Origin of the sequence: [Clostridium] ammoniilyticum (assembly GCF_025566905.1) — a bacterium.
Classification (GTDB): Bacteria; Bacillota_I; Bacilli_A; order Erysipelotrichales; family Coprobacillaceae; genus Faecalibacillus; species Faecalibacillus intestinalis.
Genome location: NZ_JAOQJR010000008.1, coordinates 1 through 57005, shown reverse-complemented (window position 1 = coordinate 57005; position 57005 = coordinate 1). Strand labels below are relative to the sequence as shown.

Genomic DNA, 57005 nt, shown 5'->3' with positions numbered 1-57005 from the left:
CTCCTTAATGTCATCAACTGTTTTAAAGAAGTTAAAAGCACTCACTGCTTCGTTTGCTTTTTCATTTCTTACATATTTTTGGTCAACAACAATGATTTTTCTTGTTGTAGATAAACCTGATGATGTTTGGAAAGTAACTGTATATTCTCCTAATTCCTCTTTTAAATCATGTTCAATTTTACTAATAGAAATATAAGAATCATCACTTTCTTTCCATGCTTGAGCATCTGCTCTAGCAATAATATCGTTATCATCTAAAGAAGCTACTTCTTCAATATCTACATAAAAATCATTTGCTGAAATTCTTTCATCACTATATTCACTTTCAACATCATGGTTTTTAATAACGTTCATGTTCACTTTAACGGTCGTTCCTGGAACAGTTTCTACCATTGCTTCATTCCAAACTCCCTTAAATAAAACACTTAAAACTTCTCCTGTGATTTTTCCTTGTTCTAAAGGCACTATATCAATATCTTCTGGCCTTAAAACAACATCAACTTTTTCATTTGGTTTAAAACCAAAATCAACACAATCAAAGATTTGATCATCAAATTTAACTTTATAATCTTCAATCATTACCCCTGAAATAACATTACTTTCACCAATGAAATTTGCAACATATTTATTAACAGGTTCATTGTATATTTCTTGAGGAGTCCCTACTTGTTGAATTTCTCCGCTTTTCATAATAACGATTTTATCAGACATTGTTAACGCTTCTTCTTGATCGTGTGTTACATAAATAAAAGTAATTCCTACTTCTTGTTGAATTCTTTTTAATTCATATTGCATTTCTTTTCTAAGTTTTAAATCTAAAGCACCTAATGGTTCATCTAATAATAAAACTTTTGGTTCATTTACTAAAGCTCTAGCAATGGCAATACGTTGTTGTTGCCCACCTGACAATGTTGTTACATTTTTATTTTCAAAACCTTCTAAACCAATAAGTTTTAACATTCTCATGACTTTTTGATCAATAACATCTTTTGACATCTTTTTTATTTTTAAGCCAAAAGCAATGTTATCGTAAACATTCATATGTGGAAATAATGCATACTTTTGAAAGACTGTATTTAATTCTCTTTTATAGGGTGGTAATTCCTTTATATCTTCATCATCAAAGATAACAACCCCTTCATCTGCTTCTAAAAAGCCACCTAAAATACGAAGTAACGTTGTTTTTCCACAACCACTTGGTCCAAGCAGTGTAACAAATTCATTTTCATAAATATCTAAGTTAATCCCTTTTAAAACAATTGTTCCATCAAATTCTTTAACAATGTTTCTAAATTTAATGAGTACCTTTTCTTCCATCATTTTTCTCCCCTTTTAAAATATTGGTGGTGTTGATACCCAAATCACTTTCGCTAGAGTATCATGTTTATTGACTATGTAATGTGGTAAATTTCCTTTTAAATAAAATGTTTCTCCCTTTTTTACCTCATATTCATCATCACCATTCATTAATGTAATTTTTCCATGAATAACATATCCAAATTCTTCACCATCATGTGGATCAATTTCCATTGAATTCTTTCCTTTTTTAAGTTCAATTAAAATAGGTTCCATTTCATTTTTTTGAGCATTTGGAATAATATAAGAAATTTTATAATCATCTTGTATATTTTCAAAAAAATCATCTTTACTAAAAACAATTTGTTCATCTTCATCTTCTGAAAAAAAATCTTTTAAATTTGTCCCTAATGCTTCTAAAATATTTTCTAATGTGGCAACACTTGGTGACGTTAAGTCCCTTTCTAACTGTGATAAAAAACCCTTTGTCAATTCACTACGATTAGCAAGTTCTTCTAACGTCAATTGATTTGATAAACGTATTCTTTTAATTTTTGCACCAATATCCATAAAACCTCCTGTTTATTTAAAAAAACTTTTTGTTTTATTTATTAAACAAGACTATTATACTAATAATTATGTTAAGTTCAATATCTTTTTAAACAAAAAGTTTAATATTTTAAACACGATACAAAAAAAAGAAATAGCCTAACGCTATTTCTCAAGATTTCTTCTTCTTTTAGAAGATTCAATAAACATTGCTTTCAAAGTATCTGCATCTTCTTCTTTAATAGCTTTTTTCAAAATGTCCAATTGATCTTCAAAACCTTGGATACTTTTCAAAAGATTATTTTTATTAGTAAAGAATAATTCAGTCCATAAATCCTCATTAATATTAGCAATACGTGTTAAATCACGATAAGAATCTCCAATATATTTACCTGTATCATATTTTTGATTATCACTATCAATCAATGAAACAGCAATAACATGTGGCAATTGAGATGTAAATGAAATAATCTCATCATGAGCCTGTGGTGACATGATTTTTACGGAATGAAATCCTAAATTAGAAACAAATTGTTCCATCATAGCAATGGCACTTTTACTATTTTCTTCATGTTGAATTAAAATATAATTAGCGCCTTGAAAAACTTCTTTACTTGCATAAAGATAACCTTTATTTTCTCTTCCTGCCATAGGATGCCCTGAAACAAATTCAACATCTTTATCTTTCAAAAGATCCATTGCTTCATTTAAAAAATGAGTTTTAACACCTACAGCATCCGTAATGATACTTCCCTTTTTAAATTCATGGTTTTTTATATAATCTAAAACTAATGATGGATATAAACAGATAATCGTCATATCCGATTTTTTGATGATTTCTCGACCATCTACAAACCCTTCTTTTATACATCCATCTGCTTTCGCTCTTGCAAGTGTTTCTTCATCTACATCAACACCATAAACTTCGTGTCCTTGACCTTTTAAAGCTTTTACAAAGCTTCCCCCAACAACACCAAGACCAACAACTGTTATAATCATATTTAATCCCTATTTTTATCTATACGCGGACAATATTTTTTTAAACATTCTAAAACATGTTGACTATTTTTTTGATTTGTCTTGTATAGATATTCATTTCCTTTCGCTCTAATTATTAAATGATATTTATTTTTATTTTCTATAATTTGAACTTTTTTGATACTTCTATATAATACTTTCTTCCCATTTATATTTAATTCATCTTTTTCAAAAATCAATACCGATTCATACGTTAAATAAGCAACAAGTGGTACAAGCCATGTCACCATAATTAATGGTGATGTCATTGAAACAACTTGAACAACATGAAGATATATCAATAAACAAGAAGTCATTAAAACAATATATGATAATATATACAAATAAATTTCATATCCTGTATAAATAACTTCTTTTGCTTTAAAAAGCGTTCTTCTTTTTCTAAAAGTAAGGATAATCAATGCATAACTTACAAGTAAGATCATAAAAGTAAACATTCCCATAAAAGCATCACTGTTTCCTAATGATACAATTCCTGTAAATAATGAAACAACCCCTAAAGCAGTTAAACAAACTAATTCAGCCATGATGTAATTGCCATCGAAAGTGCAGAAGATGCACCTAATAGAATAAACATAAATAAGAATCTAGAAATAAATGGAACTACTTTTATTTTTTCTTTATTAATTAAAAATCCTGTAAAAACGATCACTAAACTTGTAATAATTCCATGCCCTAAAACAAACGCGAAAGTTGCATTTAAATATTGCATCATAAATGGAATAATCAATAACGTTACAAGTAAAAAATCAACAAGAAAAACACATACTGTTTTAATATTTAATTGGACCCATTTAAAAGTAAAATTCTTTTTGAAGACATCTTTATTTGTTTCAACAATTTTCTCTTTTTGTGTAAATTCAAAACTTTTCTTTGTTCTTTCTACTTTTCTATCAAATCTTGCCATTTTTATTTTCTCTTTTCTTCTAACATTTTAATTTTAAAATCTAATAAATTTTTAGTAAGATCCACATAATAATTATGTGGGAACTCTAATCTAAATATTTCATCCCATAAGCGTGCTTTTTCTTGCATTGAATAATCTCTAATTTCTTTTACAGACAGTTCTTGATAAACAAATTTTCCATCTTCAAATATAGGAACTTGTAATTCTTCTACTGTATACGTATTAGCTTCAATTGTTTTAAATTTCCAAATATCAGATTGATGATAAATCGTTAAATCTTTTGTACAATCAATTTCTTCATCATAAAAAGCAATTAAATCCGCTATTGCTTTTCCAGTTTCATTTTCAAATAAACGATATACACGTTTATAACCTGGATTGGTAATCTTTTCAGTATTTTCTGAAATTTTAATTTTAGGAATAATTTGTCCATTTTTTTCAATAGCTACTAATTTATAAACTCCTCCAAATACTGGAGATGATTTTGATACAATTAAATTTTCTCCAACTCCAAATGAATCAAGTTGCGCTCCTTGGTTTAATAAAGAGCGAATCAAATATTCATCTAAGGAGTTTGAAGCCGAAATACTTACATATGTAAGACCCGCAACATCAAGCATTGCTCTTGCACGTTTTGATAAATATGAAATATCTCCACTATCCAAACGAATTCCTTTTAATTTTTTACCCATTGGTTCTAAAACTTCTTTGGCTATTTCAATGGCATGAGGTACTCCACTTTTTAAAGTATCATACGTATCAACCAATAAAACACAATCATCTGGATATGTAAGTGCATAAGCTTTAAAAGCTTCATATTCACTATCAAATGATTGCACAAAAGAATGTGCCATTGTTCCTACTACAGGAATATCAAACATCTCACCTGCTGAAACTGTAGCTGTTCCTGCTACCCCTCCAATATAAGCTGCACGAGCTCCATAAGTTGCACTATCATATCCTTGAGCACGTCTTGCTCCAAATTCCATAACGGGTCTTCCTTTGGCTTCTTGAACAACACGATGTGCTTTAGTAGCAATTAAAGATTGATGATTAACTGTTACTAATAACATCGTTTCGATAATTTGTGCTTCGATAAATTTAGCTTTTACAGTAATCAATGGTTCATTAGGAAAGACTGGTGTACCTTCTTTCATTGCATAAATAGAACCTGTAAATTTAAAATCTAATAAATAATCTAAAAAGTCTTCATCAAATTTTTGAAGTGAACGGAGATATTCAATATCTCCTTCACTAAAATGTAAATTCTTTATACATTCAATTAATTGTTGTAATCCTGCAAAAACTGCGAACCCTCCATTATCTGGGTTTTTTCTATAAAACATATCAAAATAAACAAGTTGATCTTTATTTCCTTGTTTAAAATAATTATATGCCATTGTCAACTCATATAAATCCATTACAAGAGTTAGATTTCTTTCACTTCCTGCATGTTTATTCATAAAATTCTCCTTCATTGTTATTTTTACGAATATAATAAGCTTTTTTTTAAGAAAAATCTAGTCCATTAAAAATATAATTCATAAGAATCTCTTGATTGTACCATTGGCATTGGTCCTTGAGGAATAAAAGGAATATATAATTGTTGATCTGGGTAAATCATCATTTGTTGATCAAGTTTATTCATACAAGCGATCCATTCTATTTTAGTATTAAAATTTCTTGCTATCCGATAAACATTATCTCCCGGTCTTACTGTATAGAGATAGATATCACCTACTCTACGGGGATGAATGACTCTTTCATATTCTTCATCAAACATATTTTGCCTCCTTCATTTTAAAATATGTTTTAAAATAAAAAATGTCTAGGCAAAAAAATAGATAGCATTTGCTATCTATCTGGCTAATTTTTTCAACGCATCCTTTGCAGCCTTTTGTTCTGCTCTTTTTTTACTAGAACCTTTTCCAGTTCCTAGGGTCATATCATCCATCATGACTGCCACTTCAAATTCAGGTGCATTCGCTGGACCTGTTGTTGAAAGTAATGAATATGTGACTGTCTTTCTTTGATCCGCTTGAATCAATTCTTGTAATTTTGTTTTAAAATCTGTGATATCATCATAGTTGACATCTTCAACATGTTTATAGATTGTCATATCTAATATTTTTAAAACATATTCGATACCACAATCTTCGCTTATTGCCCCAATAAAGGCTTCAAAAATATCAGCTAAAACACTATTACGATCTCTACCTCCATTATGTTCTTCACCTGCACCTAAGAAAATTTGTGCACCTAATCCTAATTCACGAGAAAAACGAGCAAGTGATTCTTCTCTTACTAGTTTAGAACGTAAAAGTGTCAATTCTCCTTCTGGCTTTTCAGGATATTTTTCATAAATAAACTTTGATACATAATATTGTAAAACTGAATCACCTAAAAATTCTAATCGTTCGTAATTTTTTCCTTTGTTTTCATTTGTATAAGAAGGATGTGTAAAAGCTTCTTTAAATAAATGAATATCTTTATAAGGAATGCCCATTACTTCTAAAAACTTACCTAATTCCACTTTCATCTAGACCTACTTTCATTTTTTCTACTACATTTACTTCAACCATTTCAAAAGCTAAATTCATTGCACTTTCAAAAGCTTTCGCGTCACTTGCACCATGTGCTTTAACAACTGGTTTTACAAATCCCATCATCAAGGCACCACCTACACCTGCAGGATCAAATTTTGTTTTTAATCCTTTTAAAACTGGTTTAGAAATAACTGCCCCTAATTTATTACGTGTTGATGCCATAAAACCATCTTTTAATGCAGACATCATAGATAATGCAACACCTTCAATTGTTTTTAATGTAACATTTCCTGTAAATCCATCCGTTACAATGACATCCACATCACCTCTTAAGATTTCTTTTCCTTCAATGTTTCCAACAAAATCAATTTGTTCAAGTGTACTCAAAGATTGATATGTTTCTTTATGGATCTCATCACCTTTATGTTCTTCACTTCCAATATTTAACAGGGCAACTTTAGGTTTTTGAATATGTCTAACATTTTTAGCATAAACATTTCCCATAATTGCAAACTGAACGAGTTGATCTACTGTATTTTCAGCATTTGCCCCTACATCTAACATGCAAACACCTTTATCATTTAAAGTGGGAATTGTTGCCATTAAACATGATTTTTCAATTCCTTTAATACGTTTTAAAAACAACATTGCACATGCATAATAGGCTCCTGTATTTCCACAAGATAATACAGCATCAACTTCGTTATTTCTTGCTAACATCATAGCTTTTACTAAGCTCGATTCTTTTTTTCTACGAATTGCTAAAATATTTTCTGTCATTTCAAAGATTTCTCTAGCATCTATTAAAGTTACTTGAGGATGATCTTTCAATGCTTCTAATTCTTCAATTTTTCCTACAACATAAAGCTCATCTGTTTTATTTTTATTTAAAAATGATTGGCAGGCTTCTACAACAATAGAGCTACCTAAATCACCACTCATGGCGTCTATCGCTAATTTCATGTTCTCACCTCTTTTAGCATTATAACACATTAATCAATATATTCATTATTCTTTATTAAATTGTTTTTTATTTCTGATAACAATTTTATAATTTTTTCATCATCTTGATGTTGATTCATCGCTTCAAAAGCATCTTTTCTTGTAATTTCTAAAATATGATAATCTTTAAAAATATCTCCTATCATAAAAGTTGGTAAACCACTTTGCTTTTGACCCAACAAATCTCCAGGTCCTCTTATTTTTAAATCATATTCAGAGACTTCAAATCCATCATGATGATTTTCTAAAAATTCTAATCTTTCCTTTTGTTCAGAATGTGTTGCCTCTGATAAAAGATAACAATATCCTTGTTCCTTTGATCTTCCTACTCTTCCTCTCAATTGATGAAGTTGAGATAAACCAAATCTTTCTGCATTATAAATAACCATCATATTTGCATTACTTACATCAACTCCCACTTCGATTACTGTTGTTGAAACAAGAATCTGTATTTTATTTTCTTTAAATGCATTCATGATTTTATTTTTTTCTTCATCACTCATTTGTCCATGAACTAATCCAACTTCGTATTGTCCTTTGAAATATTGTGCCATTGCTTTTGAAATATCACTTGCATTTCTTCCAGTGATTGCTTCACTTTCATTTACAAGAGGACAGACAACATAGCATTGTCCTCCCTTTAAAAGATAATCTTTCAAATCTTTTAATATAGGCTTCATTGATGTTTCTTTAATAAACTTTGTAATAACTTTTTTTCTCCCGTTAGGAAGTGTTTTAATCGTTGAAACATCCATATCTCCATATAAAGAAATAGCAAGTGTTCTAGGAATCGGTGTTGCTGTCATTACTAAAAAGTCAACTTTATTTCCTTTGTCTTTTAACGCTTTTCTTTGTTCAACACCAAAGCGATGCTGTTCATCAGTAATAACCAGACCTAATTGATTATATTGTACTTTTTCTTGAAATAAAGCATGTGTTCCAATAATAATATCAATTTGTCCATTTTCTAATTGCTGATAGATTTCATTTTTTTCTTTTTGTGAAAGATGACCTGTAAGTAATGCGATATTTATTTTATATTTTTTAAACATTTTTTTTAAAGACTGATAATGCTGAAGCGCTAGTATTTCTGTTGGTGCCATCATAGCTCCTTGATAACCTGCTAAATAATTAGCATATAAACTAATTGCTGCAACAACTGTCTTTCCACTACCAACATCACCTTGAACAAAGCGATACATTAATTTTTGACTTGTTAAATCTATTAATATATCATCAACGACTTTTTGTTGGTCATCTGTTAATTGAAAAGGGAGCTTTTCAATAAAGTGAGTCACTTTTTCTTTGTCTATTAATTTTGAGATACCTATATTTTGTGTGCGATTTTGTTTTATATATTGCATTGTCATTTGAAATTTAAAAAATTCTTCATATTTTAAGTATCTAAGTGCACTAATAACATCACTGCGTGTTTGCGGTTGATGTATTTTAAACAAAGCGTTTTCTTTATCTATCAAATGATATTTTTGACATAAATATAAAGGAATAGTATTAGCAATATGTCCTTTATAAAAATTAAGTGCTTTATTGACATAACCCTGAAAACTTTTTTGAGTGAGTCCTTCTTTTAAAGAATATACTGGTGTTATTCCAGAAATTTCTGTTAAGCTCTTTAGTTTTAAGTCACTAGCTGTAATTGCTTTTTTAGAAGCACTGTATTTACCAGTAATAGTAAGCATCATTCCTACTTGCATATTTTTTTTCAAAAAATGACGATTAAATATCGTAATTGTTAATGGCTCTTCATGATAATTAACATGAAAAGTCAATCTTGAAAGTCTTCCTTTATAAAAGATTTTAGGTTCATCAATAAGCTGTGCTTCAATAATGACCTTCGATTCATCATGTAATGGTGTTTCTAACATTTCTTCAAAGCGATAAGGATAATGTTGTACTAAATCTTTTACAGTATAAATAGATAATTCATTTAACTGTTCTATTTTATTTTTATTTATTTTTAAAACTTTTAAATCGTACTCCATACACTCACCTACGCAAACATGATAATTAAAACAACTAAAACGGCAATACTGATAATAATTGAAAGTGAGCTCGAAATAGCTGGTGCATCACGATGATAACCAATATTTTTTGAAAAAACAGCTGAAACAGTTGTAATAGGCGCAGCCATTGCTAAAACAACAATTTTTTTAGCAAGCATTGGAATTGGAACAATAAAATAAACAATACTCATTAAGATAGCACCAAAAAGCACACGAATCAAAAGTGTTTTTAAAACTATTTTCATTTCCGAAGGATTTATTTTAACTTCTAATAAAAGTCCAATCATAAACATCGCTAAAAATCCATTTCCTGCTCCTATAAAAGAAGCCACTGATAAAATTGGTTGAGGTATTGAAATTTTAAAAAGTGCTAAAACAAAAATTAAAAGATATACATCAAATGGAATTGATGAAAATAATTTTTTGATTACTGTTTTAGGAGTCAATTTTTGATTACTGCTTGCTACACTTCCTGCTAATGCATAACTTCCTCCTAAACACATAATTGAATTCCCTACATCAAACATGCATAAATAAGCAACTCCCATGCCTGGGAAAAAGCTTTGTACAAACGGCATAACAAAGTTTCCTATATTATATCCAGAGCAATTGATCATATAATATCCTTTTAAAATGTTTTCCTCTTTTCTTGAAAGTATAAAAGAAATGAAAAGCATGATAATATTTGATGCTAATCCTATTAATAATAAAATAATCATTGATTGATCAATTGTTACGCCACTTGCATTTGTAAGTAAAGCACAAGGTAATGTTACATTCATAATAATTGTTGCAATTGTTAAACCATCTCTTTTTTCTAAAACATGCACTTGTTTTAAAATAAACGCTATTATAATTACAAAAACAAAACCTGCTGCCTTGATCATAATTTCAGCCATTTTGATTCCTCCTGAATTTTATTATAGCAAAAAAAAACATCGCTTAGGATGTTTATTTTTTAATTAAATCTAATGCTTGATTTAAAACAGCATCTCCGTTCATACTTGCAAAATCACCATCATTAATTAAAGCGCATGGAATAACCCCATGAACCATTTCTTCAATTTTAGATAATTCTGAAGCAGATTGTGGCGCTAATAAAACACAATCAGCATCTGCCCATGATAAACCTACAGATTTAGATCCAACTGCCCAACACATTACTTTAATATCTTTTTGTTTAGCAGATTCTTTCACTGCATTTACTAATTTGTTTGTTGTAACCCCTGATACACAACATAATAAAATCTTATACATATTATACTACCTCTCTTTTTAATAATAAATTACTGACATAATTATATTCTTTTTTAATTTTTTTTCTATAAAAATACAAATTTCTTTTTTCAAATTTTGAAAATCTATTTACGTAATACTGCGGTTTTGGGGCGATTTGTTACTAATTTGTTACTAAACAAGTACGTTTTAGTGATAAAATTCATTGAAAAAATAGAAATTCCTATCCTTATTAATATATACATATATACAAAAAAACAACCCTAGCTAAAAAGCTAGGGTATTTAAATGTAAAATATTCAATTGTTTCTTGACGTCGAATGATTTAACTAAAATAATTCAGTTATAATACAAATATTTTACATTTTGATTATACAATAAATTAAACTTTTCTTAAATAGTCTCCACATAACCATCCGCTAGGAGTTCTTGCCCAACCATTTTTCCATTCGTAAACAGTTACACGTGTTCCCTTTTCAAGACATCCATCCTTATCTTTATCATGTTTTTGGCCATCTTTTGTTAATTCATCATGTCTTTTTCTACGATAACCAGTTCCTGGTCCTGTTCTTACTGATAGATCGCTTGCTGTTACTTCATATGTTCCTGTTACTTTTTCATTTGAAGTAGGTTTAGCGGTAGAAGTTTGAGAAGGTGCAGGTGCTGTAGCAACAGTTCCATTTACAATTGCACCAAATGGAAAATTAGTTCCTGGACAATTAGTAGAACATACATCTTTATGTTTTTGAACTTTAGAAATTCCGTATTTATTTTTTAAGTAAGTTACTAATTCTCTACCTGCATTGATTTGAGTTTGTGACATTGTTTCTGTCATGTAGCTTCCTTCAAAGCAAATTCCAATTGAATCACTATTTGAACCTTTAGCATGTGATCCAATAACATTTTCAGGTCTACCACGATAAATAGACCCATCTTTTCTAACAAAGAAATGATAGCCGATACCTGCCCAGCCATTTGCTAAATGCCAGCTATGAATATCATCTGCAGTACATGATTTTGATTCAGCGTGGTGTAAAATAATTCTCTTTGTTGAAGTTCTATTTTTTAAACTACCATTCCAGTTATATGTTTTTTCAATAATATTCATTTTTTATTTCCTCCTTAATTTTCTTCTGCAAAAATCCAATCATTTGATAACATGTCACTTTGACTTGCTAACCATCCTAGCTGTACACCGCTTGTGCCATGGAAAGCAATTGCTTTGTTACCCATATCTACATGATCTACATTAATTACTTCATCATTAGGTGTTTTAAAAGATACATTTGTAGCAAGTTCAATATACTGTTCTTTACCGTTCCATCCCTTGCGCTTTACTTTTAAGCCACGTTTTAGATACTTGATTGCTTCATCAAATCCAAAAGTAGCAAACCCGCCTAATTCAGGACAGTTTTCTTCATTGGCAACCATCCAATCATTACTACAAATATTTAAAGTTGTATATTCAACTCTAACTGTTTCTCTAATATCTAATTCTTTGCCTTCTTTTGTGTGCATGATGATTGTTTCTTTTTCATTGTCATAAAACCAATAGCCACCCCAAGAAGGCAATTTTATTTTCATTCCTTGTTTCATTAATTCTAAAGCTTTTTTAAATTCCATAATTATTCTCCTAATTTAATACATTTATTTTCAAATTTCTTATAAGCATCAAAGTATAATTCTTGCTTATTGCCATTGTAGGTTAATTCATAATACATTCCATCATCTAATGTTGTACCTAATAACGCCTTGTGATTTTGTAATGTTTTAGCATACCAAACAACGTAAACTTCAAAATCAGGTTGTTCCTTACTTTTATCCAAATGATCTTCTGTATATTCTTTTACTTCTTCTTTACATAATTCAATAAATTCTTTTGACCCCATTTTTATAATCTCCTTTGTTCATAATTTCGTTTTTCTACCTTTTTAAAACCGTTTAACAACCATTTTTCGCAATTTTTGGTTGTTATTTAAAATAAAAGAGTAGCCATTTAGACTACTCTATTTCTTTTAGATCTTCTTCATTGTTTAACTGTTCTAACGCAGTTTTGATTTTATTTGGAATTGGAACACCTAGATTAGAAATGTTTTCTAATAGGCTAATTCCTTCATTCGCAATATAGAAATACGCTACAAGCGTTCTAAATACCCAAGTGCCACCATTTCCAAGCATACGATCTAATTCCACTCCTACAATAAGAACGGCTAGAATCATGCATTTTTTAATTAATCCTCTAAAGCCGACCTCACTATTAAGTGTTTTAATTACATAAGCATAAATTACACCTGTCACATAATCTAATACCATGAATGTAATTAAAATCTTTAAAGCTAAATCCCAGCCACCAAATAGATACGTAAAAAAAGTAGCTAAGATAGCTACTGCTGTGTTGAATACTTTTTCCATATTATTCATTTTCCTCACCTTCTACTTAAGAAATACAACACTGTATCCCTTTTCTAAGCCAACAAATGTATCATTAATTGTATTAACAGTTAACATTGTATTTGCTCCAGTATAACTATCATTTTGTTGTTCATCTTTAACAACTACTCTAAATAATATATAATCTCCTGCTTTTAAATTCTTTGTATCAGTAATATAGAATTTATTAACTTGTACATCATTAAATGTTTTTTCACTTACATCTAATGTATATACGTTTGTTTTGTTATCCATATTTTGTCTCCTTTTTTTAAATTGTTTTGATAAATTTGAGAGTTGCGTAATCAATTACTATACATGTTAATCAAAATCATGATAAACGTTTTTTGTATAATACAAAATGGCAGTAACACTATATCCACTCCAGTCCGAACTGTTGTTGATTATTTGAATGCTATTTCCATTTACTCTTGCAAACATATCATAGAATGTGCCCGATGTGACACTAGAATAATAAACAACTGGCAATCTATAAAGACCATCGTCTCCTTGAACAAATACATCATAATCAACAAATTCACTTAAATTAATGATATCATGCTTGATATTTGACGTTTCAGCTTTAGATAGTACCCCTGTTGCTTTTATAACTTTTGTATATATTTTTTTACCATCAATCCAATATTCACCCGTAAACTGTTCTTCAGTAGAATACTTAAAATAAACATCCTTTTTTCTCAAGAACATATTCTTTGGTGGTTTTAGAAATTTCATACACAATCACCACTTGGCCCACTAATTAAATTAGCGCACCTTCTTTCTTCTTTGGAAATGCAATATCTAATAGTAAATATCGCACCCCCGAAGTCTTTTTTGATTTTATACATAATTTTTTTCCTCCTAATCATCATAATTATCAGTTACTCCAAACATATACAACTGTTCTCCATCAGTATTACAAAATCCATACCCTATATTGATGAAACCATCATATTTAGCTACAGTTCCTAAACCTAAAGCGCTTTTGTTTTTGGAAATATTAAAAGGTATTTTAGCAACTGTGATTGTTGCTGTGATACTTGCGCTATTGCCTACAGTATCAGTTATAGTACATATAACATCATATGTTTCGTTTAACGAGTATCCACTAAATACATAATTTCCTTCACTTGAAAAGCTTGTACTTTTAGAAATGTTATTTATTTTAATAGCTTTGCTTGCTATTGAATTGCCAGTTATTGCTGAATACGTAAATACTGGTTTGACACAAATATATGTGCCACCGGATACATCCTTTGTACCACTTGAATTACTTCTGAATGCCTCCATAGAAATAGTTGGATAGGAATACCCAGTAACATTGATTGTTTTTGTTGTAGAAGCTGTAAACCCTCTACTGTCAGTAACTGTGACTGTATATTTTAAGCTTCCACTATCCCTGATATTTGAAGTTTGACACGTATTTTTACTTCCTGCATAGCTAAAGTTATTGCCACTAACCGCATAATTGGTAATTGTTGCTCCATATTTAGCTGTTGCTGAAATAGTAAATTTAATATTGGATCTATTTTGTAAACATAGACTTCCAAAGGGATCAATAATACTTGTTACAACACTATTTATAGTTGGTTCAGCATTTGTCATCTGATATGTTCTATCGTGATAACTTGCCCAGGAACAGTTATTTGAATATAGTCCTATACGAATAGTACATGTTTTTCCTTTACATGCTTCTCTTAACTGTTTTCTTTCATCATTAGTAAGTTCCCATGTAAACGTACCACTCGTACCACTTAATGTCCTTTTAGCATAATGTTCTCCATTAGGATTAGGCTCTAGCCAACATTCCATATTGAAATTACCTGGATTACTGTATTTGAACCAAGGATTATCAGTATCTTTGAAAGTTGTTGGTGAATCGATTATATTGGCTTGTCGAGGAATAGTGGTTAATGTATGTGTATATCCATTTTCACTTGAACTGAATCTATCATGACTGATCCAACCACTTACACCGATTGACTTTGAACCATCACTATTATGTCCTACAGTTACATCCCAAGTTCCTAATCGAATTGCACTGGAAGTAATTTTTTGGCCAGTACCTATTCCAACACTATATACTGTTCCATTTATACGAGCATATACTGTACCATTACCATATGTTGTATATCCTGTATTTGTACGCCATACATCAATCCAAACACGAACAACTGATGTATTAGAATTGATGTCATATGACAATTCTTGCGAATTAACACTGTAATTTATATATTTATTAGTGGTTCCAAATGTTGCCATATATTACCTCCTACAAAATTAACAATCCTAAATCTTCATCATAAATAATTTGAAAAGTACCTAGATTGATTTGTTTCATTACAACTGCTTTAGAAATGTTTAATTGCTGATTTGAAAGATAAGCTATTCTTTTATCATTTTCATAAAAGCCAAGTTCAGTATTAGATAGCCTTACATCAAATGGACTATTACTAGATCCTAATTTTAATACTCCACTTTCAAATTTTGCCCATTGAGAAATTTCTTCTTTAGTAGCAACTCCTGTTAGCTTATCAGTAATAGAATTAATATTATTAGTAACTAACTGAATTGAACTGGCATTTTGAATAATTTGAGAACTAAGACTATTGATAGATGTTGTATTATTAGTAGTTGTTGTTTGCAGTTCTTCTACTAATGATGTTAATGAGTTTTTTAATTGAGTTATCGCTGAATTATATTCAACTGATATTTCTTGTCTCATATTGTTCATATCATCAGCATAATCGTTAACAATCTCCCAAGTACCACTTGAACTGTCATATCTTTTTAAAGTTTGTGTAGTTGTATCAAACCACAACTTTGTATGATCACTGGGTGCAGTTGCACTTCTAATACTTGCATCTTCTCCATCATCAATTCTAATCAAAGTCAGAATTGCACTAGATTTAACTGCCATATATTATCCCTCTAATTGTGCAGTATATGTTGCTTTGTTTGTTACATCCCCTGCACTAACCGTGAATGTTTGACCAGTTCCAACGGCAGTTGTACCAGCATCTTTGTACCATTTAATAGTTCCTAATGCTGTAATAGCAGCGCTAGTTAATTCTGTAGCACCTTTATACACATGAGCCGTTAAAGTTGTGGCGATTGCAGTATTCTTAAATACATTTCCATTAGACGAAGTAATATTCATATAGATTGCATCATCACCTTTAGCACCTGTTTCCCCTTTATCTCCTTTATCACCTTTTGCCCCGTTAGCACCATTTTTAGATACAGTATAGCTAACAGCTGTCTTACTGTCGCTGTAAGTCACTGTTACTCTTGTCCAAATATATTGCCCAGCAGTTGCTGTTGGTGGAGTTGTAGACCATCCACTAGTTGGTGTTGTTGTTCCACTTGTTGATTGAACGTATTCAGTAACTGTTTTAGATACTGTAGGTGATGAACCATTAGCACCTTGTCTAGCGACTGAATAAGATACTGTAGAAGTACCATCACTATAAGTTACTGTTGTTTTTGTCCATAAGTAGTTTCCTGCGCTAACTGATGGAATAGTATCTTGCCATCCACTAGTTGGTGTTGTTGTACCACTTGAAGAACCGACATATTGAATTGATTTAGATGAGATTTTAACACTTGTACCTTGAATTCCTTGATTTCCTTTAAAAGCAATAGAATAAGAAAATACTTTGTTAATAGTTACTTCATTTACCGTTCCCTCATTAACAGTTACTGGTATAGTGAAACTACCTGTTTTTGTTAATGCACTGGTTGCAGTAATTGTGATAGTAGGCATTGGAGTCTTTCCATCACTAACAGCACTAATACCTGTTGGGCATGTAATTGTACCTATTTTAGCGGGGACTGTTTCAGAACCTTGCAAAGCCATTACTTGTGTGCTTGTTGTTTGAGTTCCATTAACAGCAGTAGTAGTTCCTAAAAATGTATAGTTATCATTTGTTAATATGACGGTATATCCATCCGTCATATCTAATAAATCTACTTGATTACTAGCTTTAATTGCCATTTCTATTCCTCCAAATTTAACTCACAGTTGAAAACTGCTTTTTTATTAATATTTTGCGGACTTATAGTAAAAATAAATCCTTTGTCATTTAATCTTGAATCATCAAGCTCTATAGGTGAAAATTCCTTTTCTCCTAGTTTTTTTACGCTCCATTGTAAATAAGCGCTTTTACCAAATCTTTTTTCTAATTGTTCAGCCGATTCAATTCTTTCGGCTCCAATATAAATATGAACAGTCAATATAGTTGCAATATCACTGTTTTTAAATGTATTTCCATTTGATGATTCAATATATAGAGTTATTGCATCATCACCATAGCTTCCCATAATAAGTGGTTCGCTTGTTTTTGATGAACCGTCAGTATAATTTGTTACCGAATAAGTCCATAGATATTTATTGTTTGAGCTTATAGCTTGAATTGAAGTAGTCCAACCTTCACTATCCACTCTTACATCTTTGCTTTTATTCGTTGCTAAATAATAGGTTGTGATATTTCTAATTCCTACACCTTGTTCAGCCAACGAAAAAGCTACATACATTCTAATTGAGGTACTTCTATATGATACGTCACATATATAAGTCACATTAGGTGTTTTGTTGGTCATGATATTTTTATTAACTGATAAAATACCATCTTTTACGATCTCATAACTACTGTCTATGTCGACTTCCTTACTATTGATTATTTTTTTATAACCAATCGTACAATTACTTAATTCTATAATTACATTACCGTCCATAATACAAGGTGTAATGATTGTTGGTGTAATGGTCCAATCAGGAATGTAAGTTCCATTATCATTTAATTTTTGAGTTAATGTAGTATTAGTAACGTCTAGAAAACTATTTCCTAAATGAACTGCATCACTTTCATCAACTATTGTTGTGTATCCTGTATCAAATTGAATATTGTCCAATGTAAATACGCACTTAACATTAACTGACATATTAATATCATCAGGAGTTAATGTGATAAATTTACCTGTTTTGTATTTTTTATCATTTAAATACCATTGAAAACTTAGATCATTATAATTTTCAGTAACATCTTCATTAGAATTCATAACATGACATGCAATTTTAATACTTTGATTATAACTATTAAGTATAGTTGCACTAGGTACAAGATTAACAGTAATCAATGAAACATCCAAATCATCTATTTTGGATTCTATTTCATTAATCTTTGTTTTGATTTCTTCATTTGATAATGATAATTCACCCATTTTAGTATTTAGATCTTCCTGCTCTTTAGCAACGATATCTAATTTTAATTTTTCTTGGTCTTGAGTTATCTGTAATTTTCTAATTCTTGTTGAATTGGTAATTTTTTTAATAACACGTTCTTCGTTTTTTGTTGGAGTATTTCCATCAACTTCACTTATAGAAAATTCTCCACCTTTATATGTGATAGACAAATCAGTAACCATAAAATTGAATTCATCATTATAATTTACTAAACATCCTGGTAACAAGTTATCTATTGAAATCATTGATATGCTTTTTGTTGAATAAAATGTTAATCCATTTAATTGATCATATAGTTTATCAATCAAATTTTGTTCATCTGTTAAGTATAAATTGTTAGAATCTAGAAATATGGTATTACCCGTTGTATCTCCTTTTTCTAATGGATTTAACCCATTTTCATAATAAATTCTAGACACGCAGTACAATTCATTTTTTTCATAGTTTGTTAACGTATCAGTTTTAGCAAACGCATCCTTAGTCACTTGAACAAATTCAAATGAGCCTTTACCGCTTGCAAATACATTTGCTCCAAAAAGCTCAGCAATCCATCCTAAGTAGTTTCTAATAACAATGGTGTTATCGTACCAGGAAACTTCTTTTTCTAAGATATACGCAGGAATATTGGTTCTTACAATAGAAAGACCAGTCAGCGTTTCTATTTCATCTAACTGGTCTTTAATCGTTACTGGATAAGATAATTGAGTTGTATATGGAACATCCAATTCATAATTGTTATCATATAATTTTAAGCTTAATGACTTTGTATATTTTTCGGGTTGGTCGTAAACCTTAAAATATCTTACTTCACAATTTTCATTTTCTTGTACTTCCCAATATTTGGTTATATCCAAATCATCAAGAATACCATCATAGTTATCAAATTTAAGGTTTAATTGCATAGTAGGTACATTCCCAATGATATAGCCATTAGCAAAAACAACTGATGATTTATACTCTATAAGTCTATGTGTTACATCTAAATCTCCATATTTTATAAGCATTTTCTACACCTCAATCAAAGCAAAAGAAAAAGACTGAACTTTTAATCCCGTCTTTGTTCTTATATAATTATATTTTTTATTTCCGGCATACATCTTCTTCGTGCCCCTAATTCCATGATCAGGAATATACAACTCAACATTGAATTCAGTAGGAGTAACAGCATTTAAAATACTCACGACATCAACAAATGTCTTTAAATTCCATGTCAATGTTACTTTTAACATATTGGATCTAATTCTATTTCTTCTTAAAACACCTGTAGCAATAGGTCTTACACTATCTCCATCCAAATCCTGTATTTCAACACTGATATCAGAAGGTGTAGGTAATAATACACCATTTGCTTTTATTTTAGCTTCATCAGCCATTTTCCTACACCTCCTTAATAATCAAATACTGGCTTACCAGTTTGTGCTTCATATTCTTTGATATTATCAATCACCATTCTAGTTAAAACTTTACCATTTTCTAAAACTAAATTGATAACATACGTTCCTCCATTACCATTATCAACTTGTGGCAATCTTTCAAAAATCTTTTGAGCAATTAAGTCTAAACCTCTAGTATTTCTTTGTAGAGGGATAACTGCTTCAGTTCCTGCTTCCCCAAAGATTGCAGGAGTTGCTTTTGAAACAACTGCACCTTCAGCCAATTTTGGAATTTTTGAAATATTAAATCCTTTTCCACCGATACCTGGAACCCAATTAGGAATTTTAATTTTATTTAATCCACCGATAAAACTGTTGATTCCACTAATGATTGCATTAATAGGCGCTTTAAATATTCCAGCAAAACCACTAACTATATTGCTAAAGATATTCTTAACACCATTCCATGCTCTTGCCCAGTTTCCAGTAAAAACTCCACCAACAAAGTCAATGATACCACTTAACACACCTTTTATTGTGTTCCAGATAGCTGTTACTGTAGAGCAAAATGCATTAAGAGGTACACCTAATAAGCCGAATGCTTTTGTCCAATCATTCGTAAAACCTACTTTTAAGAAATTAGCAAATCCTTCAAAGATTTTTCTAATGCCTTCCCAACAACGTTTTTCGTCACCAGTGAACACACCAACAAAGAAATCAGTTAAGCCTTGGAACATTTCAATAACATTAGGAATTAATTCATTGATTAAATCTCCCCATGATTTGAATGTATCACTGAACGATCCAACGATAAAATCAACTAATGGTGATAACACATTATCCCATACCCAATTAATAGCATCACCTATAGCTTGGATACCTGGTTTCCATGTATTCCATACTTCTAATATTCCTGATAATGCAATTGATAATACGCTTACTAGGAAGTTTGCTAATGGAGCTAGTACATTTTTCCAAAGTGATAAGGCAATCGTAAATACTGCTTCTACTGCTTTGACAAATGTTTTAGCAAGGAATGTTGCTATCGGTACAATAATTGTATTGAATAGATCTAATAGAAAATTAAAAATTGGCACTAAAATACTTTTATAAAAATTATCTAATATACCTGTTAATTCACTAATAGAATCATTTACTAATTGTCTAAAACTATCACTTGTTTGATATAAATACACAAGAGATGCAGTAACAGAGGCTATTAGAGCAACAACTACTAACATCGTCGCGCTCATACCAGTAAATGCTAAAGAAACAAGGTTTGGATAATTGTATAAAGCAATAAATGTCTCTAATAATTCTTTTAGTGCTAATTTGATTGTGCTGATTGCAAGTGTAATGTTTTCCCAATTTTTTATTGTTTCAAAAGCTAAAAAGCCTGCAACAATACCTGCAATTAATGAAAGAATGATTGGTTTATTTTGTTTAAGCCAATCTTTAATTGAATTCAATTTCTTGAGTACTTTATCTACTGCTTTATCAACACCACTTGTATCGGGTTCTCCAAAAGCGTTATCCCAATCAATAGAGCCAATATCATAGCCTCCGCCACCAGCTCCACCAGCTCCGCTTCCACCTGAACCACCTGAGCCTGATGAATCACTTGCGCTGATTGTGTTGATTTCATCAAAGGATGCTAAAGAACCTAAGGCCTTTGCCGTTTTCTTGGCTTGACCCTCAGTACCTTTCAATGACTTATTTAAACCACCAGTTGAAGCTGTAGCTTTTTTAGCTGAATCACCTGCAGCAGTAAATCCAGCACTTGCTTGTTTAGCTCCACTCTTTTTACCAAATAATTTACCAAAAACTCCTGCGATTACATTTGCTAATGTAATGAGCTTTCCAATAATCATATTGATCACTTGAATTACTGGAGTTAAAGCTGCAATTAATCCGTTACCAATAATTCCTAGTAATTGTTTAAATTGTTCTTATAAAATACGGACTTGATTGGCCCATGTTCCACTTGTTTTAGCAAAGTCCCCTTGAGCCATTGATAATTGATTCAATACAAAATTGTATCTCAAAGTAGTTAATTCAGCTTGTGACATATCGCTTACATTCTTACTGATTCCTTGGCTTAAAGCATATGATTGTAAGTTTGTTTGTGTCATGACAATACCTAAATCTTTTAATGTTTCAGTTTCACCAGTAAATACTGACTTTAATTTTATATCAGCTAATTCTTGAGAAATGTTATAAAAGGAAGCAACATCACCTGATAGACCAGCTAATGTTATTGCCATATCATTTGCTTTTTCTTGACCTAATCCCATACCTGAAGCCATGGCCATATAAGTTGATGCTGTCTTTTTAGCTGAGAGTTCACTCATACCAAACTGTTGAATTGAATTTTTAGCAAATCGCTCGGCTTTCCATGCCATATCGCCAAAGGCTGTATCAACTACGTTTTGTACTTCTGTAATATTTGAAGCAACCTCTATAGCTTCTTTCCCTAATTTGTATAAGCCAAATCCTGCAGCTACTTTAGCAACCATGGATTTAATACCACTTACGGCTCTACTAATTCTTCCAGTAGAACTTTCAATACTACTTGCTGATGTTTTAGCTTCATTTGTTGCATTTTTCAATGCGCTACTGAACTTACTTGTTTCAGCTGAGATGATAACTTTTAATTCTTCTAATGTCTTTTTAATCATCTCCTTTAAATTTCTTATTGTAACTGTTAGCAAACCTTAATCTTCTTGCTTTAAAGCTTTCAAATTCATCTTGTTCTTTTTGGATATAGTATTCTTTCTTTTCATCTTCAAATAAATCAGGATAGTAATCCCATATTTGTTTGATGTCACTTTCACTTGCTTTTTCTTCACTGAATATAATACTAATTCCTCTTAATAACTGATCAGCAAGATTGTGATTATGGATTGCTATTTGCTTTTGTTTCATTCTTTCTTTTCTTCGGTAGGATTCAATATAATCTCCTATTTCTAGTACCGAAGACTCCCAAAATAAAAATGAACTAATATCACAATCTAAAGCAATTGGATAAAGTTCATTTATTAAATCGGTTAAAAATTCATATTCTACATTAGCTCCTTCGCTTCCACTAGTTTCTTGTCCATCGTTTCCGCTTGAGCTCGTGAGAAAAAACCACTTACTTGATAAATTGGTAAAAATACATCTGTCATGAATGACATTTGTGTTCCACCTTCCTCACAGTATTTATCAAACATTGTAATTACATCATCTTCTTTGATGCCGTGTTGAAACTTTTTCAATGCACCATGAGTAATAAGTAACATTACTTTTAATGGTGGCAATGCACCTTCTTCAGCATTAGAAACAACTGTTAAAAGATTAACTCTTAATTTTGATTCTAAATTAACAATTTCAGAAGTACTTAATTTTAATTTGTATTCTTTTCCATCTACTTTCCAAATAGCATAAGGCTTTCTTTTAGGGGTTTCTTCAACTGTAACTTCAACTTCTTCTAATTCACCACTTAATGCTCCCATTTAATTTCTCCTTTCTATGCAATTTCAGGATCTGTAATTTCAAATGCTGATGACAATGCAATATTTAAATCAAATTCAATAACTCCATTAACTCCACCACCAGTACGTTTAACTGAAACTTGACCTGTGAACTCAGTAGTTGTTCCATCTTTTAATGTTTCTTTAAAAGATAGATTTTCTCCTGATGCTTCATATGCTCTTAATACACGATAAGGGCTGTCTTTTGCTGTGTTATCATATTTGAATTTATAAGTAATATCCCCTGGATCTCCAATACCCATTTCATACATTTTTTGAGTATCATCTAAATCTGTATTTTCAACTTTTTCAGGATCTACACCGATTTCAGGAATTTCTTTTAATCCTTTTAATTTTGTATAAGTAGTTACTGTTTTGCTTTTAAATTCTAATTTAGCACCATTCGCTAACATACATTTTCCTCCTTGACTTTTTAACTTGTATGATAAATAAACTGTTTATCACAGTCTATAATTGCTTCATATCTCATTTGTTTATGTTTTAAACCGCTAGGATCAGGAACATCCGAACATGACGTTCTTAAAAAACCTAAACCTGCCATTACTTCATCTACATCACACGCAGTTTGTGATGTGCTTTTATTATCCCAAATATCAATTCTATATCGAATGAACGAGGATTGTTCTTTATCATCAGTAAAGTCAGCTACTTTATTTTCTTCCTCGACATACTGAACCGCAGGCAAGTCGGCCCAGTTTTGAGGATAAGCATCACTTACATTCTTATTTTTTTGAGAAAGTCCTTTATAAACAATGTCTTTAACATTAATCATTTATTACATATCTCCTTTAGCTTTTTTCTAAATAATCTTTCAGTATTTTTTGCTATTGCTTGTTCTTGATCATGAAGTGCAGGATACATAAAAGGTCTAGCCATTTGTCCTCTTGTACCATAACCAATGACATCTCCGTTTTTATAGATGATTTTAAAACCATATCCTTCAGCTTTATCAACTGGCATTGCATCTGCAGGTATCATCCAACCTGTTTGCTTATATTTAGGACTTACTTTAGGTGATATTCCTTGATGATTAGCTTCTCCATTAGGGCCAGTACCAAATTCATAATAAGGTGCATACTTTGAATTAGTGTATACAGTAGAAGAAACCATATCTTCTTTTACTTCGTTTTTAACTCTAACTGAACGAGCTAAAGCACCCGTATCACTTGAAATCAAAAGCTTTGCTTGACTTTGGACAATTCCCCCTGCTTGTTTAACTGCTCTCATAGTTACTTCTTGTCCTGCACCTGAATCTAGTTCAGATAATTTTTTTATGAGGTTATTAAAATCTTTATTTGTCATATTTTCTCAATTCCTATAGCTTTAAAACGCTTAAATTTTTGGATGCTGACAACTTTATAAGCAACTCCCTCATAATTTATCATATCGTGTTCTTTAATCTCTAGAGAGCCATAATAATGCATATTCAACATATCATTTACACGCATTCCATAAAGTTCAACTTGCAGTTTAGAACTGACTGGCCATATCAAAGCTTTATCTTCATATGATTCATCACTATAGCTTTCCACGATATTGCCTTCATCATCTTTTGAAGGATTATATTTATTCAGTTGAAACGTCTTGAGACTTCTTTTTTTCATCTTGTAATCTCCTTGCATAAGGTGATAAGCGATAATTGGTAATACCTGATAAAATAGCATCTTCAGTTAAATAAGATTCACTTTCTCCACCCTCATTATAAGAAGCTAATCCTTCATTACCTTGTTTGTTATAACGGGCAATAGCAAGTTTTAATACAAATGGATATAGATCATCTATCAACTCACTTCTATTAGTTTTAGATAAAACTGTGCGCTTTGAATTTAATATAAAAGAAGAAACCAATGTATCATCAGTTTCTCCTGTTAAATTCTTAAATTCTTCTAAAAGATTATCCATTTTGCTTAATAACAGCAATCAATTCTTCTTTTGTAAGTGAGTCAATATTTTCAATTCCTAATTCTTCAGCATATGCCTTTAATTCATCTAATTTCATTTTGGAAACAGGTTTATTAGGTTTTATGCTTTCATCAATGCCTTCTAATTGTTTGATTTGCTTATTTAAATCATCCAAAGAATCGCTAACGATATAATTCAATGGATCACTTCGACAAATTTTTATAACATCTTTATTTAAACACTCTGTAGAAACAGTTGTTTTAATATTGTAAATATAAGCCATTTACTGCACCTCCTATTCAGTTGCTGGATTTGCTGTTAAAACCGCAATACATTTTGATTGGAAAACTTTAGCACCATATACATGTAATCCTTTTACAGCATCACTAAATCTTTTTTCAGGTCTATATGCTTCAGTTGATAAAATTTGTTCAGCATAAGAACCAGCTTCATCTGTTCCACCAATAATTTTGTATTTTGTTTTAGCTGTGTTTGGAACATTGTTAGAAACATAAACAGTAAAACCTGCAGCTTTACCAACTTCCCCACCTTCTAAAATTGCCTTATTATAATCAGTTCCATTTCCTACAAAACGTTCATCTTTTAATAATAAGCCATGATACCAAGCTGGAACAACTACCCAACGTCCTACTGTAGGTACATTTGCTTCAGTTAATTTAACTCCTAAATCAACAAGAAAATCATAAGCAGTATCTTTTGTTGGCACTTTTGGAGTTGTATCACTACCAATAGTATTATCAGCATGAACGTTGATAGCTAATAAGTTAGCTGCAAAAGCATCAACGACATCATTCATACCATAAGCTGCTCTTTCCATTGCTTTATCCATTAATTTGGGATTTGTTTGAGCATTATCAACATCTTCAACAGCAAAATTGAAATATTTAGCTTGATCAATCTTTAATTCTTGTTGTTCTCCAGATAAATCTTCAGGAGCTTCAATATCTTCACCTTTTGTATAATCTTTAATTGTTACGTTACCAATTTGGTTTACTTTGACAGTATCACCAAAGTTCTTAATTTCCCCTTCATAATCTCTATTTAATAAGTTTAAATATACATGTCTTTTATCTAAATGTCTTAAAAGACGTGCACTCCAAATTGTTGGAATAAAATTTGCTACCGACATATTTTAAATATCCTCCTATTTTTGATTTGACATAATTTTTTGAACTTCATCCCAGTTTTCATTGATCTCTTTAGCTGACATATTTTTAATTGATTCTAAAGAGATTGTTGTATTTCCTGGAACTTTCTTCATTGGAGCATTGCCTTTGATTTTTTCTTCAACTGCTTTTTCTACTGCAGTTTGAAATGCTTTCTCTACAATTTCAATGCTCTTTTTACAAGATTCAGCATCAGTTAAATTAAGAATTTCAGCTAGTTCAGTTGGAATTCCTTTATCAGCTAATTGAACTTTAACTTGAGCAGTCAATTCTCTACGAGTAATTGCAGCTTCTCTATCATCTAATTCTTTAATTCTTTTTTCTTCCTGATACTTTTTCTTTTCTTTTTCGCTCATTGTTTCTAATTTTTGAGCTTCAGTTTTTTCATCTTCTAAATGCTTTTCCCAAGCTTTACGTTCTTTAGCAATTCTTCCTTGAACGATTTTATCTAATTCTTCTTGGGTAAAAGTTTTTGTTTCTTGGCCACCTTCTCCACTATCTTGATTATCTTGGCCAGTTCCTTGATCACCATCATTTCCTGAACCATCTCCAGAATTATCATCAGCAAATAATTGAATATCTAAAGGAAACATAAATTTCTTTTTCATAAATACCTCCAGTTAAAGTCCGTAAGACTATCCCATCTTTTAATGTCGTAAGTTTTTGGACAATAAAAAAAGACAATTTCAAACTGTCTATTTATTAGGTTTATTTTCTTTTATTTCTTCTACAACTTTCGCATCCAACAACTCTTTTATGCGATTAGCATCATTGACTTCAAATACATCACCAGCATACCTAACGACACCTGTATTTTTATCAATCATATTGCGAATAACTTTAAGTTTTGCCATATTTCTTCTTGTTCCTTTCTAATGAGTTGGTTTTAGATTTTGGTGGTGGTACATAACAGTCGTATTTTTCATATCTAACATGGCCACAAATCATACACATATATTGAATTTTCTTAACCAAACAACTTCTCTTTTTATCAAAGTATTGTTCAGTACGATACTCAAATTCTTGGTGGTGATGTGGTCTTAATCCTTCAGCCATAAAATGCCTCCTTTCTTTAAATTTGGGTAAAAGAAAAACCGACTATTTGTCGGCTTCATCTCTAAATGCATCTTCATAATTTAATTTTCCTGAATTTAAAACGAAATCCCTATCTCGCTTCATTTCCTCTAATTCTTCCTGAGTTTCGACATGCTCACCAACAATAATTTGGTCAACATTCTCATATGTTTGATAAAACATGTAATTTACACCATCATTTAGCGTTGGGTACAATTCAGCTTCAATAGTTGCTAATGCCAAAGAAACTTGTAATGCAAACAAAGGGTCACCATCAAAAGAAGGACCTAAATCATTTAAATGGAACATACCAACTGATTGATCATTGCTATTAAGATACGTCAATTTCAAATCATGTTTAAGACTAGCATATTCATTTGACATTTTTATCACCCTTTTCTTTCTTAATGATTTTGTTTTTCATGTTATTTAACGATTCTTTTGTATAATTTCTATATACCCAAGAGTTATTATCTTTTCCTGATACAATGCTTATATTAATATTTGCATCTATAACTTCTTGTTTTCCTATAAGTTCATTATACACTGAATTACAACTAAAACACATATCTTTTTGAGATAGAATATAGATTTCTTGTTCTTTTAATTCACCTTTCAATACCTGATCATAAATATATTCAAAAAACTTGTATTCCGTATCATACTCTCTTGTATAATCATTTTCATGACCTTTATACGGAACAAGCTTAGTATGCGGATGTAATCTTTTAATTACTGGTGATGTTATTAATTTACTTTTATCACCTTTATAATTATTGAAAACATCATCATTTGTACTTGATATTCTACTAGATGCAATAAAAAAATCATCTCCAATTTTCATTGATGCAACATTTCCTTTGCTAGCTCTCGTTGTCATGTATTTATCTTTTGCAACGAATGCCTCTTTATCAAGCTCTAAAATAGTTTTGGCATCAACAGTCCCATAATCGACTTTGTAACGATTAACCGTTCTATAATTATATTTTAGATCATTCCATTGTTCTACATTTTTGTATTTCAAATCTTGAAATTTAGATAGTGATGAAAGCATATTTTCTTTACCTAAAACATCCAAATATTTTTTATACTGTTTTCTATCATTCGATAAATTCTTTGTTTTCTTGATGAAAGTATCAACAGTATCTACACCATGTGTTTCTTGTTGCCTTTTTAACCACTGATCATAGTTCTCTTTAACGTCAACAACTTCATCTCTACCAGTAATAAGATTACGTTGTCTTTTCTTCATGGCATCAGTAACACCCTCAATATATGGAATCATATGAGAACGGCAATTAGGATGAAGTGGTGGAACATTAACACCAACTTGTGCTTTTGATGTTTCAACAATGCTTCTATCATGTTGCTGACAAACTTTTGATGTTCTACTGTCATGTACTGCAATAAACATTTGTTTGTCGATACCAGCATCCTTAAAAGCTTGTTGATCAGCAAATGCTGACATTGCAGCACTTTCGGTTTGAACTAATCGCCTTGCTTGATAAGCACCAACAGCAAACTTATTCATGATAGTATCAGCCATTTCCTTTTCGGTTTTATTTGTTAATACACCTAGCATCATTTCATCTTTCAATGAATCAGCTAATGTGCTTGTATTGTTCCAAATTCTATCAGAATAGTTTTTACCGCTCCACTTAGACTTTAGTGTCTTATCAATCAAACTTGCATCTAATTTATCAAATTGGTAGGCAACATTCATACCTTGTTGAAGATTATAAATATCTTTGTAATAAGCATTAAAAGCACTGTTGATATAACAATCAGTGCTCTTGTCTTTTTCGATATCATAGACTTCTTTCATCAGATTATCTAACTGACTTTGCATATTTTCAAGTCGTTTTATTCTATATTGATAAGCTGGAGCATCAAGTCTTTTTAATAATTCCTCTCTTTGCTGATTAGAGACGTTATTTTTCAACAACCTTTTTAATTCATTATAATCATGATCATTTACCATTGTTGAAAGTAATCTTTTTGCTTCTACTTCTGATAATCCATAATCTTTTTTGTATTTTTCAAATATTCCTTCTATTTGTTTTTGAGTATAAACACATGCTTTGTTGTAAATGCTAGAAATATATTCACTGGTTACTTGAGCATCATCTAATATTTCAGTAAGCTTTTCTTCTTGTCGCTTCTTCCAATATTCTTCATTTTTCATATCAACTCAACCATTTAATTAGCTTTGCTAGGATTTTGTTTAGAATCTTTACTATTGGAAGCATCATCTTTTGTTTCATCATTGTTTTCCCCATCTTGATTGAATGGTGTATCATTTTGAGATTTAAACATTTCTTGTTGAAGTTTAATGTTTTCTTCATTCTCTTGCTTTACTTTTTCAATTTCACTAGTTGCATCTTCAACAAAAGGAAGTTGTTCAATCAATGTTTCAGTTGAAACTTTACCACTTAAATCAGCTATCATTTGAGCAAGTTCATTTAAATTTTTAGGAAGCTTACGAGTAAATGTAATTTTTACATTGTTAGGATTAATAGCAATGGCTTTAAGATTCAAGTAATTACAAAATAGTTCAATTCTTTTTTTTAAACCTTTCTTGTAATACTTTTCCTTTTCTCCTGTAATCATTTGTAAGCCAAGCAATTTATATTCCATGGCCACTCCTGAACTGTTACCAACAAAATTTTCATCAGTAAGATTAGGAACATGAGAAAATGTATAGATATCTTCTTTGATTGCTTTTCTTAATACTTCCATACCGTTTTCATCAAAAGTTCTAGAAATATATTCAGCTCTCGCATCTGCAGGAAGCTCCAACAATCCATTTTCTTTTAAAATCTTCATAACTTCGCTTACTTCTTCGGAATCATCACCCATCAATGATCCATAAATAACAAGTAACGCTTCAACGAATTGCTCTTTATCATTGACACGGTCACTCATTAACTTGTTATAAGCATCAATCAATGATATTTGTTGTTCAAAATCACCAATGCATAATTTATTATTACGATATTCTATAATTGGAACATTTCCAAAATAATGAGGTACTGGTTCATTGACCATTTGATGTTTTTGTCCACTGCATTCAAGGATCATTGTGTTGACATAATTTTTAGTACAAACAGTAGCACGATAACAATACTTACTTGTTATTGCATCTTTATAACGATAGTAGTAAACACCAAACAAAAGATTTTGCTCAATCGTATCATCATATACAAGAAATGTGTGGTCAGCTTCTATATTTCTTAAGGCAATTTCAGTAGTATCTTGTTTGATGTAAACATACTCATAAGCAACACCACAAACACTCATATCATGAGCATTATCACTATCAACATCATCAACATCTGCTCTATCAAAAGCTTCCGTTAATTTATCTATGTTTTCTTGTCCTTCATCATCAAAAGTCGCATATGAAATAGGACTGTTCATGAAATAACCTGTTGCCGTATCGCTGATATCTTTAGCATGATTACACACAATACGGTTGTTTGCTGATGTCTTTAGTTTTTTTCTTCTATGTCTTATATCATGATTTCCTTCATAATATCTTTGATTCTTTTTTATTCTTCCAACCAATGTACGGTGTTTAGTAATCAGCTGTTCTATTTGAATCATATTCAACTGAGTTTCATCATAAGTTGTACTATCTATTGTGAACATGTACATACGGGTACCTCCTAATTTTCATATCTAGCACGGTTCTTGCCTGCTCTAGCTTTACTTTGGATAATGTCGGCTTCACAACCATATCGTGCAGCATCAATTGTATGGTTATTTTTATCAGGAAACTCACCTTTAAGATTTCCTTCTTTATCTTTTTCAATTTCATAATCATTAAACTCCCTTGAAGCATTTGGACAACGAATTGGATCTATAATAATTTGTTCTAAATCCTGTAACCATTTAATCCCATTTTCTACACTGTCCGGTCCTTTCTTTGCTCCAGTTACTTTTAATCCTAGTAACTTAAATTCATTGATAGTACGAGGCTCCGCGCTATCACATGTTACTAATTTATTTAATGGATTTAACCTCTTGATTTTCTTAACCGCTTTAGCATTAGAAAGACGAGTACCATATACTTCTCCAAAAATAAAAAGACGTCTTCGCGTCTTGTCATAATGCATTTTTAAATAAGCTAATGGATCTCCTGCATATCCAAAGTCCAAACCATTTTTCAATCTATCAAAGGTTTGTATTTCTTCATTTGTTATTTCTCTAATCAAAAGATTAGTAAATACTTCTCCACCTGTACCAGTAACTTCACCCAAGTAATCGTGATTATACTTTTCAGGATTAATTTTTTTCATGTGCTCAGCTTCAATTAGAAACTGTTCTCCAAGCCATTCTTTTGGAGCTTGAAGATAAGTTGTGTGTGAAACTAATGTATCAGGACGTTTGATAAGAACTTGTTTATTACACCAATTTCTTTGACTTTCAGGCGGGTTGAATGAATAAAATACACAATATTCAGGACCACCACGCAAAAGAGATTGATTAATGTTTGTTATCTTATCGTAACTTTCAAATTCATCACATTCTTCATACCACACATACTTGATATATCCTACAAACACTTTTGTTGATTTTAATTTTTTTGGATTATCGGCACCTTTAAAAATAATAACCTGTCCAGTAGGCTTGTACGTCATTTGAAGTTTAGAATCAGGAATATCCCAATCATCTTCGGCTTTCAACATGTAAATGGCCCACTTGATTTGCTCATAAACTGAACCTCTCAATGTATCTTTTACACGTCTAATCACAACAGCATTACTCATTAATCCCTTTTGTGCATCTCTCATGATGCCTAAAGGAATTTCAGTACCAATGCATGAAGATTTAAGAGAACCTCGGCCACCTTTTAACCAGTAATGCGTATAATCATTGTTTTTAATATGTTTATGTACATCATAGAATGCAGGACCAATAATAGACTTTAAACTAACTTTCATCTATATCATCTACAATTACTGTTTGACCGTTTGAAGTAATATCAATATTGTCCTTAAACATACCAAAACGCTTACCAAGTAATTCAGCAGCTTTTAACCGTTCCTTTTCATCAGGCGGTTTAGCAATGACTTCTTGATAACCATCACCAGCTAGAGCAAGAACATTTGCTTCGCTTTTGCCTCTCATGACAGATGTAAGATATTCCATGACTTCTTGAATATTTGCAGTATTTTCATTATGGATTTCTTCCAGTCGCTTGTTGATGTATTCAGCAATATCTTTTTGTTTAAGAAGTTTGTTTGCCCGAACACCAGCAACATTATCATTCTTAATCGTTTTATATACTGTTCTATAGGCACGTGTGCCATTTAGATCAATCAGATATTCATCACAAAAAAGTTTTTGTTTTTCAGTCATAACGACACACCTCCTTTGTAAACTGTTGGTTGCAGGACTAGGATTCAAACCTAGAATACAAGCTTAAGAGGCTTGCGTGATATCTTTTCACTATCCTGCCTTGTTTTAGGTAAAAGAAAAAGCAACCGAAGTTGCTCTCTTATCTATATTTTTTTTGCTTTTATCTGTACATCAAAATTAATTATATCTAATACATCACAATTCTTATATACTGACTCATATGTTATTTCATCTAGGTTAGTATTCGGCTTTTCTACAAATATTTCTGCCACGTAGTCCCCAGTATTTGGAAAATAAAAATTATCAAAAGTATACGTATGTCTATGTTTATAGGAAAGAAAATTTTCCGCTGTTTCTTTTTCCTCAGGAGAAACTGTAAATTTCCCTAAATATGCAACATTAAAATCCTTGACCTTATTTTCTCTCAAAAAGCCATAGATATTTACATTATTTACAGGCCATTTTCCTTCTGCAAGATCAGCGTAAACATTTACCACTGTAAAGAGTGTAAAGCTTGCAGATAAATCATCATCTACATATATTATATCATCTATAGTCATTTGCCCACTTTGATTATCAAAATCATTACATATAAACGTGCTAGCAGATATTTTATTTTTAAATTTTGTCATCTCTATTAACCTCGTTTCTTTCTAGATTTATATCAGATTTTTCAAAACTATTTCCTACTATGGATGTTGTGGAATCTTTTGAATTTTGTTTTTGATTTTTAACAAAATCTTGTGTTTCTTTAAATGATCTATCTATCTTATTCATAATATCTTCTTTTAATTCGTTAATCATTCGAACTGTTTCATTCTGAGTTTTTATACTTTGATCCAAATTGTAAAAGCTCAAAAACATAGAAATAATACCAATCACTGTAGCAACCAATCCCAGAACAATTCCTACCCATGAATTCATTATGCTAATCGTTATTTTTTTATCAAATATAATTCCTGCAATAAACAATGAAATAACGCCTGAAGCAATGACATACATAGAAAACGGCCACCAAAAACATTTCATTTCTTCTACTTCATCATCTAATTTTTTTGAGCTATCCCGCTTGTTTACATATACATATCTTACATATTTCTTTTTTCTAAACATTTCTTTACCTCATATAAATTGATTAAGTGAAATAATTATACATCAATAAAATATTGTAAACAAGAAAATTAATTATTCCAAACTAAAAAGCTCCTGAAACAAGAGCTTTTCAAAAATAAGTCATCATAGGGAAAAGTAACGTCTCTCTTTTGCCGAAACCTTACAATAACATAATAGCACCAAATCAAATGTAAATCTTATACCTAGAGTGATTTTTTTAGTAAATTTTTAAGAATTTTATCAGCTTTTCGATACAAACTATTTACATTATTAATGTTGTATCTATCCATACATTGAGTCTTTGTAAGATTGTAATAGAAGTCTTCAATGAACTTTCTGTCAAGCGCATCCATATGATCAAGATAATACTCAACAGTTTCAATACGCACATTCCAAAATTCAAGTTCTTCTTCAAAAGAATCATTGCCATATTCCTTGATGTAGTTATCAACTGCATTTTTCAACTCATCTTTTTTAGCAATCAGATGATTGTACTTATCAACACTATCCTGAACAAATCCACCTAGTCCATCACTTTTACCAGGAGACTTGATTTGACTTAATTTTTCCTCTACCTCTAAAAGCTCGTTTTTAAGCGATTTGAGAGGAGTTTCATACTCCTCAATTAATTTGTCACGTTCTTTGATTAAACCCTTGTACGCACGAAATTCATTGCGCATAATTGATAATGTGTGTATTGGTATCATCTATTGTCCTCCTTCTTAACATTTCTTAACTACTTTTTTCTTCTAACAAATTCAAACAAGAATAATATTCGTGCTTGTAATAATCTATTTTATCTTGCATTTTCTTCAATCCAATCCAATTCCTTACATTGTTGGTTGATTGCTTTTAATTCATCTACAGTTAAAGGTGCACAAGTTTGAATTCTTTTTTTGTCTAGATTGAAAACTATATGCTCATATCCACGCTTTTTCTTATATGATATGAAGTGGCTTGCTCCACCAAGAGTAAATGTGTCAAAACTGTATTTATACCCTAACTCTTCAAACATTTCTTTTGCTGTCATGATCAATACCCGTTTTTAAGCCTTTCATAATTGATCTTGTTTTTATTAAGATACTCTTGATAGATTTCATCAAAAGAAAATTGTAAACACTTAGTTAATTGCAATAAAACTGTCAATTTATCATAACTATATGAAATATCACCAATCAAATAATCAAGTCTTTCTTTTCCTAATTCATTGAAGTGATTAATTGAAAATTCATATTTATTTAAAATACTATCAATTGCTTCATCTGTGCTTGAATATCTGCGCTCCATTTCATTTGTCATAACAAAATGGTACACATCCACTAATTCCTCTAATACACGTTTTCTATCAACAGGTTTTTGGGTTTTCTTCCACCAGCACCAATCCCCTTTTAATTCATGTGTTAATTCTCCTAATTCATCAATAATCGCTAACTCTAATTTTTCTTCGGTCATAGCTTCTTCACCGAACTCATTTAAAATATTTTCGTTCAATGTTCTTTGCATTTGAAACATTTCTTTTAATTGTTCCTTGATTTTCATAATTCCTTACCTTTCTTAATCATAAAGTTTTCTTAGAACAGTCTCATATTCAAAAGGTATCTTTCTTCCTAATGACTTTGAAAGTAAGTACACCTTTCGATATTCAGCTTTTAAAGTATAAAAGTGATCGTATATGAACGTACACTCTGATACTGTTAGATCATTATCTTTGCATTGTGCAGGAGTTAAATGCATTGTTGCTTTGCAGTTTGTCATCCTGCAGTAGCGCATAAACAAATCAAACATTAATCACAATCTTTCCCATGACAAATCAAACATAGGATTCTTTCTTTTTCTGTTGCAGTAATCACTTACTGTTTGCCTTGAAATAAATAACTTCTTTGCTGCTTCTCTAGTTGATTTGTAATAACAGTCATTTATTGCGTCATAGATAATCACCTTTCGGTTCCTGTTACCATAGTGAAGTCCTGTTTCTCTTCGTGTAACCAATCGAAGATTTGCCAGACTGTTGTCACTTCTAATCTTGTTTTTATGGATGATGTTATATCCATCAGGAATAGTTCCAACAAATAACTCATAAACGATTTTTGAAACCGTATAAGCTTGACCATGTATTTTTAAAACTGTTTTCCCTGAAGTCTTGTGAATGTACGGACTTAATAAATATTCACTGCCATTTTTATAAACATGCTTTGCTCTTCCAAAGTTTGAAAAGAAATATCCATCTTTGTATTCTTTCCAGTATTCACCTTTTTTCTCATCAACTAATCTTTTGACTGTCATAACTAAAACCTATTCCCAATGTAATCTAACAAGCTCGGTTGATCTTTACACATTCTCAAAGAACAACGTTTCTTGATTTGATTGTAATATTTACAGGTTGAGCATTTCTTACGATCTACTGGCTTTGCAACATCTTCTTTCCTCATCTGGAATCACCTTCATTCACTGGACAACGTTCTAAATCCCAGTCTGCAGGAATTTTGCTCATACATTTGCATACAGGGTCTAGCTCACAGTTTTTGCAGTCATCTTCCCCATGAGAGTAACAGTAATTTTTAAGAACCTGTAATGAGATGTAATCATTGATGTTAGTTGTTTTAATCATTCCAATTCCTCCAATCGAATATATATACCTGGTATGTCCGCCCAAAACTTTTCAATCAGCTCACTGGCCACTCTTGAATCATTTACATAGAAACCTAACCTTTCCATGATATCCTTCAACGCTTTATTCAAATCATCCGTATCAGGCTTAGTATATTTATACTCCCCATCATGATGTTTACCAGTAGCTGGAAAACACCATCTTACGATTAATCTCAAAGGACCATCAAAAGGCTTATCAGGAATATGTGGTATCAAATGAGCTTTCAGTTTTTCTTTTGCACTTTTAAGTTCTGGTGGATCATAAAACTTCTTTGTGCCCATGTTCACCTTATGCTGTTGAGCAGTTGTAGTAGGTGGAATCATAGGCATGAAAAATTCTATTCTTCCCATGAACAATATCCTTCCACGCAAGTTTTATTATCACAAACATCACAGTTACCAAAGCTACCATCATGTTCTATGTAATCTATGCCTTGCCATTTTCCAGTATCTCGATCATATTCAATAGCATGATTTTTAGAGCTTACATTCTGAACCAATTGAAACAACACATGTAAAGCTAATGGTTGTTTAATTAACCAATTTGCCACTTCACTTTTTTTCATGTCAAATTCTTCTCCAGGTAAAGTGTGGTAAAGTGGTGGCATCCTTTTTGCAATTTTTAAAAATTCTAATTCTACTTTTGTTAGATTTCTATTTTTGCTACCTTTTGTTTTTGGCATATCAGTTTTCCTCCTATCAGTTTCCTGCTCGTCATTGTTAGCGGGTTAGGAGTCGTCGTGCTGCACTTACGCACGACTACTTACCCCGCAATGACATACACGAGTTATTTTTAAGGTGTCACCTGTCACTAAATATATTATGATAATAATATATTTCACTGACACCCTCACTGACACCTATCAGTCAGTCAAATAACATGTTTTTTGACTGATATCTATCAGTGTCATTTTATGTTTTTTGACACCCTAATTTCGAATGACAACACCATTATCAATTGTAAAATCAGGATGCTCTTTTACGCGATTTTTTACCGCATTTTTACTTAATGTAAAGTATTCTTCAAGTGCTTTTACAGTTACTTCACCATCTACTTTCAAAGCTTCGTACGCTATTTCTAAAGAATTCATTCTTTCCTTCTTTTTATCTTGAGGAGACTTTCTAGCTTCTTTTGCTTTTTTCCATTGAGGTTTTATATCATCAGGATCAATATCTTGTAGTGCCCCATCTTCATCCAATACATGTACTGGATATTTAAAATAAAGGTTAACTGGCGGAAACTTTGAGAACTCTCTCAATGTTCCTTCAATTCTCCATGCAGTAATTGATGTAGCTTTTGAACGTGCTTCATTGACAAGATTATCAAGTTCTTTGTAGTAGTCATGGCCAAGTTTACTTTTACAAAAATCAATCATGATAGTTTGTGATAAGACATCATCTTGAGATAGTTCATTTAAAAGTTCAGGTTTATGTTCTTTTAAGTAATCGACACAAACTCTACATGCACTCATATTTCTTAACTGTTTGTAATGTGATTCATTTAGTTCCAATTCAATTAAATCTAGTAAAGCATCAGGATCACGTGCAAATACACCTGAACCACTAGCGCGGTCCATACTTCTTTTACCACCTTGAGAACCTTTCGAATGGTGATGGCAATAGATTACTGATGTACCTAACTCATTACAAATCTTGTCAAACTGGTTACAGAAATTAGCCATTTGGTCAGCACTGTTTTCATCTCCAGTAATAACTTTGTAGATTGGATCTATGACTACTGCTATATAATCCTTTTTAGAAGCTCTTCTAATCAATTTAGGAGCAAGTTTATCCATAGGAATAGATTTACCCCTTAAATTCCAAATATCGATATTAGACAAAGAATTAGGCTTGATGCCAAGCGCTTTATAAACATCCTTGAATCTATGCAAACATGATGGTCTATCCAACTCCAAATTGACGTATAATATTCTTCCTCGAGCACACTGCCATCCAAACCATTTTGTTCCTTCAGCAATCGCGATACACATCTCAATCAATGCAAATGACTTACCTGCTTTACTAGGTCCAGCAATAAGCATTTTATGTCCTTGTCTTAGAATTCCTTCTATTAATGGTGGTGCAAGTTGAGGCATATCATCCCAAAATTCGCTCAATGATTCAGGATCAGGTAAATCATCATTGATGCTTTCAATCCATTCATACCATTCATCCCATGAACTTTTACCAATATTAGTATCAACAAGAAATTGCTTTCTTCCTTTTCTTGTAATCCCCGGCATTCTTGAAAGCCTTGAAGGGTTTCTATTTTGAGTATCAACATCTAATCCATTTTTTTTACAAATGTTATAGAGATAATCAACACGCTTACGATATTCTTTCATATCTGCAGCTTCAATTTTTACAATTGCATGTAGGCTTTTACCACCTGAATGAACTAAACAAGCTATTGGAAGTTCTAATTCTCTCAATACTGCATTTTGTTCTTCAATTACCATTGAATCACTTTCTACAAGAGCATATTTAAAATCGGTCACATTTTGGTTCTTACAGCCTTTTCCATCCAACGGGTTAAATCGTATCCATGCACCTGCTTCTTCGTTGTAGTCGCCTAAAACTGCACCGATATCACCTTTGCAATTATTCAACTGTTGTATAAGTTTTCCTGCTGTTCTATCCCAACATCCTTGTGTTGGCAAATGTTTCTCATCTTTAAGCCATGTTTTAGTTACATATCCTACATTTTCAGTAGAATCAAAAAGCGTTTCCAGATAAGTAATCAATTCAGCTACTGGATTCCAGTTAAGAGGTTCTTTGACCTCTTTCCCTTCAATCCAATTCTTATCAACTATGACCTGTTCATCTTTATCAATAACATCATTCCAATCAAGTTCATGGCCACTTTCTTTTATTGGTGGGACCCACCCCTGATTTTTAGCATACTGAACAATAGTTCCGCCTGTTACACCTGAACCAGTAAAAGACTCCCATTTTCTATAGCATTCATTTTTATGATATCTTTTAGAATCAAGTTGACTCCAGTAGTCCCAGTCACTTGCTGTATAACCTTCATATTTGAGTGCCATTCCAACATTGCACCATTCCTGATAGTCAAGCAAAGAAGGATCTATATTATTCAGTATTTCTAATAAATCAGTTGTATACTCCATTGTTAATCTCCTTCTTTATAAGTTGCTGGATCTATTCCATTAGGAACTCTCCACCCTGAAGCAGCTATTCTATTGATTAATTTTCTAGCTGATTCAAATGACCATGTGCCTACTTGTTTAAATCCTTTATTTTCAAGAAGTCTTATTTGTTTAGGTGTTGCTAAACCTTCTTCTTGTCTTTTATGTAATCTATCAAGTAGCAATGTTGCTTTTCCTGCATTGTCTACACTATCAGGATAGATTCCATATTTTTCTAATGCTTTTATTTGTTTTTCACTTGCTGGTGCCATTTCCCAACCAAATGTAGGAACGTAACTTTGTAAGTCTTGATCCATGATGCTCATTTCAAATTGCAATGGATCAACAAGTTTTCTTTTTCTTTTTCGCATTTCAGCTAACTGTTTAGCAAGTGATTCTTCTCTTTGAGCAACGACATCACTTACAGCTTGTTCTTCAGCTTCTTCTATATCTATCGCTTCAAGTACATCTTCAGGAAGTGCTGAACTTGCCATTGTTTCTAAATTTTGTGTCATTTTCTTGGCCACTTCTTCATTTTCACAAATCAAGTTGGCTGGATGGCACAGTTCATGACGTTCCGTATGCCACAAGAAATCTAGTAGTAATAGGTGGTCCTTGCCTTTGCATAGACGAGTACCACGACCGACCATTTGTGAATAAAGACTTCTCACCTTCGTTGGTCGCAAAACGATAATGCAATCTACTGATGGACAATCCCATCCTTCAGTTAGAAGCATTGAATTACATAAGACGTTGTATTTGTCATTTTCAAAATCTTTTAATACTTCTGCACGATCTTTACTATCTCCATTGACTTCAGCAGCTTTAAATCCATTGTTGTTTAGAATATCTCTAAACTTTTGAGAAGTTTTTACTAAAGGTAGGAAAACAACTGTCTTTCTATCTTTACAATACTTTTTCATTTCTTGAGCTATCTGTTCAAGGTATGGATCTAACGCAGTCCCTATATCACTTACCTTGAAGTCACCAGACTGAACTCCGACCCCGGACAAATCCATCTTTAGCGGTAACGTAAGTGCCTTTATAGGTGTTAGATAGCCTTCTTTGATAGCTTTTGGCAATGTGTACTGATAAGCTAGACTTTCAAAGTAGCTTCCTAAATTTTTCATATCTCCTCTATCAGGTGTAGCAGTTACACCTAAAACTTTAGCTGTATCAAAATATTCTAAAACTTTTTGATAGCCACTACTTAAGCAATGATGCGCTTCATCAATAATAATCGTGTCAAAATAATCTTTAGGAAACTGTTCTAAACGTTTTTCTCTTTGCAACGTTTGAACGGAACCGACAACAATCCTGAACCAGCTTCCTATGCAAGTCTCACTTGCTTTTTCAACAGCACATTTAAGACCTGTAGATTTAGCAATCTTATCATTTGCCTGATCTAACAGCTCCCCTCTATGTGCCATAATAAGAACTCTATCCCCTAGTTTAACGCAGTCTTTAGCAACTTCCGCAAAGACTATCGTTTTTCCACATCCAGTAGGCAAAACCAAGAGAGTCTTTTGGACTCCCTTGTTCCATTCTTCAAATATCGAATCGTGTGCCTCTTTTTGGTATGGTCTTAATTCCATTAGAATTGTCCTGCACTAAAAGCTGGTTTTTGAGGTGCTTCATCTTTTGGATAGAATTTTTTGATGTCATTGTATTCATTTCCGTTATAAGTTCTTGTACCGATTTTACATCTTCCAGTTGACCCAGGAACTGATGGCCAGTTCATTCTTAATGGTTCACCTTTTTTCTTTTGGCCGATTCCTCTAAAGAAAGCACTCAATAAACCTTCCACTTTTGAATGAAGGAATAATTTATGTTTAATAATTACTTCTTGCCCATTGTAATCAATAGCAATGTCTACAGTTACTTGATTACAAGCAGGCATTTTTTCTGAACCATTAAATCTTGTTCTTTCCATTCCTTTGACTACAAAATCATAATCATTAGGTGGTAGGATGATAAACTCACCATCACTTTCAATGACTCCATCCCAATCTAATTCGTGTCCGTTATCAATTCCTCTGTTATCCATTTATATTTCCTCCTAAAATTCTCTTACATTTGTATTAATAAATTCTAAAATTTGTGGCCATGCTCCTATCAATACTCCATTGATAAAGTTTGGATCATAATTTTCAACAGGTGTATCTTCAGGATAATAGCCTTTCATGCTTACTGCTCTTCTAATTTCTTTTTCAGTAACTAAAGCTTGATTCATTAAGTCTTTCAAAGCTTTTGGTAATTTACTTTCAACTGCTTGTTGTACTACATTTGCATTTTCAGTTAGCACCGTTTCTTGAATACCACCTTGTTGCAATTCTTTTTCAACTTTGATTTCTTCGACAACCGGTTGTTGTTGAGGTGTTGTATTTGTAACAGGTGGAACAGCTACAGTTGGTGTTACATTTGTTTGATTATTGAATAAATGAGCAATTGCTGAATAATCAAGTGGCAATTCTTCAGGTAGATCATCTCTATTTTTTGCATCCCAACATGGATGATGTGTAGTGTACATAACACGTTGGCCACCTTGAGCTTTATGTTTTTTACCTTTATCATCAACTGCCACACTGAATGTTTTGTAGTTGGCAAACAAAACCATATCAGCCCACTCTTTAGTAATTGGAGCAGTTTGTGCTGTTGTCTTTTTACCTAGCTTCAACTCATAACGATCATAAGCTCCCATTTCATTAGGTTGTTCAAATTTACGAATAATTGCATGTGCTGTTAGAACAACATTGATATTGGCCACATCTACTACATCTTGGAGAAGATTTAGAAATCTTCCCCATTCTTCCGCAACATATGTATAGCCAGTACCATATCTAAATTCTTCTACTCCTGATTTACCATGTCTTGAGCAGACAGCTTCTGTACATAATCTTTCGGCCCAGTCAGCAGTATCGATAACAAGTGTTTTACAAGGACGATTGTTGATAACTGATTTAACTTCATCAATTAACATTTGCCAGCTTGTTGGTTTAGGTAATCTTCTTACATTGTATTTTTTAGTAGAACCTTCAGTATCAATAAATGCTGGATCAGGAAATTTTGATGCAAATTTTGTTTTTCCAATCCCTTCGGGTCCATAGAAAACAACTTTTTGAGCACCGTTTACTACTCCTTCAGTAATTTCAAAATTCATTAGAATTCACCTGCTTTCCATTGTGTTTTACTACTTTCTACTGCTGATTGAACATCTTCTTTAACATATCCATCTTCGATAATAACTGAACATTCATCACCAGTAGAAACTCTTGTAGCAATAGCTTGCAATCCTTCTTGTTCAAGCCATGCATTGAACTCTGTTAAAGTTTTTAGATCCATTTGTTCTAGCTTGTCTAATAAGACAAAACCGCAATCAGGATTCAATTTACGAACAATAGCAGTAGAAACTCTTAATTGGTCACTGCCACTCATACTGTCCCATTTTTTACCTTTATAAGTTAATTCATTATCATCAATACTTAATTCAGGTAGTGGTAAATCAGCATTGTTCAATAGATCATATTTTTGTTTACGAACTTCATCAATTTGAAGTGATAAATTATCATATTGAACTTTGTAACCTTTAGCTTCTTCTTCAGCTTTTTCTTTATCTAGATTAGCTCTAACTTTGCGATTGACTTCTTCAATTTCAGCCAAGTTCTTTTCTAATTCATCAGTTGATTGGTCTTGTAAATCCAATGCATCAGTCTTGGACATGCTTAAATCGTAAGTTGCCTTATTCAACTCTTCATTTTTTTTTTGAAGCATTTGTTCAAGACGAGCTACTTCATCAGTTAATGTCTTAACTTGATACTCATATTGAGTAACCTTTTCTCTTTTTCTTTGGTTCTCACCATTTTTGGCAAGAATAGCTTGTTGCTGATTAATCAATTCTTGAGGACTGATTATGTCTGCAGGAACTCCTTCATAAAACAATTGTTCTTTAGCAAATTTTGCTTTTTGGTCAGCAATACGTCCTACAGTTAATCTTTCTTGATAAAGCTCATTTTCTTTGTGATTGAATACAGCCAATTGATCTCCAACACCAATGATATTTAGCAAAACATTTGCCTTTTCTTTATTGGATTTATTCATAAATGCAGGTAAATTAAGTGCTAACTGTTCAATGAATGAATCCAATAATGTTTGGCCAGCTTTTTTACCTGATGGATCAGTAACTTTTAAGGAACTGTTCTTTCCTTTTCTTTCAACAATGATTCCATTGCTTAAAGTAACTTTTAATAAAGGCGGAATTGTTGAACCTTCCCTTACAGCATTGCTAGGTTTATTTCTATCTCCACCTAATGCCCATGCAATACTGTCAAGTACCGAAGTTTTACCTTGATTGTTATCCCCACCAATGATTGTTAGACCATTTTGTGTTGGGTCTATCTTGACGGCTTTAATTCTTTTAACATTTTCTAACTCTAATGCATTAATCTTCACTGACATCTTTACTTTCCCCTTTGTCCATTTCTTCAATTTTATTTTCAATAAGCTCTTTTAATGTATTCGTACATTTTTCGAACTCATTTGTTGCTGATTTATAAATATCCTTTACTTGTTTTTCTGAAATACCGTATGCTTCACTTAAGAAAATATTTCCGCTACTTCCTAATCCTGCATTCATTTTAAGAATAAGATCGTCATCTTCATCATAGTAAACTGTAGAAAGCAATCTGATAACGTTCAATTCAGGCTTTCCTTCAGGTTCAAAAATTAAATCCTTTCCACTGATTTTTGCTACTTCAATATCTTTTGCACCCGCATCTTTAGCAGCTTGAATAATACTTTCTAGAAACTTATCCATTTTTATTTCTCCCTCTTGATGTATATTTCTACTTGATATCTTTCTTGTTTTGGATATTCACTGAAGATATCAATTTTGTTTCCTTTGATAGCTCCTCCGCAGTCTTGAGCTAAATATTCTTTTCCATCTATCAAAACTGTTGAACCATAAGGAATGATTGAAGGATCTACCGCAATGGTTTTTCCTTCTTTGGCAATTGCACCTGTAGAAGTTAAACTTCCATAGATGTCTTCTCCTGGCCAATAATATGTTATGGTAAACTGGCCAAGTGCTTTTCATTTTTGAAGTTCTTCAACTTCTTTTTGTAGTTGGTCCTTTTCAACTGCAATACACTCGTACATTGCTTTGTACTTTGTATATTCTTGAAGCTGACATTGCATATCATTGAGTTCATCCTTGTACAACTCAATTTGTTTACTTTGTTCTTCATACTTTGCTTCTACTGATTTAGCTTGAGCATAACCAGCTCCACCAAAGATTAGACCTGCTACGCAAATTCCAAACAATGTTACTTGCGCTTTTTGACTTAATCTCACCATATTTGCAATTCCTCCTGAATTCGTTTATAATTTATGTGCTATGTTGTGTGTCCTTATAAAGGGCACTTTTTTCATTTAAAGAATTAAGTAATGCAATAATCAACTCTTCACTAGGACTTTTATTGAAATGATTCATATAATCCTCAAATGCTTTTCTAGGAATATGTACATTTCTTCTCTTCCCTGAAGCATCAACACTTCCAGGAAATGTACCTTGTTGGATAGCATTGATTATGAACTCCCTGCTTTTGTGAGTTATCTTCATTACTTCTTCAATTGAGATATTGAATTTATCATTCATGATCATCACCTCTTGTAATAACAATGTAGTATTCTTCACATTCTAGAAGTCCTTTGCCTACTGTCTTTGTAAAGAACTTTGCTTTTAGATCAGTATCTTTAAATGATGTTTGATTCATTTCATTGATAATACGTTTAGCGTACTCACTATCACCATACCAAGGAATTTTTACAGGCTTTACCATATCCTTTCACCTCCTTTCAAAGTAATGTTCTAACTAAAATAGCTAAGCAATCAGCAACAAAACAACATGCAACGATAATCGTTACTAATCCTCTTGTTGATAGTTCCATGTTTCTGCACCTCTCTTTCTGCTTTGAACTAAACGATTTGCTAATTCATACCAACTTTTTCTATACCAGTTACGTTCTCTTGCCAAATAAATACAACCTATAGCAAGTAAGAAATTAACTAGTATTGAAATTCTTAATATCCATTCCATAAATTTTCTCCCTTCTACTACTGACCACCAAGGAACCAACCTCGTGTTATTTAAAATGATTAATTTCACAATGTTAGGACCATCGTTATTATTTGATTTATATGACTTTTTTCTAATTGTTCAGGAGATGAGATTGGCTCCTGGATGATCAGTAATTTATTTAATTGTTTTCGACTTCTTTCATCTCTTTCTTTATAATTAAGTTATCAATGCTCCCCAGTATTGAAATTTAATTAGAAAGTGAGGTGAAAATAATGAAATTTAACATCCCGAAGGTTGATATTCCAAAACTTGATGTTCCAAACTTTGATAGTTTTCGCTCAACCCCATCAATAGAAATGCCAAAACTTCCTGAAATAAAACCAGCACCTATTGTTCCTAATCAAGAAAAGCAAATAAAATTAATGACTGATATGGTTAATAAACAATCAGAAATGATTAACCAGCAAACCGAATTAATTAAAAAACAAAACGAATTAATTGCTCTAATACGTGAAGAAGCAATTTCATCATCAAAGCAATCTAGATTAGCAATGTGTTTAACTCTTATTGGTCTAATTACAGGTTTTATCCAAATCATCCCCACATTAGCCTCATGGATAAAAGGATTACTGTTACTGCTAGAAACGATATCGAAATAGAATTATTTTTAATTGACTTTTCATTAGCGATAACTGTTAACTGTAACTTTGTAATATCTTTCTCAAGTTCTTGAACCCTATTTTCAAGAGCTTTTATTTTTTCTTCCATCCTATGCCTCCTTTTGATGTTTCAAATTGCAACATATTATTTAAAAAAAATATCTTCTACGGTTGAACCATATATTTTGGCAAGCTTAATTTTTACTTCATCACGCGGAATTCTTTTACCTGCTTCATAATTAGTAACTGCTGCTACTGATATTTTTGCCATTTTTGAGACTTCTTTTTGCGTAAGTCCTCTTTTTCTTCTTAGGTTTTTTAATCTTTCTCCTATTCTAGTATTCGACGGCATTTGTTTCACCTCCTCTGTTGTTTCATTTTGTGTCCGCACAATTATCATAGCATTCGTTTCATAATGTGTCAACACAAAATGAAACATTTTTGTTGTAAATGTTTCAAAACGTGTTATAATTCAAGTAGGAGGATGATACCATGAATATAATGGCAGATAGAATAAAAAGCCTTAGATTAGAAAAAGGAATTTCTCAACAAGAATTATCAGAAAATATTGGTATTGGAAGAAGTACACTTGCTAATTACGAACAAGGAAAACGAGAGCCGAATATGGAAACATTAGAATTGTTTGCTGATTTCTTTAATGTAGATATGAATTATTTGACTGGATATTCAAATATTAGAAATATTAATAAGCTGTTAGCTACATTGCATATTCCTTGTGATTATTGGCCTGATGAAGATGATGATACTAGAGTAGAAAAATTTTTATCGCTTCAAAACGCAATTGAACAAAAGAACTTTGAAAATAATTTTTCGAAAAAAGAGCAAGTTATTCGTACTATCAGAAAAGCTTCTGATAATATGACGGATGAAGATCTAGACAAAATGATTGAGCTATTGTCAGTTGCATTCAAGGAAGCATTTAACAAAAAGTAATATAAAAGATTTTGATTGGGAGGATTAACCAATGGGATTATTCAATAAAAAAGAATTGAAACGTATTGAAGAATTAGAAAAAGAAAATGCTGAATATCTTTCTAAAATTGAACAATTAGACGCAAAAGAGCTATTTGATATTCAAAATGAAATCAAAGAACTTCAACAAACTAAACTTGATGTAGAAAAAGATATTCAAGAAAAAAATGAAGAGTTATTGGATGTTAAAAGAGAGATTAATAGTGCAGTATTTGAGCTTAAAGCAAAAGAAGAAGAAATCAAGCGATTGGATTTAGATCTTGATGTAATGGACTTTGGCATTTATACACCTAAATACAATTGTATGAATTCTGAAGAATATGCCACAAAAATCAAAGAAAATAGAAACAAACAAAAAGAAATGATAAAAAATAAAACTGCTCTTAACTATTTTGACAGTTGGACTTTAGATGGAAGTTTAGCAAAAGGTCGAGCAATGAATAATGATAACATGAAAATGTATTTAAGAGCATTTAATAACGAATGTGATTCATTGATTTCAAAAGTAAAATTTAATAATTTTGATAGAATCGAAGAACGTATTAAAAAATGTGCTAAAGCCTTAGATAAGCTTAATCAAAGAACCAAAATATCTGTTTCTTATAAATATTTAAAGCTAAAAATTGATGAACTTCATCTAGTACATGAGTACAATTGTAAAAAGCAGGAAGAAAAAGAGGCTATGAGAGCTGCTAGAGAAGAAGAACGTGAACAAGCTAAGTTACAAAAAGAAATTGAAGAAGCGCGAAAATCTATTACTAAAGAAAAGAAGCATTATGAAAATGCAAAAGAAAAATTTATTCAACAATTAGAAAAATGCTCAACTAATGAAGAAAAAAATGATATCCAATTAAAAATAAATGAAATAGATGAAAAATTAGCCGAAATTAGTAAAAATCTAGAAAGCATCGATTATAGAGAAGCAAATAAACGTGCTGGTTATGTGTATGTTATTTCTAATATCGGTTCATTTGGTGAAGGAATATACAAAATCGGAATGACAAGAAGGTTAGAGCCTATGGATCGTGTGGATGAACTAGGAGACGCTTCAGTTCCATTTAAGTTTGATGTCCATGCTATGATTTTTAGCGATGACGCTCCATCACTTGAAAATGCTTTACATAAAGCTTTTGATGATAGAAAAGTAAATATGATCAATGGCCGAAAAGAATTTTTTAAAGTTTCATTAAAAGAAATTGAAGAAGTAGTTAAAGCTAATCATGAAAAATTAATAGAATTTAATGAAGTTCCTGATGCTGAACAATATAGAGAAACTTGTAAAATAAAGGAATCATTATCAAAGAAATGCTAATTCTACACCGATTTTACAAAGGAGGAATACGAATGAAAAAACAAGATAACAAGAAAAAAACATTTTCAGACTATGTCTCACTTGGAGCTGTATTTACTTCTGTAATATATGTAATATGGGCGATCATAATTTTAGTTACTGTATGGACCTCAAAAAAAGAATTTAATTCTTCACAAGTATCATTAGCTATATCGCTTTTATCGTTAGCATTTTCATTTATTGTATATGTGATAAATTATAATGATCAAAAAGCTGCAAAAGAGCAAAATCAACAAATCACAGACCATATAAATAACTGTAAAAGAAGTTTATTTACAGATATAAAAACGATTTTAAAAGAAAAAGAAAGTACTGATGATTTAAAACGTCAAATATCTTATTTAAAGAAAGAAAACGATGCATTACGTACAAAACTAGAAGAAAAAAATAGAGCCTACGACAAGTTAGTTGATAAAATACTAGACAGCCAAAAAGAAGTTTGTGTATTAAGCAAGATAGCAAAGAAAATCAAGAAGTAAGGAGATGTATAAAATGTCAACATTAGAAGAACAAGCAATAAAAACAGTAGGTAAAACAGGTGAAGGTGTTTTAAATAAATTATTAGGTCCTTCCGCTGAATTTCTTGGAAAAGGTCTAGCAAATTATTTAAAAGTCAAATTATCAAATTCACCGTATTGAGGTGAAGAAACAAAAAAAGAACAAGAAGATAATGTAAAAGATACAATGAACATCTTTCTTGAAAATTTCAATAAAATTGATGACAAAGACAAAAAAGATTTATCTGTAAATATTGTTGCTCCTGTCATCGATAGTTTATTTACATATTTTGAAGAACCAAACTACAAAGAAATGTTTGGAAAACTTTTAGCCTCATCTTTTGACAAAAATAAAGAACATCAAATTCACCCTTCTTTTGTTTCAATAATTCAGCAATTAAATTCATTAGATGCTGAAATACTTGTGATGATAAAAAGTGCTAATACTTTACCTTATGCAAAGTTTTTTGAGGTTCATGAAGATAATTCAACATTGTCTCCATTTGTACCTGATATGTTTGCATTACCAGGAAATGAAAATTATTCTAATTTTGATGTAATAGCGTCTATCGATAATTTAGAACGGCTCAAGCTAATTACAGTAAGAAAAGACATTGTCTGCTTTGATGAAGCATATGAGTCATTTAGACAAAGGGACAATTATAAGACGTTCGAGGAAATATCAAAAAAAGAAAAGGGTCATTTAAGAATGGATAAATATCGTGTTGAACTTACTCAACTGGGTTCAAATTTTGTTAGTGTTTGTTGTTGATTTCATCTAATCCATATTTAATAACCAAATTAAAAAAATTTACAAAAAGCATAGTCGTCAATATTGATATTATAGAGCTAATTAAAATAATCTTGATCATCTTCTTTAGCTCCTTTCAATTTTTCTTTAAAAAGTTTTATTGAATAGTAAAAACCACAAATTAAATTAATGACTATAGAAATAATAAACACTAAAAAATATATATTCATCTCACTCATACTTATACCACCTTTCTTTGATATAAGTATAACTAATATTTGATATTAATTCAATTTACAAATAAAAAACTCCCCTGCTACCAACAGGAGAGTAAAAATAAGGTACTACCAATACCTTAAATAAAAAGAAACTCGCTAAAGTCCTTTTACGTACTCAATTTTACCATATAGAGCACGTTCAAGGCAAATATAATTGAAAGGACGTGTTTTTATTATGGCTAGAAAAACAACATATAAGCGTAGACCGAATAATTCAGGAACAGTAGTTAAATTATCAGGAAAGAGAAGAAAGCCCTACTGTGCAAGAATTTTAAGCAATGATAGAGATTTGATTACTGGTAGAAAGAAACAAGTAACCATTGGTACCTTTGAAACTGAACTAGAAGCTTTAAATGCTCTATCTCTTTATCATATGACTTCTAATAGAGAAATAACAAAAAATGAAGCTAAAGAGTTGAATAATGACTTATACAACAAAATACAAGCTAAAAGAGATAACATACCAACATTTAAAGGAATCTTTGATATTTTAAATGAAGAAGAGTTTTCATTGTTATCAAAATCATCGAAAGCTGGATATAATTCATGGATCAAACATTTCAAACAAATATATGATAGAAAAATCAATGACATTGACTTACAAGATTTACAGTTTATTTTTGATAATGATAAATGTGGTTCAGGAACAAAAAATCATATGAAGGTACTTTGTATTAAAATTTTCAAATACGCAGTTATTCATCAATATATTAATCGTGATGATGATTATACAGAATTTATTAATTGTGGCAAGAATGAAGAAAGTAAAAAGCATTATGCCTTCTCATATGATGAAATTAAGTGTTTGAGGGAAGAAAACACCGACATAGCTAAAATTATACTTATTTATATTTTTAGTGGACTACGAGCAAATGAATTGCTTAATATCGATAGAAAAGACATTCATATTGATGAAGTTTGTAATGATGATGGTGTTGAAAGAAAAGTATCGTATTTCTTTACTGGTTTAAAAACAGATGCAGGAAGAAACAGAGTTATTCCAATCCATGATTTTATCAAACCTTTTGTAATTGAATTGCTGCTAAAGAAAAGAAAAAGAATTATTGATAATACATATAGTGTTTTTAAAGATGCTAGTTTCAATCCATATATGAAAGAATTAAACATGAATCATACCATGCATGATACAAGAGTTACATTTACTACTTTGTGTCAATTAAATAACGTTGATGTTTTTAGTAGAAAAAGAATTCTTGGACATAAAATGAAAGATATTACTTTTGATACTTACACTGATACGATCATCAATAAATTATTCGTAGAAATAAATAAAATCAAGGTGTGATTTTTGTTACTAATTTGTTACTAATTAGGTACATTTAGTAACATTTAATCGCTCAAAACCCTTGATTTTACGTCATTTTCTATTCTATTTTTTTCAAATTTTGAAAAAATATAAAAAGTAGCATTTGCTACTTTTCATACATCTTTGGTTTATATAACGCTCTATTTTCTAATGAGAATACACGTTTTGTAAATTTTCCATATTCAACGGTTTCTAAAGCTTTATCCATCATCGCCATACGAGCATCTATATTATCAATTAAATATAAAATTTCTGCTTCTTTGATTTGCGGAAGAACAGGTGAACCATATTCATTTTTTCCATGATGTGCTAAAATCATATGTTGTAATAAAGTTACTTCTTCTCCTTCAATATGAAGTTTATTAGCAGTTTCTTTAATCATCGCATTTGAAATAGAAATATGACCTAATAATTTTCCTTCTAACGTATATTCTGGAACAACAGGACCACTTAATTCAATTGTTTTTCCTAAATCATGTAATGTGATTCCAGAATATAATAGATCTTTATTAAGCGTCGGATATAAAGTGCAAAATGATTCTGCAACTTTTAACATTCCATACGTATGATAAGCCAATCCTGAAACATATTCATGATGATTTTTGCTAGCTGCTGGATAATAAGATAATTTTTCAATATTTTCTTCAAATAATGTTTTTACTAATTGATGTAATTTTAAATTATCTATTTGATCAATAAACTTTTTAATTTCATTGATCATAAATTGACTATCCAATGGTGCTTGTTTTAAAAATTTAATACGTTCTTTATCATCTTGTGACGCTAAATGAATCTTTACAATCTTCATTTGTCTATCTTCATTATATTTTATAACATCACCTTTTATTTGAACAACTGAACCTTTTACTAAAGTTTGTACTTGTTCTTCACTAGCATTCCATAACTTAGCATCAATAGATCCTGTATCATCTTGTAATGTCATAGATAAATACGTTGAGCGATGTGCTCCATTGGTTTTTCCTGATACAACATGATTAATTAATGCTTCAATTAAAACACCATCATCACCAGGTTTTAAACTTGCTATTTTATTCATCATTATTCTCCTTAACTTCTAGAATATTCTTAATATCTTCGTAATTATATCCTTTTTTTAACAATGTATCAATTATTTTGTTTCTTAAATCTTTTCCTTCTAATTTTTTTTCATAGCGATGAGATGCTTTTAAATAGTCTTTTTCTAAAGCTAATTTTTCTTTCTCTAAATCATATTCAAAATCATACTCTGCCATTGCTTTATCAATAACATCATTCGTAAATCCTTTTAAAAATAATTTTTCTTTAATTTTTCTTTGAATGTTACGATAAGAAATCGTGCTGTTTCTTTGGTAATAATTATTGATTAAAAGCATCGCTGCTTGATATTCTTCATCATCATCAAGTTCTTCTAAACATGTATCTATTATCTCAGTATCAACACCATAATTTCTTAAATTATAAATTGCTTTGTTATGTCCTATTCCCAAACGTGTACATCTTTTAAAATAATTCATTGCGTACATTTTATCATTAATTAAATTTTTTTCTGATAAAAGTTGAATAGTAGTATCAAGTTGAGCATCATCATAATCTCCAGAATCCATTAATTTCTTTCTCATTTGTTGTTCAGTATAATCTTTAATAGATAAATACTTCAAGGCTTTGTTATATGCCCTACTGATTTGTTCGTGATCTTTAAGTGTATTAAACTGATTTCTATCAATTGTTTTCCCTCGATACAGTTCATATTGATCTATTACTTTATCTGATAATTCTAATGTTACAGCACTTTCATTTTCATCATAAGTAAATGAAACCTCATTTTTATTATTCTTTATGGGAAATATCGAAACAACTGTATAAGTGTATTCTTTAATAAGAATGGCTTGCTTATAAACTTCTAATACTTTCTTAGCAAATGTTTCTCCACTATACTCATTTGCTTTTTTTAATGCATTTTCTTTTAAAACATCTAAATCCATTTCCATAGCATTTAATATAAGTTTTGGCAATTCATCTTCATTTTTAAAGAAAAAACCATTTTTTCCATCATCAATAACATCTACAAGTTGATCATCATAACGAGCAATAACAGAAATAGAAGATGCCATTGCTTCAATATAAGTCAATCCCTGTGTTTCAGATAAAGATGCTGAAATAAACATATTAGAAATATGGTAATGAGCTGGAACCATTTCACCACTTTGAGGCCCTGTAAAAATAACATATGGTTCAATATGATCATTTTTTACATATTCTTTTAACTCTTCTAATTGTGGTCCACCCCCAACAATTAAAAAACGAATATTATCATTAATAGCGACAACTTTTTTTAAAGCATCTATGATAACCGTAATGCTTTTTTCAGGAGCAATTCTTCCCAAAAATGTAAGAACAAAATGATTTTGTAAATGATATTTTTCTATTAAACTTTGACATAATTCGTTGTTTTTATTATTAACTGAAAAACGTTCAAGTTCTAATCCCGTAGGAATCGTATAAATATTTTTTTGTTTTAAACCATAATGGATTAAAGCATCTTTTGTTTTATTTGAAGGAACAATTAATCCTTGGCAACTATTTCCATAAAATTTACTAATTTTTGTAATTACTTTTTTGACTACAGTATCTACTGTTTCAGAATTGATTGGATTAATATAATGTGAATAATCTGTCCACATAGTATGATACGTATAAACAACAGGAATATCTAAATATTCTGCAGCAATTCTTCCAAAAATACCAATACCAAATTCTGTTTGAACATGAATGACCTCTGGATTAAATCTTTTAATTTCTTTCATACCCTTAAAAGAAAAAATATTACATGCCCTGTAGCCATAAAGAGCTTGTATTTCTAATCCTGGCACTCTTAAAACTTGATCATCTAGGCTTTCATCATAAGTTGTATCACTTGGAAGTTCACTTGTTACAACTAAAACGTCATGTCCTAAATCTACAAGTTTATTTCGTAAAATATTTGTTGATGTAGCAACACCATTAATATCAGGTATGTATGTATCTGAAAAAAGTGCTATTTTCATAAAGACCTCCTATTTTTTAAAATCATCAAATTCAATTTCTTCTATATCTTCTATAACGATTATTTGATCATTTTCTGTAATTTCTTTTTTATCATTTTTTGTTGCAAAATTAAGTTCTCTACTAAATGACATTGTAAGACCTCCAAGAATAAGACCAGCATAATAAGTAGCAAATCTCCAAACAAGTAAAGTTGCTGATGTCGCTCCTTTTAAAAAGTAACGAAGTAAAATATAAAACGAACCTTCACTACCCCCACTTGCTCCTGGTAATGGTACAAAATCTGAAATCAAATAAACAAAAGCAGTAATTCCAATTAAATCAAAGAAATGTCTCCAAGAAAGAGGAACATTCATTGCAAGAGAACAAAAAAATGGAATACTATAAAGAATTGTCAATTTTAATACATTTAATCCTATTGATTTAAGTAATATTGGTTTGTTTTTTTGTAATAAATTAAGTTCGATTCTAAAGTTTTCTAATTTTCTTTCAATTTGAGAACTTACCTCTTCATAGCTTTTCACTATATGTAATTTTGCTAATACTTTAACAACATTATTACTTAAAAAATTTTGAAGTTTTTCAGACTTAGCTCCTAAAAATAAACTAGAAATAACCACTAAATTAATAATAAATCCAATAAATGCTAGTGAAAAAAAACCAGAATACAATTTACTAAAATAAACAAATTTTAAAAGCATAATGATAGATGTATACACAACCAATACACTTTGATAGACAATAAAAATCATTAATAAAATACTAGACGAATAAGTTGCTTTGATTCCTTGTTTATTAAAAGCATATACTTGATAAAATTGTCCACCAGAGGCCATTGGCGTGATTCCATTAAAGAAAATACCGGCCATTGCATTTACGATTCCTTGTTTTAAGGTATAATCTTTTTTATATACTTTAGCAAAAAGTGTCAAATTCATTGCATTGATTAAATAAAAAATACACATTAAAATAGCAACAACCAATAGCCACCCTAAATGACAATGTTTTAACGATTTAATCGTTCCTTCTAATTGATTACCAATTGAAAAATAAATTGATAATCCACCAACTATTAGAATAATAGCTACATTTAGTATGTATTTTTTTATATTTTTTTTATCCATAATATTATCCTCTAAAGAGATTCAACTTTTTCATATACCTCTTTTAATTGTTTTCCTATTAGTAATAAATCTCTTTCTTTAGCAACTTTATAACCTTCTTCTACTGTCGAAGGTAATTCGTGATTAATAATTTTATTAATATAATCAATAAAGTCTTGATTTGCTTTCCCCTTATAACAATTAACTTGGTCTTGCATCCATGGATCAAAAGCAGGAATATCCCTTAATAATATTTGTGTTTTGCAAGCTAAAGCTTCTAAAACAACAATTCCTTCTGTTTCTTCACGTGATGGAAAGAAAAAAACATCTGCTCTACCATAAGCACCTTTAATAATATCTCCACTAACATATCCTGGTAATATTAAATTTTTTGGTAATTCTTTGAGTAATTTTTTTATCTTAGATGTTGGATTGGATAATCTAACATCTCCAAACCACATAAATTTTACATGAGGCATTTCTCTTGCAACTTCTACAAAAGTATCAAATCCTTTTCTTTCAAAAAGCCATCCTACAGATATAACAAGTTTATCCTCTTCAGAAATATGAAACTGTTGCGTAAACTCATTAATTTGTTTAGATGTTGGATTAAACTGTGCAACATCTACACCATTAGAAATCGCATATATTTCCTTATTTAAATCATATGACTCTAATAAGCTTTTAGAATATGGCGTTGGTGTAATAATAACATCAGCTGAATTATAAAGATACACAAGCCATTTTTTATAAAGACCAGCAAAGGTATTAGAAAACATAAAAGAATTTTTAAAATCTTCTTCTGTACTATGTGCATGATAAATGATCTTCTTATTATTTTCTCTTGCCTGTTTAATCATTGAAATACTATCAGGATAGATTGTATTAATATGTAAAATATCATAATCCAAATCATTTTTATCAGTCGTAAATTCAATATTATTTAATGTTAAAGCTTTCTTTTGGTGGTAAAACGCACGACCTATTCCAGACTTCTTAATAGCCTTTTCCATTCCAAAATATAATTTAATTTTCATATAAAACATCACCCAATCTATTATAACATATTTTTATTTTTGAAACTATATAATCAAGAATTTTACCCTATTAGCTAGCCACAAAAAACAATAAAATAATAGCATTCAAATTTGAACTTATTATTAATAGTATGTAAAAACATAAAAAAAAAGAAGGAACTGGCAACGAGCTATTTTCGCACAATGTACTATCTTCGCCGCGATGATGCTTAACTTCTGTGTTCGGAATGGGTACAGGTGTGTCCATCATGCTATCATTACCAGATTCTTCTT

The 57005-nt window shown here is 30.9% G+C and carries 73 protein-coding genes, 1 rRNA gene and 1 pseudogene (1 of these 75 running past the window's edge); 7 read left to right on the top strand and 68 right to left on the bottom strand.

Translation table 11 applies throughout. The features are described 5' to 3' along the window. From OCV55_RS08825 to OCV55_RS08525, 61 genes are all read right to left on the bottom strand, one after another. On the bottom strand, positions 1-1317 hold the 5' portion of the coding sequence (locus tag OCV55_RS08825; protein ID WP_032090204.1) for an ABC transporter ATP-binding protein. Its footprint begins 261 nt before the window's first position; the window shows 1317 of its 1578 coding nt (coding positions 1-1317); it begins with the start codon at positions 1315-1317; its stop codon lies beyond the left edge, outside the window. A 15-nt stretch (positions 1318-1332) separates the two neighbouring features. After that, positions 1333-1866 carry a helix-turn-helix domain-containing protein gene (locus OCV55_RS08820; protein ID WP_147580395.1) on the bottom strand — a complete coding sequence of 178 codons (534 nt, stop codon included), beginning with the start codon at positions 1864-1866 and terminating at the stop codon, positions 1333-1335. 144 nt (positions 1867-2010) lie between these two features. Beyond that, positions 2011-2844, bottom strand: a complete 834-nt coding sequence (locus tag OCV55_RS08815; protein ID WP_032090206.1) for a prephenate dehydrogenase — start codon at positions 2842-2844, stop codon at positions 2011-2013. A gap of 2 nt (positions 2845-2846) precedes the next feature. Beyond that, positions 2847-3410 carry a hypothetical protein gene (locus OCV55_RS08810; protein WP_119363497.1) on the bottom strand — a complete coding sequence of 188 codons (564 nt, stop codon included), beginning with the start codon at positions 3408-3410 and terminating at the stop codon, positions 2847-2849. Next, entirely contained in the window at positions 3398-3790 is a 393-nt protein-coding gene (locus tag OCV55_RS08805; protein WP_147580394.1) for a hypothetical protein, read from the bottom strand. Before OCV55_RS08805 ends, OCV55_RS08810 begins: the two co-directional genes overlap by 13 nt. Positions 3791-3792: 2 nt before the next feature. Further along, the gene (locus tag OCV55_RS08800) at positions 3793-5253 is read right to left on the bottom strand and encodes a nicotinate phosphoribosyltransferase (RefSeq protein WP_032090208.1); all 1461 of its coding nucleotides are present in this window, start codon (positions 5251-5253) and stop codon (positions 3793-3795) included. Positions 5254-5318: 65 nt separating this feature from the next. After that, entirely contained in the window at positions 5319-5573 is a 255-nt protein-coding gene (locus OCV55_RS08795; RefSeq protein ID WP_022002017.1) for a LysM peptidoglycan-binding domain-containing protein, read from the bottom strand. A 75-nt stretch (positions 5574-5648) separates the two neighbouring features. Beyond that, positions 5649-6323: a ribonuclease III gene (gene rnc, locus OCV55_RS08790; protein WP_032090281.1), complete on the bottom strand. Its 675-nt coding sequence runs from the start codon at positions 6321-6323 to the stop codon at positions 5649-5651. Then, positions 6310-7299: a phosphate acyltransferase PlsX gene (plsX, locus tag OCV55_RS08785; RefSeq protein WP_032090209.1), complete on the bottom strand. Its 990-nt coding sequence runs from the start codon at positions 7297-7299 to the stop codon at positions 6310-6312. The genes rnc and plsX overlap by 14 nt, the downstream gene beginning before the upstream one ends. A 29-nt stretch (positions 7300-7328) precedes the next feature. Further along, positions 7329-9341 carry an ATP-dependent DNA helicase RecG gene (recG, locus tag OCV55_RS08780; protein ID WP_147580393.1) on the bottom strand — a complete coding sequence of 671 codons (2013 nt, stop codon included), beginning with the start codon at positions 9339-9341 and terminating at the stop codon, positions 7329-7331. Positions 9342-9349: 8 nt separating this feature from the next. Beyond that, complete coding sequence (locus OCV55_RS08775; protein WP_147580392.1) at positions 9350-10261, bottom strand: AEC family transporter; 912 nt, start codon at positions 10259-10261, stop codon at positions 9350-9352. Positions 10262-10313: 52 nt separating this feature from the next. After that, a complete protein-coding gene (locus OCV55_RS08770; RefSeq protein ID WP_022002012.1) occupies positions 10314-10619 on the bottom strand; it encodes a PTS sugar transporter subunit IIB in 306 nt (101 codons plus the stop codon). A 361-nt stretch (positions 10620-10980) separates the two neighbouring features. Then, positions 10981-11706: a peptidoglycan recognition protein family protein gene (locus OCV55_RS08765; RefSeq protein ID WP_147580391.1), complete on the bottom strand. Its 726-nt coding sequence runs from the start codon at positions 11704-11706 to the stop codon at positions 10981-10983. A gap of 14 nt (positions 11707-11720) precedes the next feature. Beyond that, a complete protein-coding gene (locus OCV55_RS08760) occupies positions 11721-12221 on the bottom strand; it encodes a DUF2829 domain-containing protein (RefSeq protein WP_147580390.1) in 501 nt (166 codons plus the stop codon). A gap of 2 nt (positions 12222-12223) precedes the next feature. Further along, positions 12224-12487 carry a DUF6275 family protein gene (locus tag OCV55_RS08755; RefSeq protein WP_147580389.1) on the bottom strand — a complete coding sequence of 88 codons (264 nt, stop codon included), beginning with the start codon at positions 12485-12487 and terminating at the stop codon, positions 12224-12226. A gap of 112 nt (positions 12488-12599) precedes the next feature. Then, complete coding sequence (locus tag OCV55_RS08750; protein WP_032090214.1) at positions 12600-13019, bottom strand: phage holin family protein; 420 nt, start codon at positions 13017-13019, stop codon at positions 12600-12602. Between the two features lie 12 nt (positions 13020-13031). Beyond that, complete coding sequence (locus OCV55_RS08745; protein ID WP_117867820.1) at positions 13032-13283, bottom strand: hypothetical protein; 252 nt, start codon at positions 13281-13283, stop codon at positions 13032-13034. A gap of 66 nt (positions 13284-13349) precedes the next feature. Further along, complete coding sequence (locus tag OCV55_RS08740; RefSeq protein WP_147580388.1) at positions 13350-13763, bottom strand: hypothetical protein; 414 nt, start codon at positions 13761-13763, stop codon at positions 13350-13352. Positions 13764-13889: 126 nt separating this feature from the next. Next, on the bottom strand, positions 13890-15290 hold the full coding sequence (locus tag OCV55_RS08735; RefSeq protein ID WP_147580387.1) for a DUF859 family phage minor structural protein: 1401 nt from the start codon (positions 15288-15290) through the stop codon (positions 13890-13892). A 10-nt stretch (positions 15291-15300) separates the two neighbouring features. Then, positions 15301-15948 carry a hypothetical protein gene (locus tag OCV55_RS08730; RefSeq protein WP_147580386.1) on the bottom strand — a complete coding sequence of 216 codons (648 nt, stop codon included), beginning with the start codon at positions 15946-15948 and terminating at the stop codon, positions 15301-15303. Between the two features lie 3 nt (positions 15949-15951). Continuing rightward, positions 15952-17025: a hypothetical protein gene (locus OCV55_RS08725; RefSeq protein WP_147580385.1), complete on the bottom strand. Its 1074-nt coding sequence runs from the start codon at positions 17023-17025 to the stop codon at positions 15952-15954. Between the two features lie 2 nt (positions 17026-17027). Then, the gene (locus tag OCV55_RS08720; protein ID WP_147580384.1) at positions 17028-19277 is read right to left on the bottom strand and encodes a hypothetical protein; all 2250 of its coding nucleotides are present in this window, start codon (positions 19275-19277) and stop codon (positions 17028-17030) included. A 3-nt stretch (positions 19278-19280) separates the two neighbouring features. Then, entirely contained in the window at positions 19281-19646 is a 366-nt protein-coding gene (locus OCV55_RS08715; protein WP_147580383.1) for a DUF6711 family protein, read from the bottom strand. Positions 19647-19660: 14 nt separating this feature from the next. Continuing rightward, a complete protein-coding gene (locus tag OCV55_RS08710; protein WP_267309878.1) occupies positions 19661-21517 on the bottom strand; it encodes a phage tail protein in 1857 nt (618 codons plus the stop codon). 78 nt (positions 21518-21595) lie between these two features. Next, positions 21596-22324, bottom strand: a complete 729-nt coding sequence (locus tag OCV55_RS08705) for a hypothetical protein (RefSeq protein ID WP_267309877.1) — start codon at positions 22322-22324, stop codon at positions 21596-21598. Then, positions 22317-22571 carry a hypothetical protein gene (locus tag OCV55_RS08700; RefSeq protein ID WP_032090220.1) on the bottom strand — a complete coding sequence of 85 codons (255 nt, stop codon included), beginning with the start codon at positions 22569-22571 and terminating at the stop codon, positions 22317-22319. Before OCV55_RS08700 ends, OCV55_RS08705 begins: the two co-directional genes overlap by 8 nt. Before the next feature lie 137 nt (positions 22572-22708). Continuing rightward, positions 22709-23140: a DUF6096 family protein gene (locus OCV55_RS08695; RefSeq protein WP_147580382.1), complete on the bottom strand. Its 432-nt coding sequence runs from the start codon at positions 23138-23140 to the stop codon at positions 22709-22711. A gap of 14 nt (positions 23141-23154) precedes the next feature. Next, on the bottom strand, positions 23155-23571 hold the full coding sequence (locus OCV55_RS08690; RefSeq protein WP_032090221.1) for a phage tail tube protein: 417 nt from the start codon (positions 23569-23571) through the stop codon (positions 23155-23157). A 20-nt stretch (positions 23572-23591) separates the two neighbouring features. Further along, a complete protein-coding gene (locus tag OCV55_RS08685) occupies positions 23592-23951 on the bottom strand; it encodes a hypothetical protein (protein WP_032090222.1) in 360 nt (119 codons plus the stop codon). Continuing rightward, positions 23948-24481, bottom strand: coding sequence for an HK97-gp10 family putative phage morphogenesis protein (locus OCV55_RS08680; protein ID WP_118743967.1), 534 nt, complete (start codon positions 24479-24481; stop codon positions 23948-23950). The genes OCV55_RS08685 and OCV55_RS08680 overlap by 4 nt, the downstream gene beginning before the upstream one ends. Continuing rightward, positions 24478-24783: a hypothetical protein gene (locus tag OCV55_RS08675; RefSeq protein ID WP_118743968.1), complete on the bottom strand. Its 306-nt coding sequence runs from the start codon at positions 24781-24783 to the stop codon at positions 24478-24480. Before OCV55_RS08675 ends, OCV55_RS08680 begins: the two co-directional genes overlap by 4 nt. Continuing rightward, positions 24746-25099, bottom strand: a complete 354-nt coding sequence (locus OCV55_RS08670; protein WP_267309876.1) for a phage head-tail connector protein — start codon at positions 25097-25099, stop codon at positions 24746-24748. The genes OCV55_RS08675 and OCV55_RS08670 overlap by 38 nt, the downstream gene beginning before the upstream one ends. Continuing rightward, on the bottom strand, positions 25074-25364 hold the full coding sequence (locus tag OCV55_RS08665) for a Rho termination factor N-terminal domain-containing protein (RefSeq protein WP_118473762.1): 291 nt from the start codon (positions 25362-25364) through the stop codon (positions 25074-25076). The genes OCV55_RS08670 and OCV55_RS08665 overlap by 26 nt, the downstream gene beginning before the upstream one ends. A 12-nt stretch (positions 25365-25376) precedes the next feature. Further along, a complete protein-coding gene (locus tag OCV55_RS08660; protein WP_147580381.1) occupies positions 25377-26231 on the bottom strand; it encodes a P22 phage major capsid protein family protein in 855 nt (284 codons plus the stop codon). Between the two features lie 15 nt (positions 26232-26246). Further along, on the bottom strand, positions 26247-26876 hold the full coding sequence (locus tag OCV55_RS08655; protein ID WP_147580380.1) for a DUF4355 domain-containing protein: 630 nt from the start codon (positions 26874-26876) through the stop codon (positions 26247-26249). An 87-nt stretch (positions 26877-26963) separates the two neighbouring features. Next, positions 26964-27122, bottom strand: coding sequence for a hypothetical protein (locus OCV55_RS08650; protein ID WP_195941258.1), 159 nt, complete (start codon positions 27120-27122; stop codon positions 26964-26966). Further along, on the bottom strand, positions 27109-27324 hold the full coding sequence (locus OCV55_RS08645; protein WP_032090228.1) for a hypothetical protein: 216 nt from the start codon (positions 27322-27324) through the stop codon (positions 27109-27111). Before OCV55_RS08645 ends, OCV55_RS08650 begins: the two co-directional genes overlap by 14 nt. Before the next feature lie 42 nt (positions 27325-27366). Further along, positions 27367-27726, bottom strand: coding sequence for a hypothetical protein (locus tag OCV55_RS08640; protein WP_032090229.1), 360 nt, complete (start codon positions 27724-27726; stop codon positions 27367-27369). Next, entirely contained in the window at positions 27716-29527 is a 1812-nt protein-coding gene (locus OCV55_RS08635) for a minor capsid protein (protein WP_147580379.1), read from the bottom strand. The genes OCV55_RS08640 and OCV55_RS08635 overlap by 11 nt, the downstream gene beginning before the upstream one ends. A 14-nt stretch (positions 29528-29541) precedes the next feature. After that, positions 29542-30999: a phage portal protein gene (locus OCV55_RS08630; protein ID WP_147580378.1), complete on the bottom strand. Its 1458-nt coding sequence runs from the start codon at positions 30997-30999 to the stop codon at positions 29542-29544. Between the two features lie 11 nt (positions 31000-31010). Next, positions 31011-32288, bottom strand: a complete 1278-nt coding sequence (locus OCV55_RS08625) for a PBSX family phage terminase large subunit (protein ID WP_147580377.1) — start codon at positions 32286-32288, stop codon at positions 31011-31013. Continuing rightward, entirely contained in the window at positions 32278-32706 is a 429-nt protein-coding gene (locus OCV55_RS08620) for a terminase small subunit (protein WP_147580376.1), read from the bottom strand. Before OCV55_RS08620 ends, OCV55_RS08625 begins: the two co-directional genes overlap by 11 nt. Positions 32707-32849: 143 nt before the next feature. Beyond that, positions 32850-33338, bottom strand: a complete 489-nt coding sequence (locus OCV55_RS08615; RefSeq protein WP_147580375.1) for a hypothetical protein — start codon at positions 33336-33338, stop codon at positions 32850-32852. Beyond that, positions 33325-33819 carry a US12 family protein gene (locus OCV55_RS08610; RefSeq protein ID WP_147580374.1) on the bottom strand — a complete coding sequence of 165 codons (495 nt, stop codon included), beginning with the start codon at positions 33817-33819 and terminating at the stop codon, positions 33325-33327. The genes OCV55_RS08615 and OCV55_RS08610 overlap by 14 nt, the downstream gene beginning before the upstream one ends. A gap of 203 nt (positions 33820-34022) precedes the next feature. Beyond that, the gene (locus OCV55_RS08605; RefSeq protein WP_147580373.1) at positions 34023-34526 is read right to left on the bottom strand and encodes a hypothetical protein; all 504 of its coding nucleotides are present in this window, start codon (positions 34524-34526) and stop codon (positions 34023-34025) included. Between the two features lie 89 nt (positions 34527-34615). Beyond that, a complete protein-coding gene (locus tag OCV55_RS08600; RefSeq protein WP_147580372.1) occupies positions 34616-34849 on the bottom strand; it encodes a hypothetical protein in 234 nt (77 codons plus the stop codon). Between the two features lie 2 nt (positions 34850-34851). After that, positions 34852-35358 carry a dUTP diphosphatase gene (locus tag OCV55_RS08595; protein ID WP_147580371.1) on the bottom strand — a complete coding sequence of 169 codons (507 nt, stop codon included), beginning with the start codon at positions 35356-35358 and terminating at the stop codon, positions 34852-34854. A 249-nt stretch (positions 35359-35607) separates the two neighbouring features. Then, positions 35608-36102, bottom strand: a complete 495-nt coding sequence (locus OCV55_RS08590) for an HNH endonuclease signature motif containing protein (RefSeq protein ID WP_147580370.1) — start codon at positions 36100-36102, stop codon at positions 35608-35610. Between the two features lie 321 nt (positions 36103-36423). After that, the gene (locus OCV55_RS08585; RefSeq protein ID WP_147580369.1) at positions 36424-36819 is read right to left on the bottom strand and encodes a RusA family crossover junction endodeoxyribonuclease; all 396 of its coding nucleotides are present in this window, start codon (positions 36817-36819) and stop codon (positions 36424-36426) included. Continuing rightward, the gene (locus tag OCV55_RS08580) at positions 36807-37151 is read right to left on the bottom strand and encodes a hypothetical protein (RefSeq protein WP_267309875.1); all 345 of its coding nucleotides are present in this window, start codon (positions 37149-37151) and stop codon (positions 36807-36809) included. The genes OCV55_RS08585 and OCV55_RS08580 overlap by 13 nt, the downstream gene beginning before the upstream one ends. Positions 37152-37397: 246 nt before the next feature. After that, on the bottom strand, positions 37398-39599 hold the full coding sequence (locus tag OCV55_RS08575) for an AAA family ATPase (protein ID WP_147580368.1): 2202 nt from the start codon (positions 39597-39599) through the stop codon (positions 37398-37400). Between the two features lie 2 nt (positions 39600-39601). After that, the gene (locus tag OCV55_RS08570) at positions 39602-41212 is read right to left on the bottom strand and encodes a DEAD/DEAH box helicase (protein WP_147580367.1); all 1611 of its coding nucleotides are present in this window, start codon (positions 41210-41212) and stop codon (positions 39602-39604) included. Beyond that, positions 41212-41664: a DUF669 domain-containing protein gene (locus OCV55_RS08565; protein WP_147580366.1), complete on the bottom strand. Its 453-nt coding sequence runs from the start codon at positions 41662-41664 to the stop codon at positions 41212-41214. Before OCV55_RS08565 ends, OCV55_RS08570 begins: the two co-directional genes overlap by 1 nt. 12 nt (positions 41665-41676) lie before the next feature. Then, the gene (locus OCV55_RS08560; protein WP_147580365.1) at positions 41677-42777 is read right to left on the bottom strand and encodes an ATP-binding protein; all 1101 of its coding nucleotides are present in this window, start codon (positions 42775-42777) and stop codon (positions 41677-41679) included. Further along, positions 42777-44072, bottom strand: a complete 1296-nt coding sequence (locus tag OCV55_RS08555) for an AAA family ATPase (RefSeq protein WP_147580364.1) — start codon at positions 44070-44072, stop codon at positions 42777-42779. The genes OCV55_RS08560 and OCV55_RS08555 overlap by 1 nt, the downstream gene beginning before the upstream one ends. Next, positions 44056-44430, bottom strand: coding sequence for a hypothetical protein (locus OCV55_RS08550; RefSeq protein WP_147580363.1), 375 nt, complete (start codon positions 44428-44430; stop codon positions 44056-44058). Before OCV55_RS08550 ends, OCV55_RS08555 begins: the two co-directional genes overlap by 17 nt. A gap of 2 nt (positions 44431-44432) precedes the next feature. Next, the gene (locus tag OCV55_RS08545) at positions 44433-44606 is read right to left on the bottom strand and encodes a 3D domain-containing protein (protein WP_267309886.1); all 174 of its coding nucleotides are present in this window, start codon (positions 44604-44606) and stop codon (positions 44433-44435) included. 99 nt (positions 44607-44705) lie between these two features. Continuing rightward, on the bottom strand, positions 44706-44969 hold the full coding sequence (locus tag OCV55_RS08540; RefSeq protein ID WP_147580362.1) for a hypothetical protein: 264 nt from the start codon (positions 44967-44969) through the stop codon (positions 44706-44708). Positions 44970-45000: 31 nt separating this feature from the next. Continuing rightward, positions 45001-45270: a helix-turn-helix domain-containing protein gene (locus OCV55_RS08535; protein WP_147580361.1), complete on the bottom strand. Its 270-nt coding sequence runs from the start codon at positions 45268-45270 to the stop codon at positions 45001-45003. Continuing rightward, positions 45263-45454 carry a hypothetical protein gene (locus OCV55_RS08530; RefSeq protein ID WP_147580360.1) on the bottom strand — a complete coding sequence of 64 codons (192 nt, stop codon included), beginning with the start codon at positions 45452-45454 and terminating at the stop codon, positions 45263-45265. Before OCV55_RS08530 ends, OCV55_RS08535 begins: the two co-directional genes overlap by 8 nt. Positions 45455-45538: 84 nt before the next feature. Next, entirely contained in the window at positions 45539-45712 is a 174-nt protein-coding gene (locus tag OCV55_RS08525; protein ID WP_267309874.1) for a hypothetical protein, read from the bottom strand. A gap of 254 nt (positions 45713-45966) precedes the next feature. Between OCV55_RS08525 and OCV55_RS08520 the strand changes: the two genes are divergently transcribed. Then, positions 45967-46353: a hypothetical protein gene (locus OCV55_RS08520; RefSeq protein ID WP_117480977.1), complete on the top strand. Its 387-nt coding sequence runs from the start codon at positions 45967-45969 to the stop codon at positions 46351-46353. A gap of 145 nt (positions 46354-46498) precedes the next feature. Here the strand turns inward: OCV55_RS08520 and OCV55_RS08515 are convergent, their stop codons facing one another. After that, positions 46499-46705, bottom strand: a complete 207-nt coding sequence (locus OCV55_RS08515) for a helix-turn-helix transcriptional regulator (RefSeq protein WP_147580359.1) — start codon at positions 46703-46705, stop codon at positions 46499-46501. 140 nt (positions 46706-46845) lie between these two features. Here OCV55_RS08515 and OCV55_RS08510 point away from each other — a divergent pair, with 140 nt between their 5' ends. From OCV55_RS08510 to OCV55_RS08490, 5 genes and pseudogenes are all read left to right on the top strand, one after another. Next, on the top strand, positions 46846-47307 hold the full coding sequence (locus OCV55_RS08510) for a helix-turn-helix domain-containing protein (RefSeq protein WP_147580358.1): 462 nt from the start codon (positions 46846-46848) through the stop codon (positions 47305-47307). Between the two features lie 31 nt (positions 47308-47338). Continuing rightward, the gene (locus tag OCV55_RS08505; protein WP_147580357.1) at positions 47339-48658 is read left to right on the top strand and encodes a DUF4041 domain-containing protein; all 1320 of its coding nucleotides are present in this window, start codon (positions 47339-47341) and stop codon (positions 48656-48658) included. 32 nt (positions 48659-48690) lie between these two features. Next, the gene (locus tag OCV55_RS08500) at positions 48691-49176 is read left to right on the top strand and encodes a hypothetical protein (protein ID WP_147580356.1); all 486 of its coding nucleotides are present in this window, start codon (positions 48691-48693) and stop codon (positions 49174-49176) included. Between the two features lie 13 nt (positions 49177-49189). Further along, positions 49190-49336: a hypothetical protein gene (locus OCV55_RS08495; RefSeq protein ID WP_267309873.1), complete on the top strand. Its 147-nt coding sequence runs from the start codon at positions 49190-49192 to the stop codon at positions 49334-49336. A gap of 36 nt (positions 49337-49372) precedes the next feature. Continuing rightward, a pseudogene (locus tag OCV55_RS08490) lies at positions 49373-49966 on the top strand (DUF4393 domain-containing protein); the annotation flags it as partial. Between the two features lie 77 nt (positions 49967-50043). Here OCV55_RS08490 and OCV55_RS08485 read toward each other — a convergent pair. Further along, the gene (locus OCV55_RS08485) at positions 50044-50184 is read right to left on the bottom strand and encodes a hypothetical protein (RefSeq protein WP_267309872.1); all 141 of its coding nucleotides are present in this window, start codon (positions 50182-50184) and stop codon (positions 50044-50046) included. Positions 50185-50398: 214 nt separating this feature from the next. Here OCV55_RS08485 and OCV55_RS08480 point away from each other — a divergent pair, with 214 nt between their 5' ends. Beyond that, positions 50399-51529, top strand: coding sequence for a tyrosine-type recombinase/integrase (locus tag OCV55_RS08480; RefSeq protein ID WP_147580354.1), 1131 nt, complete (start codon positions 50399-50401; stop codon positions 51527-51529). Between the two features lie 127 nt (positions 51530-51656). Here the strand turns inward: OCV55_RS08480 and OCV55_RS08475 are convergent, their stop codons facing one another. From OCV55_RS08475 to rrf, 5 genes are all read right to left on the bottom strand, one after another. Further along, the gene (locus OCV55_RS08475) at positions 51657-52607 is read right to left on the bottom strand and encodes a 3'-5' exoribonuclease YhaM family protein (protein WP_032090254.1); all 951 of its coding nucleotides are present in this window, start codon (positions 52605-52607) and stop codon (positions 51657-51659) included. Continuing rightward, positions 52600-54594 (bottom strand): glycosyltransferase, encoded by a 1995-nt coding sequence (locus OCV55_RS08470; RefSeq protein ID WP_147580353.1) that lies wholly within the window; start codon positions 54592-54594, stop codon positions 52600-52602. Before OCV55_RS08470 ends, OCV55_RS08475 begins: the two co-directional genes overlap by 8 nt. A 9-nt stretch (positions 54595-54603) precedes the next feature. After that, positions 54604-55716, bottom strand: coding sequence for a lysylphosphatidylglycerol synthase transmembrane domain-containing protein (locus tag OCV55_RS08465; RefSeq protein ID WP_147580352.1), 1113 nt, complete (start codon positions 55714-55716; stop codon positions 54604-54606). Positions 55717-55727: 11 nt separating this feature from the next. Beyond that, on the bottom strand, positions 55728-56732 hold the full coding sequence (locus tag OCV55_RS08460) for a glycosyltransferase family 4 protein (protein ID WP_147580351.1): 1005 nt from the start codon (positions 56730-56732) through the stop codon (positions 55728-55730). 157 nt (positions 56733-56889) lie between these two features. Then, positions 56890-56997, bottom strand: a 5S ribosomal RNA gene (gene rrf / locus OCV55_RS08455). Positions 56998-57005 lie beyond the last annotated feature (8 nt).

Coding starts and splice junctions, on each gene's coding strand:
- OCV55_RS08820 (WP_147580395.1), bottom strand. CDS start 1,866: ATGGATATTGGTGCAAAAATTAAAAGAATACGTTTATCAAATCAATTG.
- OCV55_RS08815 (WP_032090206.1), bottom strand. CDS start 2,844: ATGATTATAACAGTTGTTGGTCTTGGTGTTGTTGGGGGAAGCTTTGTA.
- OCV55_RS08810 (WP_119363497.1), bottom strand. CDS start 3,410: ATGGCTGAATTAGTTTGTTTAACTGCTTTAGGGGTTGTTTCATTATTT.
- OCV55_RS08805 (WP_147580394.1), bottom strand. CDS start 3,790: ATGGCAAGATTTGATAGAAAAGTAGAAAGAACAAAGAAAAGTTTTGAA.
- OCV55_RS08800 (WP_032090208.1), bottom strand. CDS start 5,253: ATGAATAAACATGCAGGAAGTGAAAGAAATCTAACTCTTGTAATGGAT.
- OCV55_RS08795 (WP_022002017.1), bottom strand. CDS start 5,573: ATGTTTGATGAAGAATATGAAAGAGTCATTCATCCCCGTAGAGTAGGT.
- plsX (WP_032090209.1), bottom strand. CDS start 7,299: ATGAAATTAGCGATAGACGCCATGAGTGGTGATTTAGGTAGCTCTATT.
- recG (WP_147580393.1), bottom strand. CDS start 9,341: ATGGAGTACGATTTAAAAGTTTTAAAAATAAATAAAAATAAAATAGAA.
- OCV55_RS08775 (WP_147580392.1), bottom strand. CDS start 10,261: ATGGCTGAAATTATGATCAAGGCAGCAGGTTTTGTTTTTGTAATTATA.
- OCV55_RS08770 (WP_022002012.1), bottom strand. CDS start 10,619: ATGTATAAGATTTTATTATGTTGTGTATCAGGGGTTACAACAAACAAA.
- OCV55_RS08765 (WP_147580391.1), bottom strand. CDS start 11,706: ATGAATATTATTGAAAAAACATATAACTGGAATGGTAGTTTAAAAAAT.
- OCV55_RS08760 (WP_147580390.1), bottom strand. CDS start 12,221: ATGGAATTTAAAAAAGCTTTAGAATTAATGAAACAAGGAATGAAAATA.
- OCV55_RS08755 (WP_147580389.1), bottom strand. CDS start 12,487: ATGGGGTCAAAAGAATTTATTGAATTATGTAAAGAAGAAGTAAAAGAA.
- OCV55_RS08750 (WP_032090214.1), bottom strand. CDS start 13,019: ATGAATAATATGGAAAAAGTATTCAACACAGCAGTAGCTATCTTAGCT.
- OCV55_RS08745 (WP_117867820.1), bottom strand. CDS start 13,283: ATGGATAACAAAACAAACGTATATACATTAGATGTAAGTGAAAAAACA.
- OCV55_RS08740 (WP_147580388.1), bottom strand. CDS start 13,763: ATGAAATTTCTAAAACCACCAAAGAATATGTTCTTGAGAAAAAAGGAT.
- OCV55_RS08735 (WP_147580387.1), bottom strand. CDS start 15,290: ATGGCAACATTTGGAACCACTAATAAATATATAAATTACAGTGTTAAT.
- OCV55_RS08730 (WP_147580386.1), bottom strand. CDS start 15,948: ATGGCAGTTAAATCTAGTGCAATTCTGACTTTGATTAGAATTGATGAT.
- OCV55_RS08725 (WP_147580385.1), bottom strand. CDS start 17,025: ATGGCAATTAAAGCTAGTAATCAAGTAGATTTATTAGATATGACGGAT.
- OCV55_RS08720 (WP_147580384.1), bottom strand. CDS start 19,277: ATGCTTATAAAATATGGAGATTTAGATGTAACACATAGACTTATAGAG.
- OCV55_RS08715 (WP_147580383.1), bottom strand. CDS start 19,646: ATGGCTGATGAAGCTAAAATAAAAGCAAATGGTGTATTATTACCTACA.
- OCV55_RS08710 (WP_267309878.1), bottom strand. CDS start 21,517: ATGATTATTGGAAAGCTCATTACATTAGCAAATGTAATCGCAGGAGTT.
- OCV55_RS08705 (WP_267309877.1), bottom strand. CDS start 22,324: ATGATTAAAAAGACATTAGAAGAATTAAAAGTTATCATCTCAGCTGAA.
- OCV55_RS08700 (WP_032090220.1), bottom strand. CDS start 22,571: ATGAAACAAAAGCAAATAGCAATCCATAATCACAATCTTGCTGATCAG.
- OCV55_RS08695 (WP_147580382.1), bottom strand. CDS start 23,140: ATGGGAGCATTAAGTGGTGAATTAGAAGAAGTTGAAGTTACAGTTGAA.
- OCV55_RS08690 (WP_032090221.1), bottom strand. CDS start 23,571: ATGTTAGCGAATGGTGCTAAATTAGAATTTAAAAGCAAAACAGTAACT.
- OCV55_RS08685 (WP_032090222.1), bottom strand. CDS start 23,951: ATGATTAATGTTAAAGACATTGTTTATAAAGGACTTTCTCAAAAAAAT.
- OCV55_RS08680 (WP_118743967.1), bottom strand. CDS start 24,481: ATGACAAATAAAGATTTTAATAACCTCATAAAAAAATTATCTGAACTA.
- OCV55_RS08675 (WP_118743968.1), bottom strand. CDS start 24,783: ATGAAAAAAAGAAGTCTCAAGACGTTTCAACTGAATAAATATAATCCT.
- OCV55_RS08665 (WP_118473762.1), bottom strand. CDS start 25,364: ATGGCTTATATTTACAATATTAAAACAACTGTTTCTACAGAGTGTTTA.
- OCV55_RS08660 (WP_147580381.1), bottom strand. CDS start 26,231: ATGTCGGTAGCAAATTTTATTCCAACAATTTGGAGTGCACGTCTTTTA.
- OCV55_RS08655 (WP_147580380.1), bottom strand. CDS start 26,876: ATGAAAAAGAAATTTATGTTTCCTTTAGATATTCAATTATTTGCTGAT.
- OCV55_RS08650 (WP_195941258.1), bottom strand. CDS start 27,122: ATGGCAAAACTTAAAGTTATTCGCAATATGATTGATAAAAATACAGGT.
- OCV55_RS08645 (WP_032090228.1), bottom strand. CDS start 27,324: ATGGCTGAAGGATTAAGACCACATCACCACCAAGAATTTGAGTATCGT.
- OCV55_RS08640 (WP_032090229.1), bottom strand. CDS start 27,726: ATGTCAAATGAATATGCTAGTCTTAAACATGATTTGAAATTGACGTAT.
- OCV55_RS08635 (WP_147580379.1), bottom strand. CDS start 29,527: ATGAAAAATGAAGAATATTGGAAGAAGCGACAAGAAGAAAAGCTTACT.
- OCV55_RS08630 (WP_147580378.1), bottom strand. CDS start 30,999: ATGTACATGTTCACAATAGATAGTACAACTTATGATGAAACTCAGTTG.
- OCV55_RS08625 (WP_147580377.1), bottom strand. CDS start 32,288: ATGAAAGTTAGTTTAAAGTCTATTATTGGTCCTGCATTCTATGATGTA.
- OCV55_RS08620 (WP_147580376.1), bottom strand. CDS start 32,706: ATGACTGAAAAACAAAAACTTTTTTGTGATGAATATCTGATTGATCTA.
- OCV55_RS08615 (WP_147580375.1), bottom strand. CDS start 33,338: ATGACAAAATTTAAAAATAAAATATCTGCTAGCACGTTTATATGTAAT.
- OCV55_RS08610 (WP_147580374.1), bottom strand. CDS start 33,819: ATGTTTAGAAAAAAGAAATATGTAAGATATGTATATGTAAACAAGCGG.
- OCV55_RS08605 (WP_147580373.1), bottom strand. CDS start 34,526: ATGATACCAATACACACATTATCAATTATGCGCAATGAATTTCGTGCG.
- OCV55_RS08600 (WP_147580372.1), bottom strand. CDS start 34,849: ATGACAGCAAAAGAAATGTTTGAAGAGTTAGGGTATAAATACAGTTTT.
- OCV55_RS08595 (WP_147580371.1), bottom strand. CDS start 35,358: ATGAAAATCAAGGAACAATTAAAAGAAATGTTTCAAATGCAAAGAACA.
- OCV55_RS08590 (WP_147580370.1), bottom strand. CDS start 36,102: ATGACAGTCAAAAGATTAGTTGATGAGAAAAAAGGTGAATACTGGAAA.
- OCV55_RS08585 (WP_147580369.1), bottom strand. CDS start 36,819: ATGGGAAGAATAGAATTTTTCATGCCTATGATTCCACCTACTACAACT.
- OCV55_RS08580 (WP_267309875.1), bottom strand. CDS start 37,151: ATGCCAAAAACAAAAGGTAGCAAAAATAGAAATCTAACAAAAGTAGAA.
- OCV55_RS08575 (WP_147580368.1), bottom strand. CDS start 39,599: ATGGAGTATACAACTGATTTATTAGAAATACTGAATAATATAGATCCT.
- OCV55_RS08570 (WP_147580367.1), bottom strand. CDS start 41,212: ATGGAATTAAGACCATACCAAAAAGAGGCACACGATTCGATATTTGAA.
- OCV55_RS08565 (WP_147580366.1), bottom strand. CDS start 41,664: ATGGATAACAGAGGAATTGATAACGGACACGAATTAGATTGGGATGGA.
- OCV55_RS08560 (WP_147580365.1), bottom strand. CDS start 42,777: ATGAATTTTGAAATTACTGAAGGAGTAGTAAACGGTGCTCAAAAAGTT.
- OCV55_RS08555 (WP_147580364.1), bottom strand. CDS start 44,072: ATGTCAGTGAAGATTAATGCATTAGAGTTAGAAAATGTTAAAAGAATT.
- OCV55_RS08550 (WP_147580363.1), bottom strand. CDS start 44,430: ATGGATAAGTTTCTAGAAAGTATTATTCAAGCTGCTAAAGATGCGGGT.
- OCV55_RS08540 (WP_147580362.1), bottom strand. CDS start 44,969: ATGGTGAGATTAAGTCAAAAAGCGCAAGTAACATTGTTTGGAATTTGC.
- OCV55_RS08535 (WP_147580361.1), bottom strand. CDS start 45,270: ATGAATGATAAATTCAATATCTCAATTGAAGAAGTAATGAAGATAACT.
- OCV55_RS08530 (WP_147580360.1), bottom strand. CDS start 45,454: ATGGTAAAGCCTGTAAAAATTCCTTGGTATGGTGATAGTGAGTACGCT.
- OCV55_RS08525 (WP_267309874.1), bottom strand. CDS start 45,712: ATGGAATGGATATTAAGAATTTCAATACTAGTTAATTTCTTACTTGCT.
- OCV55_RS08520 (WP_117480977.1), top strand. CDS start 45,967: ATGAAATTTAACATCCCGAAGGTTGATATTCCAAAACTTGATGTTCCA.
- OCV55_RS08515 (WP_147580359.1), bottom strand. CDS start 46,705: ATGCCGTCGAATACTAGAATAGGAGAAAGATTAAAAAACCTAAGAAGA.
- OCV55_RS08510 (WP_147580358.1), top strand. CDS start 46,846: ATGAATATAATGGCAGATAGAATAAAAAGCCTTAGATTAGAAAAAGGA.
- OCV55_RS08505 (WP_147580357.1), top strand. CDS start 47,339: ATGGGATTATTCAATAAAAAAGAATTGAAACGTATTGAAGAATTAGAA.
- OCV55_RS08500 (WP_147580356.1), top strand. CDS start 48,691: ATGAAAAAACAAGATAACAAGAAAAAAACATTTTCAGACTATGTCTCA.
- OCV55_RS08495 (WP_267309873.1), top strand. CDS start 49,190: ATGTCAACATTAGAAGAACAAGCAATAAAAACAGTAGGTAAAACAGGT.
- OCV55_RS08485 (WP_267309872.1), bottom strand. CDS start 50,184: ATGAGTGAGATGAATATATATTTTTTAGTGTTTATTATTTCTATAGTC.
- OCV55_RS08480 (WP_147580354.1), top strand. CDS start 50,399: ATGGCTAGAAAAACAACATATAAGCGTAGACCGAATAATTCAGGAACA.
- OCV55_RS08475 (WP_032090254.1), bottom strand. CDS start 52,607: ATGAATAAAATAGCAAGTTTAAAACCTGGTGATGATGGTGTTTTAATT.
- OCV55_RS08470 (WP_147580353.1), bottom strand. CDS start 54,594: ATGAAAATAGCACTTTTTTCAGATACATACATACCTGATATTAATGGT.
- OCV55_RS08465 (WP_147580352.1), bottom strand. CDS start 55,716: ATGGATAAAAAAAATATAAAAAAATACATACTAAATGTAGCTATTATT.
- OCV55_RS08460 (WP_147580351.1), bottom strand. CDS start 56,732: ATGAAAATTAAATTATATTTTGGAATGGAAAAGGCTATTAAGAAGTCT.